Annotated in this window: 56 protein-coding genes, 1 tRNA gene and 1 riboswitch (2 of these 58 only partly in view); of the genes, 22 read left to right on the top strand and 35 right to left on the bottom strand. The window is 59.4% G+C overall.

Annotated elements, in window-relative coordinates; all coding sequences use genetic code 11:
* The 5 genes from BJP06_RS07425 to BJP06_RS07405 form a co-directional block, all read left to right on the top strand.
* On the top strand, positions 1-492 hold the 3' portion of the coding sequence (locus BJP06_RS07425) for a trypsin-like serine protease (RefSeq protein ID WP_071573370.1). The gene continues 393 nt to the left of window position 1, outside the view; only the last 492 of its 885 coding nucleotides appear in the window; its start codon lies beyond the left edge, outside the window; the stop codon is at positions 490-492.
* Positions 493-576: 84 nt separating this feature from the next.
* Positions 577-1959 (top strand): amino acid permease, encoded by a 1383-nt coding sequence (locus BJP06_RS07420; RefSeq protein WP_369822245.1) that lies wholly within the window; start codon positions 577-579, stop codon positions 1957-1959.
* Between the two features lie 89 nt (positions 1960-2048).
* A complete protein-coding gene (locus BJP06_RS07415) occupies positions 2049-3098 on the top strand; it encodes a DNA cytosine methyltransferase (protein ID WP_071573369.1) in 1050 nt (349 codons plus the stop codon).
* A 9-nt stretch (positions 3099-3107) separates the two neighbouring features.
* Positions 3108-4022: a NaeI family type II restriction endonuclease gene (locus BJP06_RS07410; protein WP_071573368.1), complete on the top strand. Its 915-nt coding sequence runs from the start codon at positions 3108-3110 to the stop codon at positions 4020-4022.
* Between the two features lie 141 nt (positions 4023-4163).
* The gene (locus tag BJP06_RS07405) at positions 4164-5162 is read left to right on the top strand and encodes an L-lactate dehydrogenase (RefSeq protein WP_071573367.1); all 999 of its coding nucleotides are present in this window, start codon (positions 4164-4166) and stop codon (positions 5160-5162) included.
* A 64-nt stretch (positions 5163-5226) separates the two neighbouring features.
* Here BJP06_RS07405 and BJP06_RS07400 read toward each other — a convergent pair whose 3' ends face one another.
* Together BJP06_RS07400 and BJP06_RS07395 are read right to left on the bottom strand one after the other, a co-directional pair.
* Positions 5227-6039, bottom strand: coding sequence for a nucleoside hydrolase (locus tag BJP06_RS07400; RefSeq protein WP_071573366.1), 813 nt, complete (start codon positions 6037-6039; stop codon positions 5227-5229).
* A 9-nt stretch (positions 6040-6048) separates the two neighbouring features.
* Entirely contained in the window at positions 6049-7257 is a 1209-nt protein-coding gene (locus BJP06_RS07395) for an MFS transporter (protein ID WP_071573365.1), read from the bottom strand.
* Between the two features lie 129 nt (positions 7258-7386).
* Between BJP06_RS07395 and BJP06_RS07390 the strand changes: the two genes are divergently transcribed.
* Positions 7387-7848, top strand: a complete 462-nt coding sequence (locus BJP06_RS07390; protein ID WP_071573364.1) for a hypothetical protein — start codon at positions 7387-7389, stop codon at positions 7846-7848.
* Positions 7849-7857: 9 nt separating this feature from the next.
* On the opposite strand, the gene BJP06_RS07385 is transcribed toward BJP06_RS07390, so the two are convergent.
* Both BJP06_RS07385 and BJP06_RS07380 read right to left on the bottom strand, forming a co-directional pair.
* Positions 7858-8457 carry a hypothetical protein gene (locus tag BJP06_RS07385; RefSeq protein WP_071573363.1) on the bottom strand — a complete coding sequence of 200 codons (600 nt, stop codon included), beginning with the start codon at positions 8455-8457 and terminating at the stop codon, positions 7858-7860.
* 54 nt (positions 8458-8511) lie between these two features.
* Positions 8512-10077 (bottom strand): carboxylesterase/lipase family protein, encoded by a 1566-nt coding sequence (locus BJP06_RS07380; RefSeq protein ID WP_071573362.1) that lies wholly within the window; start codon positions 10075-10077, stop codon positions 8512-8514.
* Between the two features lie 101 nt (positions 10078-10178).
* Here BJP06_RS07380 and BJP06_RS07375 point away from each other — a divergent pair, with 101 nt between their 5' ends.
* Complete coding sequence (locus BJP06_RS07375; RefSeq protein WP_071573361.1) at positions 10179-11096, top strand: hypothetical protein; 918 nt, start codon at positions 10179-10181, stop codon at positions 11094-11096.
* A gap of 595 nt (positions 11097-11691) precedes the next feature.
* Positions 11692-15405: a multifunctional oxoglutarate decarboxylase/oxoglutarate dehydrogenase thiamine pyrophosphate-binding subunit/dihydrolipoyllysine-residue succinyltransferase subunit gene (locus tag BJP06_RS07370; protein WP_071573360.1), complete on the top strand. Its 3714-nt coding sequence runs from the start codon at positions 11692-11694 to the stop codon at positions 15403-15405.
* Between the two features lie 93 nt (positions 15406-15498).
* Here the strand turns inward: BJP06_RS07370 and BJP06_RS07365 are convergent, their stop codons facing one another.
* On the bottom strand, positions 15499-16242 hold the full coding sequence (locus BJP06_RS07365; RefSeq protein ID WP_071573359.1) for a hypothetical protein: 744 nt from the start codon (positions 16240-16242) through the stop codon (positions 15499-15501).
* A 49-nt stretch (positions 16243-16291) separates the two neighbouring features.
* Positions 16292-16837, bottom strand: a complete 546-nt coding sequence (locus BJP06_RS07360) for a general stress protein (RefSeq protein WP_071573358.1) — start codon at positions 16835-16837, stop codon at positions 16292-16294.
* Positions 16838-16897: 60 nt separating this feature from the next.
* Between BJP06_RS07360 and BJP06_RS07355 the strand changes: the two genes are divergently transcribed.
* The gene (locus tag BJP06_RS07355) at positions 16898-18046 is read left to right on the top strand and encodes an Mrp/NBP35 family ATP-binding protein (RefSeq protein WP_071573357.1); all 1149 of its coding nucleotides are present in this window, start codon (positions 16898-16900) and stop codon (positions 18044-18046) included.
* Positions 18047-18063: 17 nt separating this feature from the next.
* Here BJP06_RS07355 and tatB read toward each other — a convergent pair whose 3' ends face one another.
* The 3 genes from tatB to sigE are packed head-to-tail and all read right to left on the bottom strand — an operon-like array spanning position 18064 to position 19497.
* A complete protein-coding gene (tatB, locus tag BJP06_RS07350; protein WP_071573356.1) occupies positions 18064-18477 on the bottom strand; it encodes a Sec-independent protein translocase protein TatB in 414 nt (137 codons plus the stop codon).
* A gap of 10 nt (positions 18478-18487) precedes the next feature.
* Positions 18488-18829: a zf-HC2 domain-containing protein gene (locus BJP06_RS12440; RefSeq protein ID WP_369822243.1), complete on the bottom strand. Its 342-nt coding sequence runs from the start codon at positions 18827-18829 to the stop codon at positions 18488-18490.
* 44 nt (positions 18830-18873) lie between these two features.
* Positions 18874-19497 carry an RNA polymerase sigma factor SigE gene (gene sigE, locus BJP06_RS07340; protein WP_071573354.1) on the bottom strand — a complete coding sequence of 208 codons (624 nt, stop codon included), beginning with the start codon at positions 19495-19497 and terminating at the stop codon, positions 18874-18876.
* 101 nt (positions 19498-19598) lie between these two features.
* Between sigE and BJP06_RS07335 the strand changes: the two genes are divergently transcribed.
* Complete coding sequence (locus tag BJP06_RS07335) at positions 19599-20291, top strand: O-methyltransferase (protein WP_255365817.1); 693 nt, start codon at positions 19599-19601, stop codon at positions 20289-20291.
* Between the two features lie 70 nt (positions 20292-20361).
* On the opposite strand, the gene glgC is transcribed toward BJP06_RS07335, so the two are convergent.
* Entirely contained in the window at positions 20362-21585 is a 1224-nt protein-coding gene (glgC, locus tag BJP06_RS07330; protein ID WP_071573353.1) for a glucose-1-phosphate adenylyltransferase, read from the bottom strand.
* A gap of 121 nt (positions 21586-21706) precedes the next feature.
* Between glgC and glgA the strand changes: the two genes are divergently transcribed.
* A complete protein-coding gene (gene glgA, locus BJP06_RS07325) occupies positions 21707-22864 on the top strand; it encodes a glycogen synthase (protein WP_071573352.1) in 1158 nt (385 codons plus the stop codon).
* A gap of 24 nt (positions 22865-22888) precedes the next feature.
* Complete coding sequence (locus BJP06_RS07320) at positions 22889-24277, top strand: GH32 C-terminal domain-containing protein (RefSeq protein ID WP_071573351.1); 1389 nt, start codon at positions 22889-22891, stop codon at positions 24275-24277.
* Between the two features lie 7 nt (positions 24278-24284).
* Here the strand turns inward: BJP06_RS07320 and BJP06_RS07315 are convergent, their stop codons facing one another.
* From BJP06_RS07315 to BJP06_RS07290, 6 genes are read right to left on the bottom strand one after another with little or no spacing between them, the layout of a single operon-like run.
* Complete coding sequence (locus BJP06_RS07315; RefSeq protein ID WP_071573350.1) at positions 24285-25154, bottom strand: SAM-dependent methyltransferase; 870 nt, start codon at positions 25152-25154, stop codon at positions 24285-24287.
* Between the two features lie 32 nt (positions 25155-25186).
* Positions 25187-25354, bottom strand: a complete 168-nt coding sequence (locus BJP06_RS07310; protein ID WP_071566913.1) for a DUF3117 domain-containing protein — start codon at positions 25352-25354, stop codon at positions 25187-25189.
* Positions 25326-25682 (bottom strand): hypothetical protein, encoded by a 357-nt coding sequence (locus BJP06_RS07305; RefSeq protein WP_071573349.1) that lies wholly within the window; start codon positions 25680-25682, stop codon positions 25326-25328. The genes BJP06_RS07310 and BJP06_RS07305 overlap by 29 nt, the downstream gene beginning before the upstream one ends.
* A gap of 9 nt (positions 25683-25691) precedes the next feature.
* Positions 25692-26465 carry a glucosyl-3-phosphoglycerate synthase gene (locus BJP06_RS07300; RefSeq protein WP_071573348.1) on the bottom strand — a complete coding sequence of 258 codons (774 nt, stop codon included), beginning with the start codon at positions 26463-26465 and terminating at the stop codon, positions 25692-25694.
* Positions 26465-27301: a dihydropteroate synthase gene (gene folP / locus BJP06_RS07295; RefSeq protein ID WP_071573347.1), complete on the bottom strand. Its 837-nt coding sequence runs from the start codon at positions 27299-27301 to the stop codon at positions 26465-26467. Before folP ends, BJP06_RS07300 begins: the two co-directional genes overlap by 1 nt.
* Positions 27302-27304: 3 nt before the next feature.
* The gene (locus tag BJP06_RS07290) at positions 27305-28108 is read right to left on the bottom strand and encodes a TIGR00730 family Rossman fold protein (RefSeq protein ID WP_071573346.1); all 804 of its coding nucleotides are present in this window, start codon (positions 28106-28108) and stop codon (positions 27305-27307) included.
* 126 nt (positions 28109-28234) lie between these two features.
* Here BJP06_RS07290 and BJP06_RS07285 point away from each other — a divergent pair, with 126 nt between their 5' ends.
* The 3 genes from BJP06_RS07285 to BJP06_RS07275 all read left to right on the top strand — a co-directional run bounded on the left by BJP06_RS07285 (position 28235) and on the right by BJP06_RS07275 (position 32064).
* Positions 28235-29173, top strand: coding sequence for a succinyltransferase (locus tag BJP06_RS07285; RefSeq protein WP_071573345.1), 939 nt, complete (start codon positions 28235-28237; stop codon positions 29171-29173).
* Positions 29174-29266: 93 nt separating this feature from the next.
* The gene (locus BJP06_RS07280) at positions 29267-30697 is read left to right on the top strand and encodes an amino acid permease (RefSeq protein ID WP_071573344.1); all 1431 of its coding nucleotides are present in this window, start codon (positions 29267-29269) and stop codon (positions 30695-30697) included.
* On the top strand, positions 30694-32064 hold the full coding sequence (locus BJP06_RS07275; RefSeq protein WP_071573343.1) for an amino acid permease: 1371 nt from the start codon (positions 30694-30696) through the stop codon (positions 32062-32064). The genes BJP06_RS07280 and BJP06_RS07275 overlap by 4 nt, the downstream gene beginning before the upstream one ends.
* A gap of 13 nt (positions 32065-32077) precedes the next feature.
* Here the strand turns inward: BJP06_RS07275 and BJP06_RS07270 are convergent, their stop codons facing one another.
* The 7 genes from BJP06_RS07270 to typA are packed head-to-tail and all read right to left on the bottom strand — an operon-like array spanning position 32078 to position 38959.
* Entirely contained in the window at positions 32078-32641 is a 564-nt protein-coding gene (locus BJP06_RS07270; RefSeq protein WP_255365812.1) for a GtrA family protein, read from the bottom strand.
* A gap of 5 nt (positions 32642-32646) precedes the next feature.
* Positions 32647-33753: a succinyldiaminopimelate transaminase gene (dapC, locus tag BJP06_RS07265; RefSeq protein WP_071573342.1), complete on the bottom strand. Its 1107-nt coding sequence runs from the start codon at positions 33751-33753 to the stop codon at positions 32647-32649.
* A gap of 6 nt (positions 33754-33759) precedes the next feature.
* Complete coding sequence (gene fdxA / locus BJP06_RS07260; RefSeq protein ID WP_071569037.1) at positions 33760-34086, bottom strand: ferredoxin; 327 nt, start codon at positions 34084-34086, stop codon at positions 33760-33762.
* Between the two features lie 13 nt (positions 34087-34099).
* Positions 34100-34477 (bottom strand): hypothetical protein, encoded by a 378-nt coding sequence (locus BJP06_RS07255; protein ID WP_071573341.1) that lies wholly within the window; start codon positions 34475-34477, stop codon positions 34100-34102.
* Positions 34474-35349: an N-acetyl-1-D-myo-inositol-2-amino-2-deoxy-alpha-D-glucopyranoside deacetylase gene (gene mshB / locus BJP06_RS07250; protein ID WP_071573340.1), complete on the bottom strand. Its 876-nt coding sequence runs from the start codon at positions 35347-35349 to the stop codon at positions 34474-34476. The genes BJP06_RS07255 and mshB overlap by 4 nt, the downstream gene beginning before the upstream one ends.
* Positions 35333-37012 (bottom strand): ABC transporter family substrate-binding protein, encoded by a 1680-nt coding sequence (locus BJP06_RS07245; protein WP_071573339.1) that lies wholly within the window; start codon positions 37010-37012, stop codon positions 35333-35335. The genes mshB and BJP06_RS07245 overlap by 17 nt, the downstream gene beginning before the upstream one ends.
* 30 nt (positions 37013-37042) lie before the next feature.
* On the bottom strand, positions 37043-38959 hold the full coding sequence (gene typA / locus BJP06_RS07240) for a translational GTPase TypA (protein ID WP_071573338.1): 1917 nt from the start codon (positions 38957-38959) through the stop codon (positions 37043-37045).
* Positions 38960-39139: 180 nt separating this feature from the next.
* Between typA and BJP06_RS07235 the strand changes: the two genes are divergently transcribed.
* Both BJP06_RS07235 and BJP06_RS07230 read left to right on the top strand, forming a co-directional pair.
* Positions 39140-39829: a hypothetical protein gene (locus BJP06_RS07235; protein WP_255365811.1), complete on the top strand. Its 690-nt coding sequence runs from the start codon at positions 39140-39142 to the stop codon at positions 39827-39829.
* Between the two features lie 7 nt (positions 39830-39836).
* Complete coding sequence (locus tag BJP06_RS07230; RefSeq protein ID WP_071573336.1) at positions 39837-40373, top strand: DUF402 domain-containing protein; 537 nt, start codon at positions 39837-39839, stop codon at positions 40371-40373.
* On the opposite strand, the gene BJP06_RS07225 is transcribed toward BJP06_RS07230, so the two are convergent.
* The 8 genes from BJP06_RS07225 to BJP06_RS07190 form a co-directional block, all read right to left on the bottom strand.
* The gene (locus tag BJP06_RS07225) at positions 40370-40849 is read right to left on the bottom strand and encodes a (d)CMP kinase (protein WP_071573335.1); all 480 of its coding nucleotides are present in this window, start codon (positions 40847-40849) and stop codon (positions 40370-40372) included. The genes BJP06_RS07230 and BJP06_RS07225 overlap by 4 nt on opposite strands.
* A gap of 3 nt (positions 40850-40852) precedes the next feature.
* Positions 40853-41614 (bottom strand): energy-coupling factor transporter transmembrane protein EcfT, encoded by a 762-nt coding sequence (locus BJP06_RS07220; RefSeq protein WP_070362699.1) that lies wholly within the window; start codon positions 41612-41614, stop codon positions 40853-40855.
* On the bottom strand, positions 41611-42969 hold the full coding sequence (locus BJP06_RS07215; protein WP_071573334.1) for an ABC transporter ATP-binding protein: 1359 nt from the start codon (positions 42967-42969) through the stop codon (positions 41611-41613). Before BJP06_RS07215 ends, BJP06_RS07220 begins: the two co-directional genes overlap by 4 nt.
* Positions 42970-42974: 5 nt before the next feature.
* A complete protein-coding gene (locus BJP06_RS07210; protein ID WP_071573333.1) occupies positions 42975-43574 on the bottom strand; it encodes an ECF transporter S component in 600 nt (199 codons plus the stop codon).
* Positions 43570-43685: riboswitch (TPP riboswitch) on the bottom strand. Its footprint overlaps the gene before it by 5 nt.
* Before the next feature lie 97 nt (positions 43686-43782).
* Entirely contained in the window at positions 43783-45462 is a 1680-nt protein-coding gene (locus BJP06_RS07205) for an ABC transporter ATP-binding protein (protein WP_070479428.1), read from the bottom strand.
* A complete protein-coding gene (locus BJP06_RS07200) occupies positions 45459-46424 on the bottom strand; it encodes an ABC transporter permease (RefSeq protein ID WP_083290976.1) in 966 nt (321 codons plus the stop codon). Before BJP06_RS07200 ends, BJP06_RS07205 begins: the two co-directional genes overlap by 4 nt.
* Positions 46417-47343, bottom strand: a complete 927-nt coding sequence (locus tag BJP06_RS07195) for an ABC transporter permease (RefSeq protein ID WP_070362704.1) — start codon at positions 47341-47343, stop codon at positions 46417-46419. Before BJP06_RS07195 ends, BJP06_RS07200 begins: the two co-directional genes overlap by 8 nt.
* Before the next feature lie 118 nt (positions 47344-47461).
* Positions 47462-49069: an ABC transporter substrate-binding protein gene (locus BJP06_RS07190; RefSeq protein WP_070362705.1), complete on the bottom strand. Its 1608-nt coding sequence runs from the start codon at positions 49067-49069 to the stop codon at positions 47462-47464.
* Between the two features lie 268 nt (positions 49070-49337).
* Between BJP06_RS07190 and BJP06_RS07185 the strand changes: the two genes are divergently transcribed.
* Genes BJP06_RS07185 through BJP06_RS07170 form a run of 4 tightly spaced genes read left to right on the top strand, consistent with a single transcriptional unit; the run spans position 49338 to position 52673 of the window.
* The gene (locus BJP06_RS07185; protein ID WP_070362706.1) at positions 49338-50246 is read left to right on the top strand and encodes a DUF808 domain-containing protein; all 909 of its coding nucleotides are present in this window, start codon (positions 49338-49340) and stop codon (positions 50244-50246) included.
* A 12-nt stretch (positions 50247-50258) separates the two neighbouring features.
* Positions 50259-51146, top strand: a complete 888-nt coding sequence (locus BJP06_RS07180) for a DMT family transporter (protein WP_071573332.1) — start codon at positions 50259-50261, stop codon at positions 51144-51146.
* A gap of 38 nt (positions 51147-51184) precedes the next feature.
* A complete protein-coding gene (locus tag BJP06_RS07175; RefSeq protein WP_071573331.1) occupies positions 51185-52198 on the top strand; it encodes a hypothetical protein in 1014 nt (337 codons plus the stop codon).
* A 49-nt stretch (positions 52199-52247) separates the two neighbouring features.
* Positions 52248-52673, top strand: coding sequence for a cupin domain-containing protein (locus BJP06_RS07170; RefSeq protein WP_071573330.1), 426 nt, complete (start codon positions 52248-52250; stop codon positions 52671-52673).
* A gap of 18 nt (positions 52674-52691) precedes the next feature.
* Here the strand turns inward: BJP06_RS07170 and selB are convergent, their stop codons facing one another.
* From selB to BJP06_RS07155, 3 genes are all read right to left on the bottom strand, one after another.
* Positions 52692-54464, bottom strand: coding sequence for a selenocysteine-specific translation elongation factor (gene selB / locus BJP06_RS07165; RefSeq protein ID WP_071573329.1), 1773 nt, complete (start codon positions 54462-54464; stop codon positions 52692-52694).
* A gap of 7 nt (positions 54465-54471) precedes the next feature.
* On the bottom strand, positions 54472-55761 hold the full coding sequence (gene selA, locus BJP06_RS07160; RefSeq protein ID WP_071573328.1) for an L-seryl-tRNA(Sec) selenium transferase: 1290 nt from the start codon (positions 55759-55761) through the stop codon (positions 54472-54474).
* Positions 55762-55790: 29 nt separating this feature from the next.
* Positions 55791-55885 (bottom strand) — tRNA-Sec (locus BJP06_RS07155).
* 24 nt (positions 55886-55909) lie between these two features.
* Here BJP06_RS07155 and selD point away from each other — a divergent pair.
* Positions 55910-56899 (top strand): selenide, water dikinase SelD, encoded by a 990-nt coding sequence (gene selD, locus BJP06_RS07150; RefSeq protein ID WP_071573327.1) that lies wholly within the window; start codon positions 55910-55912, stop codon positions 56897-56899.
* Between the two features lie 85 nt (positions 56900-56984).
* On the opposite strand, the gene nrfD is transcribed toward selD, so the two are convergent.
* Positions 56985-57671, bottom strand: the 3' portion of a protein-coding gene (nrfD, locus tag BJP06_RS07145; RefSeq protein WP_070362713.1) for an NrfD/PsrC family molybdoenzyme membrane anchor subunit. It continues 408 nt past the right edge of the window; the window shows 687 of its 1095 coding nt (coding positions 409-1095); the start codon falls outside the window, past its right edge — the gene reads right to left on this strand; its stop codon occupies positions 56985-56987.

Below are 57671 nucleotides of genomic sequence, written 5' to 3'. Positions count from 1 at the left end.
CCGGCCGCAGGCAGCGATGCCAAGTTCTACGGCTGGTCCTCAGATGGCTCTGGCGCAGGACGCACGCTTCCCTACGCGGATGCAACCGTCGATGGCCCAACCCCAATGATCCTGTTTGAAGGCACCGACGGCGTCGAAGCCACGATGAAAGATGGGGCGGCGACGCAGCCTGGCGATTCTGGCGGCGCACTCTTCAGCGAGGGCAAAGTGGCGGCCATTGCGTCCGCGTCACTGTTTATGGATCCAGACAACCCAGGGTCCGCCGAGGAGGGCGTGAGCCCCAAGGTTGCCTTCGCTCCTGTTGCCTCCCAGACGGAGTGGATCCGCGAGCAGATCTCTGCAAAGGAGGAATCCGCTGAAGCGCCTAGCGCCGACAGCACCGAAGGTTCACAAACCTGGCTGCTCATCGCAGCAGGCGCCATCGCCGTGATTGCTCTGATTGGCGCCGCGGTCGCCCGCTCACGGAAGCGCGATGCTGACACCGCAAAGTAGCGCTGGCTGCAAAGGCGATAGAACTCACAGAAATACCTGTGAATAATTTACAGAGCAGCGTAATTAAACGTTATGATGTCTGCCATGACTTCCCGCTCGTCGAAGCCCAAGGGGCTTACTCACCGCCATATTCACTTCATCGCCCTCGGCTCGGCCATCGGTACTGGCCTCTTCTATGGCTCGGCCGGCGCAATTCAGGCCGCCGGGCCATCGGTACTGCTCGTGTACCTGTTCGGAGGGGCCGTCGTCTACTTCATGTTGCGCGCCCTGGGCGAGATGAGCGTGCAGCACCCAGTTCGTGGATCCTTTGCGGTGTACACCAGGGAGCACCTTGGAGGCCTCGGCGGGTACATCACCGGGTGGATGTTCGCCTTCGAGATGATGATCGTCTGTCTCGCAGACTTGACCGCCATCGGCATTTACATGAAGTTCTGGTTCCCGGACACCCCAGCGTGGGTGTGGATTACCACAACGCTGCTGATTATCGGCGCGGCGAACCTCGCGTCCGTTCGCTGGTTCGGTGAGCTGGAGTTCGCATTTACCCTTATCAAAGTCGTAGCCGTGGTCGCCATGATCGTTGGCGGCGCTGCAATCCTGGCGTTCGGGTTGGGCACGAATCCAGAGGCGACCGGCATTTCTAACCTTTGGAACGACGGCGGCTTCTTCCCGAACGGCATCGAGGGCATGATCGCAGCATTCATCCTCGTACTTTTCGCGTTCGGCGGTACCGAGATTATCGGCGTTGCCGGCACCGAAGCCGATGACCCAGACCGCTCGATCCCGAAGGCGGTCAACACTGTGCCGCTGCGCATCCTGCTGTTCTATGTCCTGGCCATCCTGGTCATTCTTATGCTCAACCCGTGGCGCGCAATGACCGGCGAAGAAAGCCCATTCGTTCAGATCTTTGACACGCTCGGCGTGAACTGGGCTGCCGCGCTACTCAACCTTGTTGTCATCACCGCCGCACTTTCTGCAATTAATGCAGACCTGTTCGGCACTGGGCGCGTCCTGACAGGCCTGGCCAAGGAAGGCCTCGCTCCGAAGATGATGAAGCGTACCATCCGTGACATTCCAGTGATGACAACAATCACTCTGCTCCTGGTACTCGTTATCGGCGTTATTCTCAACGCGCGCTACCCAAACATTTTCGAGACTATCGCGGCGCTGGCGACTTTTGCCACCGTGTTTGTCTGGCTGATGATCCTGCTTGCACACGTCGCATCCCGCCGAAATATGTCCGCCACAGAGCGTGAAAACCTAAGCTTCCCGGTACCGTTCTGGCCCTACGGCCAATGGTTCGCGATCATTTTCATCTTGTTCACGTTCGGCATCATGGTGTGGCTGCCGCAGTATCACATGGCGCTCGCCGTCGGTGTCGCATTCCTGGTGATCATGACGGTGCTCTACTTCGTCACCGGACGGCCGAAGGCAGTCGCGCAGGCACACGTCACCTACGAGATGAAGTAGCACATAATTTCGAATATAAATATCCAATATCGGCCACGCACGCTATCCTATGGCTACATGTTCCAAGCTCTTAGCCAAAAGGAGACGCAATGCGCCTATCTACGGTAGCTTCCGACCCGACGTTGACCTCGATTGAGATCTGCGCCGGAGCCGGTGGCCAGGCACTTGGATTAGAACAGGCCGGGTTCCACCATTTGGCTGTCGTGGAAATCGATAATTGGGCAGCGGAAACACTGCGAGCCAACCGAGGCAGCAGTCACCCACACCCCTGGCCAGTGCACGAGATGGATGTGCACGATTTTGACGGCACCGTATGGCGCGACCAGGTCGACCTCTTTGCCGGCGGTGTGCCTTGCCCGCCCTTTTCCATTGCTGGAAAGCAGCTTGGCGCAGACGATGAGCGCGATTTGTTCCCCCAAGCCCTTCGTCTGGTGGAAGAAATCAACCCGAAAGCCGTAATGCTGGAAAACGTCCGTGGCCTCGGGCAAAAGCGGTTTGATGCGTATCGCAACGAGATCGTTAGTGAACTCGATCGCATGGGATACACCGCTTACTGGTCACTCTTTCAATCCGCAGACTTCGGGGTCCCTCAGCTGCGTCCGCGCTTCATATTGGTGGCACTCAAGCATGAGTATGCTGAGTTTTTCGAGTGGCCAACTCCTAATATGCGCCACACTTCAGTTGGTAGCGCTCTTCGTCACCTCATGGGTGAAAACGGTTGGCCTGGAGCAGATGCCTGGGCTGAGCAGGCCAATACCGTGGCGCCGACCCTGGTTGGCGGGTCAAAGAAGCACGGGGGTCCAGATGTCGGCCCAACTCGAGCGAAAGCAGCTTGGAAGAAACTCGGTGTCCGAGGCACTTCGATCGCAGATAGTGCACCAGACCCTGATTTCCCCGTTGATGATCCTGATAATCTGCCACGCCTCACTGTCCGAATGGGCGGTGTCATTCAAGGTTTTCCGGAAGACTGGGACTGGCAAGGCGGGAAAACTGCTCAATGGCGCCAGGTCGGCAACGCATTTCCGCCACCGGTCGCAGCTGCGATCGGAACCTCGATTAAGGAGGCACTACTTTCCTGCGCTGCGACGACAAAAACTCCGAAAGTCTCACCGCAGCTGGCACTTCCTACGCACGCATAAGGACCGCAAATGACCGACACCCATGAAGGTGACTTTTCGTACGAACTTGCCGAGCTTTTTCGCAGCAAGTTTCCCGACGGCGAAGCGATGGGAAGAATCTTTCGCCAAACGTTCGACCAGGCCTTTGACGGTCAGCACACAGGCAGGTTCGATCCTTCCCAGCTCAGCAAGACGGAGCTTGCCCACATCGGCTCGCTAGTCGAGATCAACATTCGACGCAGATTTGACGACATCATCACTGATGGCGACAAGATGGATTTCAAGATCCTTGGCCAGGAAGTTGACTGCAAATATTCAAAAAGTCCATATGGCTGGATGATCCCGATGGAGGCCGTCGGGCACCACGCAATGCTCTGCCACGCAGATGAAGCCACCTCGACTTTTCGAGTTGGCTTCATCAAGATTACCGATGACATCCTCACCGCCGGCGGCAACCGGGACCGCAAGCGAACCATCAAGGCAGCGGCGCGCAAAGATATCGAATGGGCATGGTTCGATCACCCATACCCGAGCAACGTACTGCTCCATGCGGATGCAGATACCGTTGCCTCGATAATGAATTTGCCGTCTGGGCAACAACGCCTCGATATGCTGTTCCGATCAATCCAGCAGGTACTCATTCCGCGTGGCATCGTGTACACCGTCGCCCAGCAGAAAGACCCGATGAAACGCATTCGATACAACGGAGGTTCCAGATCACGCCTCCAGGACGAAGGCATTCTCATCCTGGGTGATTACCGTCGCCACCAAGCTATCGCTGAGGCACTCCTGCTACCGATTTGCAGAGATGGTGACAGCCTTGCAGTACGAGTTGTACCGGCTGAACCAGACGTTACGGGTCCAGTCGCAGAGATTGAAGGCAGAACTTGGCGAATCGCCACCGAAACCGATCCCGTGCATCGAGCTCCACGCCTCCCCTCCTAGAGGCCCAACACGCTAACGCCCGGTTATGCCCGGCTATTTCCGTTATCTTGGTTACATATTTCGATTGGTATTCCCATTGTTGAGGAAAATCTGCAATGATAGAGAGCGGAACATAGTTTTACTGGATTCAGGAGAGATCACATGACTATCACCAATCCGTCTACCCCGTCGAATAACATCACACCAGGCAACAAGATTGTCCTGATCGGTGCTGGTGATGTCGGCGTCGCGTTCGCATACGCCATTCTCAACCAGGGCATTTGCGACCACCTCGCCATTATCGACCTGAACGAGAAGAAGACGTGGGGTGAGGTCGAGGACCTCAACCACGCAATGCCGTACTCAGGCCACAACACCAAGATCACGGTCGGCACCTACGAGGACTGCCGCGACGCAGCGCTCATCGTCAACTGTGCAGGTGTTGCACAGCGCGATGGCGAAACCCGCCTTGAGCTCGTGGGCCGCAATGTGAAGATCTTCGAGTCCATCAACAAGGAAGTGATGGCCAACGGCTTCAACGGCATCTACCTGGTTGCAACCAACCCTGTCGATGTCCTGACCTACGCCACCTGGAAGCAGACCGGTCTTTCCTCCGCACAGGTCGTGGGTTCCGGCACCATCCTGGACACCGCACGTTGGCGCTGCAACCTCGGCAAGTACTTCGGTGTTTCCGCAAGCTCTGTCCACTCCTACATCATCGGTGAGCACGGCGACACCGAGCTGCCTGTCGTGGCATCCGGCTCCGTCGCTGGCGTTTCGCTGCGTCGTCGTCTGGAGAAGGAAGCAGAAACCGATCCGAAGATCTACGAGCGCATCGACGAGATGTTCGTCGCAACCCGCGATGCCGCCTACAAGATCATCGAAGCCAAGGGCTCCACGTCCTTCGGTATCGGTGCTGGCCTTGCCCGCATCACCCGCGCAATCCTGATGAACGAGGACGTCGTACTGCCGGTTTCTGCTCTCCTTGAAGGCCAGTACGGCCAGGACGACATCTACATCGGCACCCCTGCTGTCATCAACCGCAACGGTGTCCGCGACGTCGTCGAGCTGCACCTCGAAGACAGCGAGAAGGAAAAGTTCGATCACTCCGCCAAGACCCTTCGTGGCGTGATGGTCGAAGCTGGCCTCACCGAGGCATAAGCTCTCGCCTTCTCCCTTTCGAAAGCGCCGACCAGGCACACCCTGGTGGGCGCTTTGTTTTGCGCTAGTCCTCCGCCCGCAGGTGCCTTGTTGTCTCCAGCGCTCCGTCCCCACGTGCGAGCGCATCGTAGGTGGCGCAGCAGGCGTCGAAAAGCTTGACGACGTCCCCTGCGTCCACACCCGTGGTGTCGAGAAGGAACGCGTTCGGGTCATCGTCTTCTTCTGCTGGCGCGAGTGTCGCCCATTGGCCATCAGCTTGGATATCACCGAGCGCGACTTGTGCGGCGAACAGAGCACCGCCGCCAACCCTGTCAGCCCCGATTTCTCCCAGCGGAGGGCACTTTCGCGTATCCACCAGAGTTAGCGTGTCTGGCGCTGTACAAACTGTGATCGCTACAGGGGTATCCTGCAGCACCACATCGGAGGCATCTTGGTCCAGGCAAAGACCAGATTCAAGGACAACGATGTGCTCGAGCGCATCGAAGTACTCGGGGTAGCGTCGAGAAAACTCAGCAAGGTTTGTGAGAGGCCCCGTACAGACCAGGCACAGGTCCTGCGTACCACGCTCGCATGCGTCTGCCCAGAGAAGGTCCCAGTCGTTTGCGACGTACCGCTCCGGGACGTGAGTAGCGCCCAACCCGGCAGTATCCTGTGGTTGGTGGCCTGGTACATCACAGCCGGTTGCGACGGCAACCGCGGGAAGCCCGCACTTCGACAACACCCAGGCGGCATGTTGGGCGCATTGTTCAGCGGCACCGTCACCGCTTGAAGTTGTCACGCATTCCAGCTCGGCACGCCCGCTGTGGTGCGCGGCCACCACATACGCCAATGCAAGGGCGTCTTCGATCCCCGGGTTGCAGTCAACGATGATTCGCACGGTGCTCCTTTACGCGGCCGACTTGTGCAGAGTTTCCTTACCGTACATTGTCCACAGCAATAGAGCAATCACAGCCACCACGCCACATGCGCCGAACGCAGCAGCGAAACCGAATACCTCCGCCAGGAAACCAATCACTATCGGCGCAGCAATCTGCCCGGAATCCTGCACCATCTGGTAGGTAGAAATCACCTTGCCGCCCGAGCGATCGTTGCCGATGATGTCTGCCAGCGTTGCCTGTAATGAAGGACTCATCAGCCCACCGCCGACACCTGCACAAACGGAGACCAGCAGCAACACCCACACGCTCGTTGCCAAACCCAGCGAACTTGTAAACACTGCTGAGACCGTAAGACCTGCCAAGATACATGGTCGGCGCCCAATCCGGTCGGCCCATCGCCCGGAAAACTGCAGTGTGACGCCCGTGCCCAGCGCGAAGGCGGTCAGCGCAAGGCCGGACGCTGCGCCGCCATTTGCGAAGACAGCCGCCGCGAACAGCGGGAGGACCGAAACACGCGCGCCGAAGTTTACAAAACCATTCGTGAACGCCACAGCGAGCAACGCGCGGTACGTCGGCTGCTTCCAGGCCCTGCGAAGCGGCATGGGCGGGAGCTGTGCCCTCCGGGTTTCCGGTGTGCGCTTCTGCGACGTCGTAATCCACACAATGGTGGCCGCGAGTCCGACGCCAATTCCGTAGACCGCGAACGGGATCCGGTAGCCAAGAAAGCTGAGACCTGCTCCGATAATCGGTCCGAAAATGTTGCCCAGCAGAAATGACGAAGCATAGAGGGCATTGGCGCTGCCGCGTATCCCCGGAGGGACTTCACGAACGATGAGCGCCTGAGCAGAGAGGGTAAACATCGTCGAGCCAAACCCGGCGATGAAGCGCAGCGCCAAAATATGCCAATATTCCTGCGCAAACGCGACTGCGAACGTTGTAGTGGCCACGATGCTCAGTCCGGTAAGGTACACCGGGCGCGATCCAAGCTTGTCGACTAACACACCTGCGCCCGGCGCGCCCAGCAAGCGAGCTGCTGCGAACACCGAGATCACGGCTGCGGCTGCCGCCATCGATACGTTGAAGCTGGCTGCGAACTGTGGCAAGACCGGTGCAATAAACCCGTATCCAAGCGCGATAATAAACGCCGCGGTGCACAGCACCCAGATCACTGATGGCAGCTTCGGCGAAGTATCGCCCTGCAAAATTTGTTTCGTCATACCAGCGACAACCCTAGTCTTTTCTTTCTTGCCGGCGACATCCCCCCACAAAGGCAGCATAGAACGCACGTTCGATTTCGAGAGCGGTTTTCGCGCCCAATGTCCGCCGTTGCTCGTACGCTTCGAAGCATGTTCTACGAATCATCGATTGCCCAAGAAATCACGCACCGCTTCTACGACACTGTCCAAGTACTAAGCGCCACGGTGAAGCACCCGCGCTCACTCGCACGCCCAACTGGCTCATGGCGGCCTCCTGTCATCTCATTGCCTCGGGTGATAGGCAAGGAGCACATCAACCTTGCGCTCACACGGAGGCGAGTTGGTCCCCGCGCCCAAGCAATGGTGCAGGGATACGGCGCATCAGCACGCCCTGCCTACATCACCGAAGCACGGTTCACTGCCCAGTCGGGCGCACCAGTAAACCCTGCAGTCGCTGAAGGTTGGATGCATGCGCTCTACCCGGACGTGACGGAAGACATGCTCCATCTGTTGCCTCACCCGTACGCGGCAACATATGTCTGGCTTGTCGACGGCCACTTCCAGCCCGTCCGTTCACCTTCCTCACTGTTCGCCGGACTTAACGTGGCGTAACCGGCTCCATCACCGGCCTGGTTCGTCGTCCAGTGGAAGCAACTGGCTTTCCCATTCTTCTGCCTGGTCGGCAACAAGGTTGAGCACATCAAACAGCCGGTCAATATCGGTGAAGCTTCCCAAATCAAGCTCTTCGGGGTCCGCGTCTTCTTCGTCTGCCGGAACTACGAACTGCACGTGTGCGGTTGCGGTGGCGTCGATAACTTCGACCTCCACATGCACCTCTGCTTCTTCGCCGACTTCCGCAACAACAAGCTGACTATTTTCAGCATCAGGAAAAAACTCAAGTCCGGCGATGCGTTCATCAACAGCTTCGAGCAAACTACGGAACACGGTCACAACCTCATCAGTAGCAATGTGTTCTGCGACCGCAGCGACTGCATCTTCAGCAGAAAAAATGACTTCGACCAGTGCGGCCTCGAAGTCCTCATCGTCTTCATCTACATCGGCAGCGGCGATATATACGTTTGCGGCCGGTAGTTGCTCGTCAATTACAACGAACTGGATTTCAATCTCGGGCGTGATAGGAACAAACATCGTGTCATCGTGGACACGAGACTCAATACCTTCACGGTCTAAAGCCGCAGCAATGTCTTCAAGAAAGCTCACGAAGTATCCTCTGCTTTTCGTCATCGGGGTTGTCACCGGCGGACAATGCTAAGCCTACTGTTCCGCACCCACGATGCGCATCCACGCTTCGCCGCCTTGCCAGCTGCGCATGTCAAACGCCTCCCATGCCCGGCGCTGGTTTCGCTTCGGGTCAAACACAATCGAAGGATGCTCATTGATGACCGCAGTGGCACGTCCGGGGTGGTTGTCGCCACGAAAGTCGTAGCGGGGCCAGTTTGGCTCGGGCGCTCCGGTATGGAAAAACGATCCCCAGTTGCGTTGCATTACATCGACTACCGCTTCGAATGCCACGGTGGAACCGAAACGATCAATCTTTGCTGAACGCGTGCCCTCCCTGTCCCCGAACACCGCCATCAGATCCGCTGTATGCATTGCACCAAGCCCGAGCCGTCGCATCGTCGCCGACGCATACTCGAAGCGATACATCCACGTCGGAGCTACCTTGCGGTGCTCCCCTGCCGCGATCACAGACGGCCCCCAAAACACAGCGTCAGCGAGAAACTCGGCGAAATCCGTCCGCTGGCTGACGTCGCTGTACGCCTGGATCACCGCCGTTGCGTTCTTCGCGTCGTACGCTTCCAGAAGACGGCGCGCAGCTCGCTGCCGCGCTTTCGTTCGCTGGTACAACGCTTTGGCGAAGCTGGCTTCGTCGGCATTCGTCCCAATAATGAGTGGTACCGGCGCCTGCTTTCCTTCCCGGAACACATCCAGTGGATGCGCAGGCAAGGTCGTGCCGTCAACTGTTGGCATAAAGCTTAAGTTCAGCTCGCGCAGCTCACGGCTCGTCAGCAGCATCGATTGCCCCACTTGGACCAGCTCTTTGGCGGAAACCTCCCGAAGGTGCTCGAGAGTGGAGAGCCGCGACAGCCCCATGCCATCCAACAGTGTCGACGTCCACATCGCAGCCTGTGCTTTTGTATGCACGGAAGAAAGTGGTGTGGACTGGGCGATAGCCCGGTGGAACAACCCACGGGCCGCCGGTGCGCACATCATATGGATCACGGATGCTGCGCCAGCCGACTCCCCCATAATGGTCACGTTGTTCGGATCGCCTCCGAATGCGGCGATGTTTTCGTGGACCCACTGCAACGCCAGAATCTGGTCCAGGATTGCGGGGTTGGCGACGCAGTCCTCACCTATGCTGCGCAGATCCAAGTACCCGAGCACGCCAAGGCGAAAGTTGAGCGATACATAGACAATGTCAGTAGCCTTAGCCAGAAAGTGCCCCTGGAGCACTTTTTCGTGGCTGGAACCGCTCACAAATGAACCGCCATGGAAATAAATCACGACCGGGAGCACGTCGTCCGTATCTGGGCGCACGATGTCCGCGTGCAAACAGTCCTCGGTGCCGATCACCGTATCTTTCCACCCGAAATTTGTCTGCATAGCGGGCGGGCGATAGTTGGTGGTGGCAAGCACTCCCGACCACGGAGGCGCAGGACGCGGAGCACGGAATCGGTTCTCGCCACTTGTGTCGGCCCCATAAGGCACCCCTCGCCAAGTACGGACCCCGGTTTGTGGGTCGATGGTGCCAGCAACGACCCCCGAGGTTGTCTGCACCCGAAGGTGCTCCTGTGGATGACGGCTGGTGGCATGCATGCCTTTAGCCTAGCCCGCAATGCTGACCATTCTCGTTGAACTTCCTAAGACGAGTACGATGAACGGCCGGACCAATAAATATAAGGAGAACACCACACCGCATGTTAGAAAAGTTCCGCAGAGACAAAGACGAAACCAAAGACAACGACGATCTTGTCGAGATTATTGAGGACGCCCGCACTGAGGACTTGGGATCCCTCGAAGAGGAAGCCGGACCAGCCGGTCGCGCATTCATCGCTGCGGTAGACAAGGCCGTGCACCTTCAATCAGGCGCCATTCGGGCGTATGTTCACTGGCTTCGTCGCCAGCATCCCGAGCAAAGCCCCGCGGAGATCCAGCACACGATGGATAAGCACTTTAAAAACGTGGTCTCTGCAACTGGCGCCGGCGTCGGTGCCGCGGCAGCGGTCCCCGGCGTCGGTCTCATCGCCGGAGCTGCAGCTGTTGCTGGCGAATCTGTTGTTTTCTTAGATCTCGCCGCGTTTTACACGCTCGCCTCGATGTACGTGCGTGACGTCGATATTGACGACAAGGTACGGCGACGCACCGGCGTGCTCACTGTGATGATGGGCGCCCAGGGAGTTGCGATCGTCGATGCGCTGCTTGGCGCCGACAAGGCCGAGCCGAAAGACTTGGCGTCGAAAAATGTGTTGACGCGTTTCGCGGGCCCTGGCCTCGCCGAGGCCAATGGCATCCTTTCGCGCGTGGCAATGAAGTCGTTTACGAAGAGGTTCCGCCGCGCCTGGATTGGCAAGATGCTGCCACTCGGGCTTGGCGCGATCGCGGGCACCGCAGCGAATCGGAAGCTTGCGGACCGCCTTATGGACAATATCGCCGTCGCACTCGGCACCCCTCCTGCAAGCTTCCTGAGCCCACTTCCGGAAAAACCGGAAAAGGAAGAAGCCGGCTTGAGCGCGAATCCAAAGAACCTGCTGCGCTGGGTCCTCCAGCTCTTCGGAGACGAGGACAAAGTTGCCGATGCACGCGAGGCCGAGGCCCCGCAGGAAATTACGAAGTAACTTTGCCAATATGGTTCGCCCCGCCTCCCCCGTAACCGAGGCGGGAGCGACGCACTTCCAACCTTTGCCTACCCCCGGTAGCACCTCTGCTTTAGTTGGAGAACTACATCTCCGCCTCCCCACCACCGCGTCGCCCAGACGCGGGATTCGCTCGACATCAGCGCCTGCAGATCCCTCGCGGTGGCAAGGCGTTCGGACCACCCCGATCGGACACTTCCCGATAACTGCCACCACGAATGCTTCTCGACGCCCTCTCCGCACCGCACGCCAGACCATGATCAGACCTTGCCCTATTCGTCGCTTCGCAACAGCCTCACGCGCGCAGACAACGCGATGAGCGATCAATCTGGGTGCACTCCGAATACCGTTCAGGTACTTGTTGACGATTGAGGACGTATCATTGATGACGGTTCTCATGAGACCCTTCTCACTCAGAACGGAAGATATGCCCATTTGTGGGTTATCTACCGCTAAAGGGGGTAGATCTCACACGTACGAGGGCTTTTCGGGAATGTAAGGTAGCACTACCTAATCCCAGACAATTAAAGTCGTTGAAAAGTTACATACAACCCAAGAAGAGAGGCGAGCACCTGCCGTGAGCAGCGAAGATACCTTCGGCCAGAACGACTGGCTGGTTGAGGAGATGTTCCAGCAGTACAAACAGGATCCCAACTCCGTCGACGCGGAGTGGCGTGATCTTTTCGAGAAGAAGGGCACCCCATCGGCAGCGGCAAGCACCCCCGCGCCTAACCGTTCGTCGAAGACTGCATCAAGCGCTGGCAGCTCCACGAGCGCCCCTAGCCAGGACGGCCGCGAAACCCAGGTCGACCGTGCAGCAAACGAGGCAGCACCGAAGCGCGCGAAGAAGCCAGCTCCTTCCCCATTAGACAAGCTCGACAGTGTGAAGGTCACCCCTGGAGAAGAACAGCTCAAGGGGGCATTCCGTGCTATCGCGAAGAACATGAACGAATCGCTTGAGGTTCCGACTGCCACCACAGTGCGTGACATGCCGGTCAAGCTCATGTTTGAAAACCGCACGCTGATTAACGAGCATCTCAAACGCACCCGCGGCGGCAAGGTTTCGTTCACCCACATCCTTGGCTACGCCATTATTCAGTCCACCAAGCTGCACCCGGACATGAACAAGAGCTACAAGGAGGATGGCAAGAAGTCTTTCGCGGTACAACCGGAGCACATCAACCTTGGCCTCGCGATTGACCTGCCGCAGAAGGACGGGTCTCGCTCGCTGGTTGTGGCAGCGATTAAGGAGTGCGAGAACAAGTCCTTCTCGGAGTTCGTCGCAAGCTACGAGGATATTGTTCGCCGTGCTCGTGACGGCAAACTCACGATGGACGACTTCTCCGGTGTGACAATCCAGCTAACCAACCCAGGCGGTATCGGTACCCGCCACTCGATTCCGCGCCTAACGAAGGGCCAGGGCACCATCGTTGGTGTTGGCGCAATGGATTACCCGGCAGAGTTCGCGGGTGCCAGTGAGGATCGCCTGGCGGAGCTGGGCGTCGGCAAGCTTGTGACGCTTACCTCCACGTACGACCACCGTGTTATCCAGGGGGCAGAGTCCGGCGAATTCCTCCGCGACATTTCGCAGCTGCTGGTTGATGACAAGTTCTGGGACTCCATCTTTGAGTCCTTAGAGATCCCGTTCCACCCGATGCGCTGGGCGAAGGATCTGCCGAACTCCGGTGTGAACAAGGACACCCGTGTCATGCAGCTCATCGAGGCCTACCGCTCCCGCGGACACCTCATCGCTGACACGAACCCGCTGCGCTGGCGCCAGCCGGGCCTGCAGCAGCCTGACTCTCGTGACCTGCTGATGGAAACCCACGGCCTGACGCTGTGGGACCTCGACCGCACTTTCCACGTTGGTGGTTTCGGTGGCAAGGAAACCATGACGCTGCGTGAGGTGCTCTCCCGCCTGCGCGCCGCGTACACACTGCACGTGGGTGCCGAATACACGCATATTCTTGACCGTGACGAGCGCGAGTGGCTCCTCGAGCGCATCGAGGCCGGCATGCCGAAGCCAACAAACCCTGAGCAGAAGTACATTCTGCAGAAGCTCAACGCTGCCGAGGCGTTCGAGAACTTCTTGCAGACGAAGTATCTCGGCCAGAAGCGCTTCTCCCTTGAGGGCGCAGAAACCCTTATCCCGCTGATGGATGCGGTGATCGATACTGCCGCGGGTCAGGGCCTCGACGAAGCCGTTATCGGCATGCCTCACCGCGGCCGCCTGAACGTGCTGTTTAATATCGTCGGTAAACCTGTTGCCACTATCTTCAACGAGTTCGAAGGCAACATGCAATCGGCGCAGCAGGGTGGCTCCGGTGACGTGAAGTACCACCTTGGCTTCGAAGGCAAGCACATCCAGATGTTCGGCGACGGCGAGATCAAGGTATCGCTGGCAGCTAACCCATCGCACCTTGAGGCTGTTGATCCGGTGCTCGTCGGTATCGCCCGCGCGAAGGCTGACACTCTGCGCGAAAACGGCGTCCGCGACGACAACCCTGTGGTTCCAATCATGCTTCACGGCGACGCAGCGTTTGCTGGCCTCGGCATTGTGCAGGAAACGCTGAACCTGTCCCGGCTGCCCGGCTACTCCGTCGGTGGCACGATCCACATCGTGGTCAACAACCAGATTGGCTTCACCACAACGCCAGATTCCGGTCGTTCTTCCTACTACGCAACCGACCTGGCGAAGGGCTTCAACTGCCCGGTGTTCCACGTCAACGGTGACGACCCTGAAGCAGCCGCATGGGTGGCGCACCTGGCAACTGAGTACCGTCGTGCCTTCGGCAAGGACGTCTTCATCGACCTCATCTGCTACCGTCTGCGTGGCCACAATGAGGCTGACGACCCAACCGTGACGCAACCAGTCATGTACGACCGCATCCACTCCCACGACTCGGTGCGTACCCGCTACACCAAGGACCTCATCGGTCGTGGCGACATCACACACGAAGAAGCCAAGATCGCGGCGCAGGACTTCCACGACCAGCTCGATGCAGTCTTCTCCGACGTGAAATCTGCGGAGGGTAAGCCAAGCGACCAGACCGGTATCACGCACTCGCAGGAACTGACACGTGGCCTGGACACCTCGATCAGTGAAGAGACGTTCAAGCGTCTCGCAGATGCGTACGGCAAGCTGCCTGAGTCGTTTGAGCCGAATAAGCGTCTCAACAACGTGATTAAGAAGCGCGGTGGTTCATTCGAAAACGGCGATATCGACTGGGGATGGGGTGAGCTGCTCGCCTTCGGTTCCCTTGCAGAGCAGGGCAAGTTTGTCCGCCTCGCAGGTGAGGATTCGCAGCGCGGTACCTTCACGCAGCGCCACGCAGTGCTCTACGACCCGAACGACGGCACCCCATACAACCCACTCGACGCGAATGCGGAAGCACAGGACAACGGTGGCCGCTTCGAGGTGTTCAACTCAGCACTGACTGAGTACGCTGGCATGGGATTCGAGTACGGCTACACCCTCGGTAACAAGGACGCGGTCGTCGCATGGGAGGCGCAGTTCGGCGATTTCGCCAATGGTGCGCAGACCATCATCGACGAGTACCTGTCCTCCAGTGAGACCAAGTGGGGCGAGCTTTCCAGCATGATCGCACTGCTGCCTCACGGCTACGAGGGCCAGGGCCCTGACCACTCCTCTGCCCGCATCGAGCGTTTCCTCCAGCTTGTCGCTGAAGGCTCGATGACGATTGCCCAGCCGACCACGCCTGCGAACCACTTCCACCTGCTGCGCCGTCAGGCACTCGGTGATATGAAGCGCCCGCTCGTTGTCTTCACCCCGAAGTCGATGCTGCGCAACAAGGCCGCTGTCTCACAACCTGCGGACTTCATCGAGGTGGAAAAGTTCCAGTCGGTGATCGACGATCCCGCGTTCGTTCAGCGCGGCAACGTCAAGATCGACGGTGCGGGCCACGACAAGGTCACGACGATCTTGCTGTGCTCGGGCAAGATCTACTATGAGCTGGAGAAGCGTCGTACAAAGGATAAGCGCGACGACGTCGCCATCATCCGTATCGAGATGCTGCACCCAATCCCGTTCAACCGCATCCGGGACGCGTTCGAGAATTACCCGAACGCGAAGGAGATCCGCTGGGTGCAGGACGAGCCAGCAAACCAGGGCGCATGGCCGTTCTACAACGAACACCTGCACACGCTGATCCCTGAGATGCCTGAGATGGTCCGTGTCTCTCGCCGCGCGCAGTCGACCACTGCGACCGGTGTGGCAAAGGTCCACCAGGAAGAGGAGAAGACTCTGCTGGATGAGGCGTTTGCGAAGTAGGTAGCGCTACGAGTAACAGTCCCCCAACCGCTCACCGCAGTTGGGGGCACTTCATTTTTCTTAACGGGCCGGGATAGTCCCTTTTGAGGTTGGCTAGGGAGCGGTCGTCGGCTCGGCTTCCCCGCCGTTGGCGTCGGGGTTCTCAATGTTGATGCTTGCGTATTCGCGTAGCCAGTCCGCAGTCACGAAACGTGGCTGCTTCCCCTGTGCAACCTCTTCACTCATCTCCTCTAACTGGGTAGTACTGATCACACGCGTCATCGCGTTGATACGCCTGACTTCTTTGCGGGCGAACTTGGACTTGTAGAAGAGCGGAATGATGCTATTCGGAAGGTGCTCGAGTTCCACCTTCGATGCGCATCCCTGTGCTGGCGAAGGGTCTACCGTTTGGATGTTGCCAGGTAGCGCACCTGCAAGCCGATCAAACGTCGCTTCTGATGGGTCTTCACCTTCGAGACGATCGTACACAATGTCGCTCTCGAGCGCCTTCGCCCCGTGCGGGTCCAGCGACCCCAAGAGGTCGCCTGAGCATGCCACCACCAGGTCAACGTCCTCTTCTTGCAGCAGCTCAGCCGCGTTTCGGTCGTAGACGTCATTCAATGGGACTACCCCGGCCGAGTGCCCCATCGCTTTGATGATTTCGTAGTAGATCTCCCCCAGCACCACCTGCTCAGGTTCCGAAGAATCAATCCCAATCTTGACGATGCTGCCACGCGATTCACCATTGACGAACTTGACCGGTGAATCTGAATCATCGGCACAACCAGCTAACCCGCCCACAAGGCTCGTTGCCAGCACTGTTGCAATCAGCGTGCGGCTAGGACGCAGGGATACCATAAACACCTTCTTCGTAGTGCGCTCGAGTGAGCCGAGAAACAGAGCTAGTTTAGCGCGTAGCGTCGTCATTGGTCGCGTCGTCGTTCGCTATCTCGGTTGGCCGCACTGTACCGTTTTGCGGGCGCATCGCGGCGATCATGTCACGCGCCCGCCGCGCCGAATCAGGCGCGCACAACACATCGTATCGGCGTGCAACGATACTGGTCGCAGAGGCAAAGTCGCGCTTGCCTCCCGTAAAGGCGTAGGCGATCGCAGCGAAGATCGCGCCGAACACACCGCCCATCGCTACGCACGAGACGAAGATGCCCCAGCCGCCTTCTTCTGCGAACAAGGAAAAAATAATGCCGATGAACATGCCCATCCACAGGCCCGACAACGCACCTCCCCCGAGTACTTTGCCCCAGGTGAGTCGGCCAGTGATGCTTTCAACCTGCATTAAGTCCACGCCGACGATTGTGAGCTTTTCTACCGGAAACTCTTTGTCCGACAGAGTGTCAACTGCCTCCTGTGCTTCTTGGTAGGTAGTGAAGCTTCCCACTGGCCACCCCGTTGGTACCTCTCGTGCTACCAGGCGATTGTTGTTGAGTTGGGCCATGCCTCGTCACTCCTCTGCTCGTACGATCATCCAGCTTCTCTGACTATACTGAAGCCCGTTATGGCTAACGTAGAACTCATTTCAGAATCACAAGTCCGAGAAGCACTCGCCCGCGTCGACGACCCCGAGATTGGCAAGCCCATCACCGAGCTCGGCATGGTCGAGTCCGTACGTATCGACGGCCCCAACGTCACTGTCGGCATTTACCTCACCATCGCAGGCTGCCCAATGCGCGACACCATCGAAAACAACGTCCAAGCTGTCGTTGAGGAAATCGACGGCGTAGAAAACGTGACGGTCACGCTGCACACAATGAGTGCGGAGCAGCGTCGCGAAATGGCGTCGAAATTGCGGGCCCAACAGCCCAGCCCAGACATTCCGTTCGCCGACCCGTCCTCGCGTACCCGTGTGTTCGCGGTGGCTTCGGGCAAAGGGGGCGTCGGCAAGTCCTCGATGACCGTGAACCTCGCTACCGCAATGGCGGCGCAAGGCCTCAGCGTCGGAGTTGTCGACGCCGACATTTACGGGCACTCCGTACCGGGTCTCCTCGGCTCCTCTGGTTTGGGGCCGACGGTAGTCGAAGACATGATCATGCCGCCGATCGCTCACGGCGTGCGCCACATCTCGGTTGGTCAGTTTGTGGAGGGCAATGCTCCTGTGGTGTGGCGTGGCCCGATGCTCACCCGCGCTATTCAGCAGTTCTTGTCCGACGTCTACTGGGGCGATCTGGACGTGCTCTTCCTCGACCTGCCACCGGGGACGGGTGACGTCGCGATCACGGTGGCGCAACTCATCCCGAATGCTGAGCTGCTCATCGTCACCACGCCACAGGTTGCCGCAGCCGAGGTTGCTGAGCGCGCCGGCACAATCTCGCAGCAGACGGAGCAACGCATCGCAGGCGTGATTGAAAACATGGCAGGGATGGTCATGCCGGATGGGTCCGTCATGAACATCTTCGGTGAAGGTGGCGGCCAACAGGTTGCCGAGCGCCTCACTGCACTCACTGACAGCGATGTACCGCTGCTCGGTTCTATTCCGCTGGACCCGAAGTTGCGCGAAAACGGCGACGTAGGAACACCAGTCGTCACCGCTGACCCAGATTCTCCTGCTGCAACTGCTATCCAGGAGATCGTTGCCAAGCTGAAGATTCGCCGTGATTCACTTGCAGGCAAGTCCCTCAACCTTGGCGTCAAGCACACCGAGGACTAATCAGGCTTAGCGCCAAGCTAAGTGACGTCAGCCCAGGAAAAGCCCCCACCACTGGGCTGGCCACCATCCTCCGGTCTTTGCTTCGACGAAGGCCGCGGTGGCTGTTGCGTTGGCAGCTTGTCGTCTTCCATCATCTTGCGAGGGTCAAAGCTTTCCAGGAACTCCTCGTCATCCTCGAAGAACAGCTTCGCCATAGCACGCTTCGGCCCCATTGATGCGTACTGCGACACCGTATCCAGCGGTTTCCGAAGTTCCTCAAACTCTTCGAGTTCGCCATTCAGTTCACGCTTCGCGTTATTAATTGCCTTGCGGGCAGCGTAAATCGCGGCCCGAACATCTTCGATAACGCTAGGAAGCCGCTCGGGTCCGATGACAATGAGGCCAATGATCAGGATGAAAAAAATTTCACCCCAGCCAATACTGGAAAACACGGATCACATCCTACTCTCGGTGTCGCAGCGCCCGGAGCGTGGCATCAACAGCAGCGACAAGAGGTGACCGCTCCTTGTGGTGTGGTTCTTCATCGCATGCTTCGTCTGGCTGCACCTCGTGGCACAGCCCGCTCAGCTTGGCCACCAACGAATCGGGTGCTCGCAAGTTGTCGTCGTTGCAGGCTTTCACACGTGCTGAGGCCCTTCGTTGTGCAAGGACGTCTTGGAAGCACTCCGGGCATTCCACCATGTGTTTTATGGCGCGACGAGCTGCGGAACGTGAGAGTTCTCCGTCTGCGAAAGCAGCGATCGCTTCGGGGTTCAAATGCTCAGTGGAACAAAACGCTCGCACGGTAACGCTCCTTTCGCATCGATGGTCGGCGACTGCCTCGCGCCCTAGCGTAGCCGAATTAATTCTTCCGTGGCGACGTCGTGTCGTGCCTGCTCCTCGAGCGATTCCCGTAGTTGGGTACGACCACGGTGAATACGTGAACGAACGGTGCCCATCTTGACGCCGAGCGTCTCAGCAATTTCCTCATACGTCATGCCGACAACATCACAGAGCACGACTGCGACGCGAAAGTCTGGACTGAGCTCGTCGAGCGCGTGCTGCAACGCGGGATCAAGGTGCGCGACGCTGTACGCTTGCTCGGGCGTCATGTCCGTCCCCGGAACACGCTCATAGTCTTCCGGAAGTGCCTCCATCCGAATCTTCGTGCGGTGGCGCACCATATCGAGGAAGAGATTCGTGGTGATTCTGTGCAGCCATCCACCAAACGCACCGGGTTTGTAGCTCTTCAGATTCCGAAATACCCGGATGAATGTCTCTTGGGTGAGATCTTCCGCGTCGTGCTGGTTACCGGAAAGGCGGTATGCGAGGCGGTACACACTGTCAGCGTGTTCCGCGACAAGGTCCTCCCACGACGGCATCGCCCCTACCCCGGCATCGAATGCAGCCGTCCCGCGCAGTTCTTCGAGCGCGACAGAATCATGGTGAGCGGCGACATTATCGGGTTGCATGCCTCATATTGTGGCAGATTGATATCGCATTCTCCAACGAAAAATCGTAAAGGTTACTGCATGCGCGTAGCGCACACGCTGCGAGCGCAGTTCCGGTTATGATGTTGACTGTGAGTGCGACCGCTTTTGATCAGTTGACGAATTACATCCATCAGTCTTTCACTGATGACGAGCAGCAACAGTTTCCTGCTGCGTTCCGCGAGGCATTGAAATACGCCAGTGTCGAAGCGCAGGAAAACGGTGTGCGTGCGCCGTCTCTCATCGTCGGCACGCTGCTCTCTACACTCGCAGCCACCTGCCCGAGTGGTCAGTCCCAGGGAGCGGTCGCGATCACCCCTGCAGCCGGGGTTGTCGGCCTGCACCTGCTGCGCGGCCTGCCCGAGCGCGCTTCTCTTACCTGTATCGAGCCCGAAGTCACGCTGCAAACCGGGGCCAAAGAAGCCTTCCGCGCCGCCGAGTACCCGGCGTCCCGCACGCGTTTCCTGACAGCACGACCACTCGATGTGATGGGCAGGCTAGCAAACGAGGCGTACCACCTTGTGTACGCCGATGTTGCACCGATCGAGTTCACGGCGGTCATTGATGCCGCGTGGCCTCTCCTGAGCAACGGCGGCACGCTCATTCTTGCTGACTCCTTGTTGGACGGCACCGTCAGCGATTCCACCCGCAGGGACCGTGAGACCGAAGCCGCCCGTGAAGCCGACCGGTACGTGAGCAGTCTCGCCGCTGACTATGGCGCACTCGTGGCGCGCCTGCCCCTCGATGGTGGCCTGACCATCGTCACCAAGCGCTAACGCAACGTACGCACACGCAAGGCCCGCCCGGACTTTTCTTTGTTTCGGGCGGGCCTCCTCTGTGGCGCAGCTATTCCTGCACCACCTGGTTCTTACCGACGACCACTACGCCATTTTCCGAAACGGTGTAACGCTTGCGGTCCTTCTCAAGGTCCACGCCGATGATTTCGCCGTCGGCGACGTAGACATTCTTATCGAGGATGCAGTGGCGAACCACCGCCCCCTTACCGATGCGAACGCCCGGCATCAGTACGGAGCCTTCAACTGTCGCACCTTCCTCAACTCGCACGTCGGTGGAGAGCACGGAGTTTCGTACCGTCGCGCCAGAGATAATCGATCCAGACGCCACCATCGACTCCTGTGCAATGCCGCCCACGACGAATTTCGCCGGGGGAAGGTTACCGTCTTCGGTGGAGTGGATCGGCCACGTCGAGTTATACAGGTTGAACACCGGGTACGAAGAAATAAGGTCCATGTGCGCCTCGTAGAAAGAGTCAATGGTACCGACATCGCGCCAGTAGCCCTTGTCACGTTCCGTAGCACCGGGTACTTCGTTCTGGGAGAAGTCGTATACGTTTGCTTCACCCTTGCTCACGAAGTACGGGATGATGTCGCCACCCATATCGTGATCGGAGTCCTCGTTCTGTTCGTCCTCGAGTAGCGCTTGGATAAGCGGCTCAGTGGAGAACACGTAGTTGCCCATCGACGCAAACGTCATATCTGGATCGTCTGGGGTCCCTGGTGGGTCCGCAGGCTTTTCAAGGAACTCGGTAATCGTGCCGTCCTCTTCCGCCTGGATACAACCGAATGCTGTGGCCTCTGAGCGCGGAACGCGAATGCCCGCCACCGTTGCGGCCTTGCCGGACTTGATGTGGTTTTCCACCATCTGCGACGGATCCATCCGGTAGACGTGGTCAGCGCCGAAGACGAGCACATAATCCGGCTTGTCGTCGTAAATGAGGTTGAGGGACTGCACAATTGCGTCTGCAGAGCCGTTGTACCAGCGCTTCCCACGACGCTGCTGGGCCGGCACCGATGCGATGTACTGCGGCGTTGGACCGGACACATTCCAGGCTGTCGCCACGTGTCGGTCCAACGAATGCGACTTGTACTGCGTCAACACAGCGATTCGCATGTACCCAGCGTTCACTAAGTTCGACAGAACAAAATCAATTAGTCGATAGTTGCCTCCAAACGGGACAGCAGGTTTGGCACGGTCAGCGGTCAACGGGAACAAGCGCTTCCCTTCGCCTCCGGCAAGGACAATTGCAAGTACTCTAGGCTGGCTTCTCACGTCTTCGAGCCTATTGAAAAATTCGTGACCTTGCAGCGTTTTCCCTCCTAAAGTGGGCAGCGCTACATTTCGGTTTTCGCTTCCCTGCACCGATGCCAATTCGTCACTATGCTCGTGCGGTATGAGAGTCGGAATGATGACCAAAGAGTATCCGCCTGAGATTTACGGTGGAGCCGGCGTGCACGTCACGGAACTCACGCGCTTTATGCGAGAGATCGTTGACGTCGACGTTCACTGCATGGGCACTCCCCGCGACATGAAAGATGTTTACGTCCACGGAGTCGACCCGGCACTTGCAGATGCCAATGGCGCCATCAAGACCTTGTCGACGGGCCTTCGGATCGCCCACGCTGCCAACAATGTGGACGTGGCCCACTCTCATACCTGGTACGCGGGTCTCGGTGGCCATCTCACGGGTCTCCTCTACGACGTCCCACACGTTGTTACTGCTCACTCTTTAGAGCCTGACCGGCCGTGGAAACGCGAGCAGCTCGGAGGAGGCTACAACGTTTCGTCGTGGAGCGAGAAGAACGCGTTCGAGAACGCTGACGCGGTGATCGCGGTTTCGGCTGGAATGAAGGAAGCAATCCTCCGTGCCTACCCGAGCATCTCTGCGGACAAGATTCACGTCGTGCTCAACGGCATCGACCCCGCAAAGTGGTACCCGACCGAGGGAACCGTCCTGACAGACCTCGGCGTCGACCCTTCCAAGCCAATCGTCGCATTCGTTGGACGCATCACTCGGCAGAAAGGCGTCCCGCACCTGCTGAAGGCCGCGTCACACTTCGACGAAGATGTTCAGCTCGTGCTGTGCGCGGGTGCACCAGATACTCCGGAGATTGCCGCGGAGACGAAGGGGCTCGTCGAACAGCTGCAGTCCGAGCGCGACGGGGTGTTTTGGGTGCAAGATATGCTGCCAGCAGAGAAAATCCGCGAGGTATACTCCGCAGCCGATGTCTTTGTGTGCCCTTCCATCTACGAGCCATTAGGCATTGTGAACCTAGAAGCGATGGCGTGTGAGACCGCGGTCGTGGCATCCCGCGTCGGCGGCATCCCCGAGGTCATCGTGGACGGCGAGACGGGCGTGCTGGTGGACTATGACAAGACGCAGCCCGAAGCGTTCGAACGCAACCTCGCCGAGGCAGTCAACCGCGTCGCCGGTGACAAGGATCTGTCACGCAGGCTAGGTCACGCTGGCTTGGCACGCGCCCGCAATGACTTCTCCTGGCAGACAATCGCACAAGACACTGTCAAGATCTACGAACAGCTCACGAAATAATGCAGGGGTGAACACCACTTAACGATGAGTACTTTCCGACCAGAACTTCACGTCACCGCAGAAAGTGGCATCCTCGAGGGGCCAGCCGGTGTCATTTTCGATGGACGCGAAGGCGAAAACAACTGGCACATTTTCTACCAGTACCGCCCAACGCCGGACTCTCCAAGCCGTTGGGGCCACAACATCAGTGAGGGCGACCCGTTTAGCTGGGTTGAATGCAACGATGCGATTGTCCCGGCCGGTGGTGAATCAGCTGTCCGTGCAGGTGCTGTAGTTGGCGCGCCGGAAGGCATCTACCTGTACTTCACCTCAGCAACCGCTGCTGGCAACACCATCCAACTGGCCCATGCACCTAAACTCGAGGGATTGGGCGACGAGCTCCTCGAAGATCGAAATGCTACACCTGGTGTGCAGCGGCTTGGCGATATCGTTGAGGACACGCCGGAATACAACAACTTCCGCTCGCCGTGTGTCGTTCCTGATTGGAAAAACGACGAACGCGAAGAGCATGACGGTTGGCTCATGCTCGCTGTGACTGGCAGCATCGATTCCCCGAAGCCGGTAGTGCTTCGATCAGAAGACGGCATCGAGTGGCGCTTCGAAGGACCGCTCACATTTGACGGTGATCCCGGCATCGATCTCGATGAAACACTGGTCGCGCCACGCATTTGTCGGCTGCGCGACGAAGTGGACTCCAGGATCTATGATGTCTTCTTCTTTACTCTGGAGAGGGACGGTAAGGATCGCTCTGCCTATATCATTGGCAAGCTGGAGGACAACACGTTCCGAGTCACCACGCCTGCGCAGGCGCTCGATTTCGGCCATGATTTCACCCGCCCTCGCAACACCAACTACCTGCCGGTAGCGATGGACCCGTCGCAGCGATACCAAGGCACCTATCTCTTTGGTTTCATGACTCCGTCTGGCCGCCAAGGCTCCCCGACAAAGGAAGCAAACTGGGAGGCTGAAGGCTGGGCAAATACGCTCACCCTTCCCCGCTATGTCACGCTCCAGGACGGTCACCTCTACCAGGTGCCGGCGCCTGGGCTTCCCGAGGCGGTGAGCACCACTCGCGGCGCGCATCTCTGGACCGCCCTGTGCGAGATCCCCACCGGAGGCAGTGTCGTCGCGGAGATCATTGACGGTAATGGTGAGGTCGCCGCACGGGTCACTCACCGTGGTAACAAAATCACCGTCGATCGATTCGACGGCCAGGTAGCCAAAGCAGAGATCAGCGAAGACGAAGAAGACACCATCACGGTCATCGTGGACGGCTCAACCCTCGAGGTCTACGCCGACGGCGGTGCAGTCGTCATGTCCTCACGCATCTGGCCGGAGAACGGGTCCATCGGCATCCGCTCGCGCGCGAAAGAAGGCGCCACCATTTTGAACGAGTGGCGCCGCAGCCGATAACCACTGTTTAGTTGGACGCCTTGCGCAGACGCACCAGCTGCGCATGCGCAGTCACGGTCATGTGATCTGGCAAGGCATCCAGACGACGCGCCAACTCGCCACGCTCGATATGGCGCGCGGACGGGCTCATGCCCACCTGTGCCGCGATGGATTCGCGGCACAGGCACATCGGAAAGACAAGCTCTTGTGGATCTTCAGCCAGCTCTAAATGCCCTTCAGCCTGCTCGACTAGACGGTCCAGCTTGCCTGGTTCCACGCCTAATATACCGAGTGGCTCGCGTAGTTCGTCGAGGTGGCCCTGGTCCGCAATGAGCGCGATAACCTGTCCATCATCGGCCAGCACTCGAGCGAACTCCGCAGGGTTGCGTGGGGCGAACACCACCGTGATTGCGTGGACGCCCCCAGTGGCGATGGGCAGCTGCTGCCACACATCAGCAACGATCGAGCCAATGCGCGGGTGTGCTTTCGCTAAATACTTCGCTGCTGGAACCGAGATATCGAGCCCGACGCCACGGGCGCCCAGCACGGAGTCAAGCGTATGCGAAAGGTAGTAGCCGGTCCCCGCACCGACCTCAAGAATCACGGGGTGATCTTCCTCTGGCGCGCTGAGGTCAAGCACATTTTCTACGTGCTCAGTCATCGCTTCAACAAATGGGGCGAAGTGCCCTTGCGACAAAAATGACTCGCGGGAGAGGATCATCTCCAACGAGTCACCAACATGTTGCAGGCCTTTCCCACTCGCCAACGTGACGTAGCCTTGCTTCGCCACATCGTAAGAGTGGCCGCTTTCGGAAACGAGGCGTGAAAACTCTTCTTCGCCACGAAGAGGAGTAAGGTCTATGGGATCTGCCAGCACATCAATTATGTCTTTGAGCATGCTGGGTATATTACCTTAAGTTTAGAAAATTCTTATCCTACGGCTTCGATCAGAAGATTACCGAGTTCAGCGGCCTCTTCCTTGCTCATCTCAATCACCAGACGGCCACCTCCGTCGGACGGAATTCTCATGACGATCTTCCGGCTTTCCTCAGCGGCTTCCATTGGTCCATTACCGGTGCGCGGCTTCATTGCTGCCATCTGTCGCTTCTCCTTCAGTCAAAACGTTTGTATCCAATACTACGCTGTTTTCGGTCAGCTGACTGATAGCAGGCGCAAACCCGTATTTCTGTCCGAGCGCTGTGAGCAGGTCATCAACCTGGTCCATCCGGTAGCCTCGGTGCACTACTTCAAGGTGTACATCGCCAATGTTGCCCTCTTCAACGGCGAGACGGTTCGCGGACTTCACGTCCTCGGTCTCCATCATCGGGGGCAGCTGTTCACCACGCCCAAACAGTTGTGCAAAGAGCAAAAAGCCGAGCACGCAAAAAGTGGCGATGGCGATAATCAGGATGATCCAAGAAAGCATGTCATCATACTAGCGGTCAGCGCGCGAAATTTCGCACCAGGGCGGTCGTTGAACTGTCTTCAACCCTGAGTCAGCCTGACCTAGCGCCAACGCTCGATCAATAATTGTCGAGGCCACCACCTCTGCCATTGGTCCCAACTCCGCCAAAGGGCGGTTGCGGTGTACCCGGCTCCCGAGGTCCACCTCCGCAATTGCACTGCGGCCGTACCTGGAATAAGTATCAATAAGCAGACCAGACTCAACACCGTAACCAGCAACGAACGGCAGCTGCAACGCTGTGTCTCGCCGAATCGCGTATTCGCCGGACAGTGGCTGACTGATATCGCCCAGATCTGGGAAAAACCTACGCAGGAGCGGTTTTGCGGTGAGCTCGGTGACTCGCCCGCCACCCGTTGGATTCCCGTGTAGCGCACGCACGTAGCGGGCTTTCACCAGTTGTATTTCCGGGTCCTGGAGAGGTGCTGCAAGGACATCAATCCACCACGGCTGTAGGGATGTGACGTCGGCATCGATGAATACAACGTGCTCGCCACGTGCTGCCTTCACGCCTCGCCACAAGGCTTCACCCTTGCCTTCCTGTGGCTCAAGGGGGCTCACGTCACGCCAGTTGACCACCCTAGCCCCCGCGCGTGCCGCGATCGTTGCTGTGTGATCAGTTGAATCTGAGTCGATGACGAGGACCTCGCCACCGGCAAGGACCATGTTGGATGCACGGCAGCGTTGCACGACCTGCCCGACGGTTGCGGCCTCGTTGAGGGCCGGGATGACAACACTGACGCGCACTAGGCAAGCCCCCGCACGGTATTCAGTGGCGCCATTCTGCCTTGGATGGCGGCGGTCATCCGGATGACGTCGAGGGTCTCGGCGACTTCATGGACGCGAAACGCCGCGACGCCTCGCGCCGCGGACCACGCCGTGGCGGCGAGTGTTCCTGCGACGCGCTCCCCAACTGCGCGGTCGAGCGTTTCGCCGACGAAGTCCTTGTTGCTGAGAGCCATGAGGACGGGCCACCCTGTGGCAACGAGCTCATCGACGCGGCGTAGCAGCTCGAGGCCGTGGAACGTGTTTTTGCCGAAGTCGTGGGTCGGGTCGATCATCACGAGTTCCTCAGGCACGCCGCAAGCGACTGCGCGTTCGGCTAGCGCGGTGGTTTCACGGATGACATCGGCCACGACGTCGTCGTAATGCACGCGGTGCGGGCGGGTACGTGGCACTGCACCACCTGTATGGGAGCAAACGTACCCGACACGGTGTGCTCCAGCGACCTCGACGAGCTCTGGGTCGTAACCTGCCCAGGTGTCGTTAATGAGGTCAGCGCCGGCACCGATTGCGGTCTCAGCGACATCGGCGCGCCAGGTATCCACGCTAATGCGGACTGACGGGTGACGCTGCCGAATACCCTGGATGACCGGCACTACCCGCTCGATCTCTTCTGCGGGGTCGACCTCATCCCCGGGGCCCGCTTTCACCCCGCCGACATCAACGATCGACGCACCTTGCGCAATCACGGTATCCGCACGGTCGAGCGCTTGCTCGATCGCAAACGTCGCGCCTTTGTCATAGAACGAATCGGGCGTCCGGTTGATGATGGCCATCACCTCTGCAATGCGGCAGTGCATGTTTTAGGCGTCCTCGGTGTCGGTATCTCGTAGTCGAGCGTCCGTCATCACCTTGTGCGCGTGCACGATGTGCGCGATGGCGTCGTCGACGGAGTCGGTGACGTAAAACAGGGATTCGTCGCCTGGCGAGATCAGACCGCGGCCCAGCAGCTGCTGTTCAATCCAGGCAACCAACCCAGACCAGAATTCGGTGCCCATCAGGACGATCGGGAAGTTCGTCACCTTTTGCGTCTGCACCATCACGAGTGTTTCAAACAGCTCGTCCATCGTTCCGTACCCACCTGGCAGTGCGATGAACGCCTGCGAGTACTTCAAGAACATCGTCTTGCGGGCAAAGAAGTATCGGAAGTTCAGACCGAGGTCGACCCAATCGTTGAGGTTTTGCTCAAATGGCAGTTCAATTCCGAGTCCAACCGAGATCCCGTCAGCATCGTGGGCACCGCGGTTCGGGCCTTCCATCAAGCCTGGTCCCCCGCCGGTAATCACCGCGTAACCCGCGTCGACCAGCGCTTTGCCCACCTCACAGGACAGTGCATACTCCTCAGTCCCCTCGTTGAGACGGGCGGAGCCAAACACGGTCACGGCCTTCGGCAGAGCGCTTAGCGCATCAAAGCCCGCTACAAACTCAGACTGGATCCGCATCACGCGCCACGGGTCCGCATGCTTCCAGTCGTGGTCACTGTAGCCCAAGGATTCCAAGAGGCGCCGGTCGTGCGTCGTCGGTTGTTCGGCGTCTGCGCTGCGCAGCATGATCGGCCCACGGAGCTTTCGGCCTTTATCCGGACGTGGGGACTTGTGAGGTGCCATGGTTCCTTCCTTCCTCGGTGCATGCTGGGTTCGGCGTTGGATTCGACTCTGCCAAAAACTCCTGCGGGAGGCCAACGGTCCCCGGCTTTTCGGCCAAGTCCAACACATTGCGTCTGTACGTTTAAGATGACAAGCATGTTACAAGGAGCGCAGGCCACAGGTATTGCCAATATTTCTCTGGACGGGACGGTACTCGACACCTGGTACCCCTCACCTTCAATTATCGACGACCCCTCCGGCCTCACCTCCGGGTCCCGACGAGTGAGCGCACACGAGCTCGGCGATGCGTTTTTGAGCCTGGTCGGTATGGACTCTGACCGCCTGGTCGAACATGTGCCGGTGCGCACCACAATCGCGGACCTTTCCCAACCTCCGGTGGATGCCCACGACGTATACCTCCGGCTCCACCTGCTCTCCCACCGTCTGGTACGTCCTTTCGAAGTTAACATGAAAGACTGCCTCGAACATCTCGAACCGGTGGTGTGGACGAATAAGGGCCCGTGCTTGGCCGATAACTTCGAGTTCGTGCGAACTCGCCTGCGTAGCAGGGGCAACATCCACGTCTACGGCATCGAGCGACTCCCCCGTATGGTCGACTACGTCGTGCCAACAGGTGTCTCAATCTCTGAGGCGGAGCGCGTGCGCCTCGGAGCCTACTTGGCTCCGGGAACGACCGTGGTCCGCGAAGGCTACGTCTCGCACAACTCCGGCGCACTTGGACCGGCGAAAATTGAAGGACGGCTTTCTTCTGCTGTCACGGTTGGTGAGGGCACCGAGGTTGCGTTGTCGGCAGTGTTGATGGCCATGCGCGGCAGTGGGCATAACCGGGTTCCGTTGCGAGTGGGCCGCAATTGCGTACTTCACCCCGCATCGGGTGTACTCGGGGTAGATCTCGGGGACAACTGTGAGATCGGTGTCAATGTGATGCTGGAGCCGTCGACAATTATCTACGACACAAGAAATGAGACACATATTCCAGCAAATGAGATCGCTGGTCAGAGTGATATCACCATCAGCCAGGAGCCCGCGAGCACAACGCCGGTACTCCGCGCACGAAACAGCTAACGCTCAACTTTTGCGGGCCGAGTTGGCCCGCCACGCAACGACACGTCGATAAATGATAGGCATGAAGCCACATGAGTGTTTAAGGTAATTGCCATGTCTTTGAAAGCTTCTTCGGTTGTTGCCCCCACTCGGGCGTCGACATCCCTACAGCGCGGACTCAAGACCCGGCACCTCACCATGATGGGCCTCGGCTCAGCAATTGGTGCCGGGCTCTTTCTCGGCACTGGTGTGGGTATCGCCGCAGCAGGCCCCGCCGTTATTATTGCCTACATGATCGCGGGCGCAATCACCGTCTGCATCATGCAGATGCTCGCGGAGATGGTTGCCGCTCGCCCGTCCTCCGGAACGTTTTCCACCTACGCGGAGCAAGCCTTCGGCCCGTGGGCCGGCTTTGCTATCGGCTGGCTGTACTGGTTCATGATGATCATGATCATGGCGGTCGAGATCACCGGTGCTTCCGCCATCATTGCTTCCTGGCTGTCTGTTTCTCCGTGGATCCCAGCCTTGACAGCAATTGTTATTTTCACGGCGATCAACTTTGCCGCGGTGCGAAACCTCGGCGAATTCGAGTTCTGGTTCGCGTTGATTAAGGTCACCGTAATTTGTCTCTTCCTCGCCCTCGGCGTAGCGCTGTGGCTGGGGCTATTGCCAGGAACGTCGTTCGTCGGCACAACCAACATTGCCGAGTTCGGGTTCATGCCGAACGGCTGGGGTGGCGTCGCTACGGCGCTGCTCGCGGTTGCGTTTGCATTCGGCGGCATCGAACTCGTCACGATCGCCGCCGCCGAATCAGAAGATCCAGAGGTCGCAGTGCATTCCGCGATCCGCTCCATTATTTGGCGCATCGGCATCTTCTACATTGGTTCCGTCTTGCTTATCGTCCTGCTGCTGCCGTATGAGGACATCGGTGGGGCGAACGACGCCTCCGAGTCCCCATTCACCGCAGTACTGCACCTGGCGAACATCCCGGGCGCGGTAGGGATCATGGAGGCCGTCATCGTCATCGCGTTGCTCTCCGCGTGCAACACGCAGATCTACGGCTCCTCAAGGTTCCTGCACAACCTCGCCCTGCGTGGCGACGCCCCCGAAGCCTTCGCACGCACCGACCACCGTGGCGTACCGATGCGTGCCGTGATCCTCTCCGTGTTCTTCGGCTTCGTGGCTGTCGCACTGCAGTACTGGAACCCGCCGGGTCTGCTCGCATTCCTGCTCAACGCCGTCGGCGGCTGCCTGATCGTGCTGTGGTTTGCCATCACTTTCTCCTTCCTGCGCATCCACCCGCAGCTGGTGAAGGGAGACGAGATCACGCACGTCCGCATGTGGGCGCCAGGCGTGCTGCCGTGGGCGACCGTTGTCCTGGCGGGCGCCATCGTGGTACTCATGCTGACCACCCCTGACGGTCGCTTCCAAATGTTCGCGGTAGCAGTCGTCGTGGGCATCATTTCAATCGCTGGCGTCCTCTGGACCCGCACCGACACTTTCCAACAACGCGCTAAGGACGCCGTCGAGAGGAACATTCGATGACTACACAACACAACGCTGAAACAGACGACGCCACGCTGGGGACCGGCCTCAAATCGCGTCACCTAACCCTGATGGGTTTGGGCATGGCGGTAGGCGCTGGTCTCTTCCTCGGAGTGGGCGTCGGCATCCGAGCCGCAGGCCCCGCCATCTTGGTCGCGTACGCGATCGCAGGCCTGATTGTTGTCTCGGTTATGCGTATGCTCGGCGAGATGGCTGCAGCCCGCCCATCCTCCGGCTCGTTCGCAACGTACGGGCGCCAGGCGTTCGGCCACTGGGCAGGCTTCCTGCTGGGCTGGCTCTACTGGTTCCTCCTCATCATGGTTGGTGGCGCCGAGATCACCGGCGCAGCCGCAATCATGTCCGGCTGGTTTGACGTCCCACAATGGGTTCCGGCGCTGGTCACGGTGGTATTTTTCGCCGTCATCAACCTCGCGCAGGTGAAGGGCTTCGGTGAGTTTGAGTACTGGTTCGCCATGATCAAAGTGGCCGTCATTCTCCTCTTCTTGGTCATCGGCGCTGCGCTTTTCCTTGGCATTCTCCCGGGCCACGACTTCGTTGGCTTGGACAATGTTCGGGAGTCAGGCTTCATGCCGAACGGCTTCGCCGGCGTCGCCGCTGGGCTGCTCGCCGTGGCGTTCGCTTTCGGCGGCATCGAGGTTGTCACCATCGCGGCGGCGGAGTCGGAGAACCCCGCACAGGCCGTCAAGCGCGCGGTCAACTCCATTATCTGGCGCATCGCGCTGTTCTACATCGGAAGCATCATCGTCATCATCTTGCTGATCCCATACGCACAGATCGACGGCGCCGACTCCGCGGCGGACTCACCATTCACGCAGGTGCTCAGCATGGCAAACATCCCAGGCGTGGTCGGGTTCATGGAGGCCGTCATCGTCCTGGCGTTGCTCTCCGCGTTCAATGCCCAGATTTACGGCACGTCTCGCCTCGCCTACCAACAGGCGCTCGAAGGCGACGCGCCGCGCTGGCTTCGCGCCACGAACAAGAACGCCGTCCCAATGAACTCCGTATTGGTGTCGATGTTCTTCGCCTTCGCCGCAGTCGGCCTGCAGTGGTGGAACCCACCAGGGCTGCTCGACTTCCTCATGAACGCCGTCGGCGGCTGCCTCATGGTCACCTGGGTGATGATTACGCTGAGCTATATCCGCCTCCACCCGCAGATCAAGCACTCCGCGGTGCAGGTACACGGTGCAAACTGGGTGCCATGGGCAACGCTGATTGCGCTTGTGGGACTCACAGTCCTCATGCTTTTCGACGCCTCCACCAGAGGCCAAATTATCGCGGTCCTCATCGTCTCCGCGGTATTGATCGGCGCATCTTTCCTGGTGCGCCCATCCAAGGAAAGCGTCTAACGGGCAAGCAAAACTAGGAAGACGCGGACGTTTTCGGAGCTGTTTTCGGCTTCGAAAACGTCCAAATTTTATTAATGATGTAGTTCACCGGTGTCGCGATCAGCGTCGCCAGGCCCTGCGACCAGTAGGACTTCGTGCGAAGACCGGTGGAGTCGTCGAAAATACTGTCCGGCAAGCCAATTGGGGAGTTCGGGTTCATAAACAACGTCAAGAACACCAGCGAAACAACGAATGCCATCACGCCGGTGGTGAGGAACGGGAAAAACCCGCGGATCCACGAACGACGCTGGGGCCCGCGGAACGTCCACGACCGATTGAGCTGGTAGTTCCATGTATTTGCCACGAGGAACGCCACGGTAGCGAGTACGTGGTACCACCGGACATTAAAGCGAGTGCCGAAAAGGTTGAAAAAGATATCGCCTTCGTGAAGGTCAAACCCGGCGTCGATTGCCTTCTTGGCGATGTAGAACACCACCAGATTGACCACGACGCCAGATCCACCCACGATGCCGAAGCGGAGAAATTCGCGCAGGCTACGTACGACACGCGTCCCAAGACGCTCTGTTGAGGTATCCACAGGGGCTACTCCGAGAGTCGCTGCGCGGCCTCAGCGATGGCCTCGTCGGAGGCCGTGAGGGCGACTCGGACATGCTGCGAGCCGCCTGGACCGTAGAAGTCCCCCGGCGCGACCAAGATGCCACGCTGCGCGAACCAGTCGAGCGTCTGGCGGGCGTCTGCCCCGTCCCTACGGGTCCAGAGGTACAGCCCTGCCTCGGAATGGTCGACGCTACATCCGGCATCGAGCAGTGCGCGCAACAGCGTCACGCGGCGGTTGGCGTAGCGCAGCCGCTGGAGCGTTTCGTGCTGATCGTCCTGGAGCGCAGCCAGCGTTGCGGCCTGGATCGGCCCGGGCATCATCATCCCGGTGTGCTTGCGCATCAGGAGAAGCTCCTGCACGAGTGACTCGTCTCCGGCGATGAATCCGCTTCTGTATGAAGCCATGTTCGAGGTTTTCGACAGCGAGTGCATGACCAAAAGGTTGGTGTTGTCGCCGCTACTGACCGCCGGGTCGAGCAACGACACCGGGGCACGATCTTCGTCCCACGCCAGGCCCATGTAGCACTCATCGGAGACGATGATCGCCCCGGTCTCCCGCGCGAAATCGACCCACACACGCATCTCTTGTGCTGAGAGCACGCGTCCGGTTGGGTTGCTTGGGGAGTTCAAAAAGACCAGCGACGCGCCATCGACAGGAGCGTCGGAGCGCACGACCTTGCAGCCTGCAAGTACCGCGGCAACCTCGTACGTTGGGTACGCGATCTCTGGGATCACCACGGTGCCCCCACGCAGGTTGAGCATGGTCGGAAGCCACGCGATGGCTTCCTTGGTGCCGATAACTGGAAGCACCGCGTCAGCGTGCAGCCCGTGGATGTTGTATCGCCGCTGCAGGGAATCCACGATCGCTTCACGCAGGGCTGTTGACCCCTGCGTCGGCGGATACCCAGGAATTGCTGCATGCTCGGCCAGCGCAAGCTGGATAGACGGGTCGACGGGGTCTACCGGTGTTCCGATTGAAAGGTCAATAAGTCCACCGGGGTGGCTAGCAGCCTTCTGCTTGACGTCAAGGATGGTATCCCAAGGGAACTCCGGCAGTTGCTCCCCCAAGCTGGCGCGATCGTGCGTGCTCATGCAGTATTAACCGTCCTGGTTCTGCGGTGGAAGCGCCTCCACAAATGGGTGGTCGAAATCTTGAGGCCCAAGCTTGGTTGCTCCGCCTGGCGAGCCAAGCTCGTCGAAAAAGCCGGCGTTTGCGTCGTAGTACTCTGCCCATTCTTCTGGAGTGTCATCCTCGTAGAAGATAGCTTCTACTGGGCAAGCTGGCTCACATGCACCGCAGTCGACGCACTCGTCTGGGTGAATGTAGAGCATGCGCTTGCCCTCGTAGATGCAGTCGACTGGGCATTCTTCGACGCAGCTGCGGTCCATTACGTCCACGCATGGTTGAGCAATCACATAAGTCATGCGTTACAGTATGTCACTTTCGACCGAAAAGGGGCCAAACGCCCCCACTCAAGCCTGCAAAAAGCAGCACAAGCGTCAGTGGGCTCGCAGGAAGCACCATCGCCCCGCTGGCTGGGAGGACACTCAGCAGGACGAAGAAGCCCGCCACCCAAACGGTAAGCGGCACAAGCTTGACCAGCACAAGGTCAGACCACAGCGCCGCAGCCTTCGTCAACACGCTGTTAAAGAGCGCCGCGATGACTGCAGTAAACGGCACCGCGATTCCAGCGATTCGTGTGTCCAAGTTGACAGCTTCCAGCAAAAGTGAAATAAGCGCGCCGACGGAAAGCCAGATGACTCCCGCTACCTTCTCTCCACGGGGGATATCGGTTTTGTCGCGGGTGTCAGTCATCGCTCAAGGCCACTGAGTGCGTCAGCCTTATCGACGACCTCTTCGCCCCCACCGAGCTGAAAGTGCTCAAACGGCTGAATTGGCTGCACGATCAAGTTCGACAGTGCGTAGTACATAACTGGACCGTTGCCCAGCACCGAATGTGGGTTCGTCGCGCTGGTCCGGCCATCCGCAACCCAGATCTGCGTCGCATGTGCAGCCATCGCGGCAATCTTTGCACTGTACGCCTCATCGTCCAGGCACACCGATACGTCGACGCTGTCGACGCCGTCGAGCTCACCTGGCTCGGGCAGCCGCCACCCTTCAGGTGCTACCTGCGGCAGCAACGCATCCGTTTCATCCCTCCTACGCACTGCCCACAGGATGCGCGGGATATCGAACTCCTCAGCGGCCTCATGCACGATCTCGTGCGCACGAATGTGATCCGGGTGCCCATACCCGCCGTCAGGGCCGTAGGTCAGCACGAGGTGCGGACGCTCCCGGCGCAGCACCTCAAGCAAGGCATCAACCGCGCGACGCCCACTATTGACGAATGCGCGTGGGTTCTTGCTGGACTCCGACCCCGCCATACCACTATCGCGGAAACAACCAGCACCGCCAAGGAACTCACCACGAGCACCGATCGCCTCCAGCGCACCGTGCAGCTCCGCGATGCGGAACCCGCCAAGCTGGTCTCCAAAGTCGTTCGTCAGCAGCTGGTAGGGCTCGCCGATCACCTCACCTTCCTCACCGAGTGTGCACGTCACTACGAGCACGTCTGCGCCGCGGCGCGCTAGGTCGAAGAGTGTCCCCGCCATGGTGATGGACTCGTCGTCGGGGTGAGCGTGCACAGCAAGGACGCGGTAGCCCTGTAGGTCACGGGAGTTGTGCATGGTTGTTCCGGTCTCCTTCGTCTCGTTTCGGCTGCAGGCGCCACGAAGCGGCCGTCGATAAGCCTGCTTGCCAGTTATTCAAATCTGTATCCGGCCCGATGATGCCCTCCCCGAGGGCGATGATACGACGCTCGCGCGCAATCGGCATCCATAACGCCTCCTTCTCGAGTACATCGTTGACCGCCCGCGTGGCCTGCGTCAGCCCGTACGAACCTGCCAGGATTTCCTTCGCAAGCGCGACAGAATGCAGCTCGCAAAAACCGGCAAGGTTGCCCGCCCGCGGGGCGCCCGCAACGCAGTCCAAGCGGCTCGCAGCGTCGGATAAATTCTCGGGGTCGTGCTGCCACGCCACCAGGACGTCGATGGTGTTCTCTGCCAAGCCCGAGCGGATCAGCGAGCCAAAATCTGTCGCCACCACTCGCGCTGTCACCCCGCGTGCCTGCAACATGTCCGCCATCGACCTGGCCGCCGCGATCGCAGCTGGGTCCGCAAGGTCCGCGCCAATCCGAATAGCGCCATGCAACGCGACATGGGTGTACACAGCCTGAGGATCCTGTGCGCTCACACGCCCGTGCTCCGCAACCGCGACGTCAGCGGTACGGTCCAACGCGATGCTTGCCAGCAGCGGGATATCAATCAGGGAACGCAGCTCCGCGCGTACCTCCGGAGACATTCCGGAAGTAGCAGACAGCACAGCGCCAAGCACCCGTGGCGTGTCTAGTGCCCTCGACTGCACGCCCGGCACCAGGTCCAGAACGCGACGTGTGGTCTCCCCTGGCGCACGATCGACAAACGCGAGCTGACCGGTTCGCAGTTGGTCCGCGATCTGCGTCGTGCCGCGCACCGCGTGCAGCGTCAAAATATCGATCTTGGCCGGGTTCGCTGCCCAAAAGCGATCGTTACGGTTCAACGTGATCGTCCCACGTCCGCGATCCACTCCGCGCACCATGTAGCGGCCAGCCGAGACAGGAATCGTTTCGCGCAGCGCCACGCCGAAGTCCGAACCATCTGCCGCGAATACGTGCGCAGGCAGCAAATTATCAAAAAGCCCGCGCCAGTCAGCGACCGGCTCCGAAAAGTCGACGTCAACAACCTTGCCAGTCGCGCCACTGACGCGCACCGCCTCAATTGCACGGTACCCGGCCGGGTTTCGCACCCCTGGTGTGGACCGCATCCCGCGCCACAGGTACGCAAAGTCGGCTCCAGTCACTGGCGTGCCATCGGACCACTGCGCCGTGTCACGAATGATGTAACGCACCGTCATCGCCTGCGGCGAGCCAGCGACGACCGTCGCCCCATTCAGCAGCGCGGAGTTTCTGACCCCGTTATGAAACGCGCTAGGAAGCACAAGGTTCGCCACGCTTCGGACAACCGCAGATTCGTCAGCGATCAGATGCGGGTTGAGCCCGTTGCGAAGCGAATCGACGCCAACATCCACCTGCGAGCGCACTCGCGTCTTCCCCTCCGGCTCCGCAGAGGCGGTAGTAGTTGTGTCCTGCTCGTACATCTCACGCGCGGCGACATCACTTGGGTCCACCAGCGGTGGCGGCCCCGGTGATGCCGCACATGCAGAAAGCGCGGCCACGCTACAGCACGCAAGCAGCGCCACGCCGACTCGCAGTGGTCGCGAGCGGCGTGGCGCTGAAAAGTGGTGCGGATTCATCGCAGTAGATACTACCGCACCAGTACCGGACTACTTATTGCGCTGCTTTGCGCGGGAACGGGCACGGCCTCGCTCCGTGGAATCGAGGATGATCTTGCGTACACGCATTGCCTCCGGGGCGACCTCGACGCACTCGTCGTCGTCGCAGAACTCAATTGCCTCGTCGAGGGACAGCGTGCGGGCCTTCGCCAGCGTAACGGTTGCGTCAGCGGTAGCGGAGCGCATGTTCGTCAGCTTCTTCTCCTTCGTGATGTTGATATCCATATCCTCATCACGATTGTTCGCGCCAACGACCATGCCTTCGTAAGTCTCTGCGCCAGGCTCAACGAAGAAGTCACCACGGTCGGCAAGCTGTGTCAGCGCGTACGCAGTAACCTGCCCAGAGCGGTCGGCAACCAGCGAGCCGGTTGGGCGCCCCTTGATCTCGCCGGCCCAGGGGCGGTGCTCGATCGAGTAGGAGTTCGCAATGCCTGCACCACGGGTCTCGGTCAAGAACGTCGTGCGGAAACCAATCAGGCCACGAGCAGGGACGTCGAACTCCATACGAACCCAATCACCCGAGCCTGTGTTGCCCATCGCCGTCATCTGGCCCTTACGGGCCGCCATCAGCTGGGTAACAGCGCCCTGGTGCTCGGAGGGGACGTCGATAAGCATGTGGTCGTACGGCTCGTACACCTTACCGTCGATCTCCTTGGTCACTACCTGCGGCTTACCAACGGTCAGCTCAAAACCTTCACGACGCATCGTTTCAATCAGCACGGTCAGGGCCATCTCGCCGCGACCTTGCACTTCCCAGGTGTCCGGGCGCTCGGTCGGCAACACCTTGATGGAGACGTTACCGATGAGCTCCTGGTCCAGGCGCGCCTTCACCATGCGGGCGGTCAGCTTGTCACCACCGTTACGGCCTGCCATCGGCGAGGTGTTCACACCGATCGTCATCGAAATTGCGGGATCGTCAATCTTGATGCGCTCGAGCGGGTCAATGTGGTCGACGTCGCACAGCGTGTCACCAATCATGATTTCGTCGATACCCGACACTGCAGCAATGTCACCCGCGACGACGCCGTCCTTCGTCGGAACGCGGTCGAGTCCCTCGGTGACCAGTAGTTCGGCGATCTTCACGTTCTTGACGTGCTGCTCGCCCTCGGAGTCGTAGTGCACCCACGCGACCGTGTCGCCCTTCTTGACAGTGCCCTTGTACACGCGAATCAACGCGATACGACCCAGGAACGACGAGGAGTCAAGGTTCGTGACCTGCGCCTGCAGCGGTGCGTCGATCTCGGCGGAAGGCTCCGGCAGCACGTCGTAGATGACGTTGAACAGCGGAAGCAGATCATCGTTGTCCGGCAGGTTGCCATTGCCCGGGTTCTCGAGCGATGCCCGGCCCGCACGACCCGACGTGTACAGCACTGGAAGCTCAAGCAGATTTTCCGCAGCTTCAGCTGCCTCCGGGTCTTCGAGGCCGGCGCCGAGCTCCAGCAGCAGGTCCTGTGCTTCCTCGACAACCTCGTCGATGCGGGCGTCCGGGCGGTCAGTCTTGTTCACGCAGATGATGACCGGCTTCTTCGCTTCCAGCGCCTTGCCCAGCACAAAGCGCGTTTGCGGCAGTGGCCCCTCGGAGGCGTCGATAAGCAGCACAACGCCATCGACCATGGAAAGGCCACGCTCGACCTCACCACCGAAGTCAGCGTGCCCCGGCGTATCGATCACGTTAATGACAAGGTCGGTACCATCCTTGCCCTTCCCCTTGCGGCGGATAGCGGTGTTCTTGGCCAGGATGGTGATGCCACGCTCGGACTCGAGCTCGCCGGAATCCATCACGCGGTCACCGTGTTCACCGTGGTCAGAGAATACGCCGGACTGCTCCAGCATTGCGTTGACCAATGTAGTCTTGCCGTGGTCAACGTGAGCGACAATCGCTACGTTTCGAAATTCAGGATGCGACACTGAAACCGGTGCTCCTTCGCATAGGTGGAAATAACGGTTAAATGGTACTCGCAAAGCAGCAAACATGCACCTTGAAGCACGTCCCCCACTTGACCCTGTGGCAAAAGTGACTATTGTGACTAGAGTTATGGCTTTTCGACGGCCACCTCCATGTCATGCGAAGGAAAGTTAGGTCACTCCGTGCACCCCTCCCACCTCACGCGTCGCGCCGCTCGACACCTTTCTGCACTCTGCGCTGCGTGCACACTCGTCGTCGCGCCGCTGGCGAATGCGCAGCAGCCCAGCATCCCGTCGTCGCTCTCTTCTGCTGTTGATAGCCTCGGACGCCCAACCAATGACACCGCTGCCCGCATCAACCAGTTCGCCGATCAGCCTTTCGTTCCGCCACAGGTCGCCAACGCACTGCGCACGGCCGTGAACTTCTTTGCAGGTAAAGGAGAACTTGGCGGCCCACCACTGCCGAACGATGCTCCCGCCTTTACGCAGTTCTATTGGCCGACAGTGTCCAGCAACTGCATCGGACCAGGACTGCACTCCACCGCCTCCGCGCTCGTCGTACCGGGCCCCGCACCAGCACCCGCCCCCGGCGCTAAAGCTGGGGAAGCCACATTCGTCTTTACTGCTCTTGGCACCCCACCCGCCGCAGAACGCCAAGGCCTCATGAACGCGTACTGGATCAACCTCAACACCGGCAAAACCGGTGTAACGCCACTCGCAAACAATCAGATAAACCCAACAGGACCAACCACCCTGTCCGCGACCGCTAAAACAGGAGCTGGAAAAGTCCTTGCAGTGATAGACGGTGCCGCACGCACCAAGAACAATGTCTGTCACTTCGCTCCGACAGCAGCACAGTTCAACGTAAGGTAAGCGCCCTATGACCGTCGACCTTCATCCAGTGAAGCAGGAAACCTTCGACACTTCGTCGAAAATCAACACCGACCCCAAGGGGTTCCTGCGCCAGGTGGATGTCTTCACGACGACCAACTTCGGCCTCTACATGGCCCGAGGCGCAAACCACCCACGGTTTGGATACTTGGAAAGCTGGCTGCTTCCATCGCTTGGTCTCCGCGCAAACATCTTCCACTTCCGCCAAGGCATCGATGTACAACAAGATTTCTACTTCGACGTCGCAGATATCACCGAAACAGATGGCGTCTGGCAGACGCGCGACCTCTACGTCGACCTAGTGTCCCTGACCGGACGTCCGATCGAAGTCCTTGACATCGACGAGCTTGCCGCGGCGACGTCCGCAGGGCTTATCACTGCAGAAGAAGCTGAACGCGCCATGGAAGTGACCCTCAACGCCGTCGAGGGAATTACCCGCCACGGCGACGACGCGATGCGGTGGCTCTCCAGCCTCGGCATCGACCTCACTTGGGCAGAGCGCGTCACGCTCACCCCGGCTGACTAACGCCGCTCAATAGTCACGTCGAAGTAAACGGCACCTCGCCTAGCTCTGTGCTCCTGCTCCTGGGCCGCCCACATATCCCAAAACGGCGCATACCCTGGGTCACGCTGCAACGCCCGCGAACGACGCAGCGACTCTGCCGCCTCTACCCACAGCGTGTTCACACAGCCACGCGCCCGCGCCGCCGCGATCGACGCCTCGGTCACTGCACCAACGCCCTCAATAATAAGGTCGCCTTCTGGGTCAAGGCTGACCCACTCCCCGCGGCGTTGACGCTCCCAGTCCCAACGCCAGTATCCCGGCTCATTGAGCGAAAGTACATCCCGCTCCACAATTCTGGATCCTTCTTCAAGCCCGCTCCAGCCAGGATAAAACTCATCGCAATGCACCACTCGAACGCTGAGCGCAGCACCAATTTGTTCAGCCAATGTGGTTTTGCCGGCGCCGGAGGGGCCGTCGATAAGCAGTGTGTAAGCCATGAGCTACGAGACGCTCCACACTGGCCGGAAGTACCCAGTGGCAACTGAAAGCCCCAGCGCGACGCACGCGACAGCGATGCATACAACCATGACAACCCAATCGCGCCTGGTAAGCCGCGACTCTCGAGCCCACGTACGCTTTTGCGGGCCGCCGAATGCGCGAGCCTCCATCGCGGTAGCAAGCTTGCCTGCCCTGCGCAGAGACATCACCAGCAAGCCGAAAGCCAACGAAAACCAATACTTCACGCGTCCCGTATCCGCGATACCTCGGGCACGACGCGCCATCCGCATCGCCTCAACATCCTCACGAAGTAGCGTCAACATACGAAACGCAGCGACTGATCCCAGGACAAAGCGCTCTGGCAGCTTCAACACCTGGGACAGCCCATCGCCAAGATCCGTTGGATCCACGTGCGCAGACAACACAATGACGGGCAGCGCAATGGCAAACACGCGAAGCACCATTGATAATGCGAGCGAAATGGACAGCTCCGTCACATGGATGAGACCCCACTCAAGGTAGGTTTCCCCACCTGACTGGCCGTATAGCGCCATCGGGATACCCGCGAGCGGGGCAACAACAAGAATTGGTAACGCGCGTTTGAAAAACGTCCTAAATGACAGCCCGCACAGCGGCACGACTGCCAGCGTAAACGCAATGGCGACAACTGCAGAAACCCAATCGATCGTCACCATAAGCGGTGTAGTCAGCAACGCCAATCCCAGAATCCGTGTTACCGGATTCACCCCATTGAGCACGTTCATTCCCGCACCCCGCCTTCCGCATTCGTCTCGTTGCGCAGCTCCTCCATATGGTCGCCCAACGAACTGACGAAGGCCTCATCGTGAGTAATTGAGATGATGGTTTTCCCCTCGTCGGCCAACTCGCGGATCAATGAAACTATCTCTACAAAGGTTTTGTCATCCTGCCCAAAGGTCGGCTCATCAAGAATGAGGAGCTCAGGGGCATTCACTAGCGCAGTCGCTACCGAAAGCCTGCGCTTCTCTCCTCCTGAAAGTGTAAAGGGATTTGCTGCTACTACGTGTTCAAGCTTCAGTCGTTGCAACAGCTCATCGACGCGGTGTGCCGACGCACCCGACAACGCAACTTCATCGCGCACATTCGCGGTCACGAACTGATGCTCCGGTTCCTGGAACACATAACCAATCCGTTGGGCCAAGTCCTTCGACTTCCAGCGGTGCGACGGTGTAGTCAGCCCGCTTCGAATCCGCGGCGAGTACTCCAAAGTGCCACTGAGTGGCGCGACGAGCCCAGCGAGCGCTTGCACTAGCGTCGTCTTTCCAACACCGTTCTTGCCTGTAATCACGGTAGAAAAGCCCTCTGGTACCGCGATGTTGCGGGGTGAACCGAATGCAACCCGGAGATTCTCAGTACGCAGCGCGCTTACCGCGCTGGCAGGGACCTTCAACGCTGGCGGCAACTGCGGTGGCATTGGGAGCTGATCCGGGCCGCTGCGCTGTAGCCCATCCGCGGTGAGGTGATAGAACGTGTCCACGAAGCCTACCCAGTGTGCAGGTCGGTGCTCCACCACAATCAAGGTCGCCCCTGTGCGGCGACACACGGCATCGACTGCCCGCACAACATCGTCGCGCCCTTCCGGGTCAAGGTTTGCCGTCGGCTCATCCAGCAGAATGATGTCAGCGCCCATGGCCAATACTCCCGCCAATGTGAGTCGCTGCTTCTGCCCACCAGAAAGGTGCGCGGTGTTGTGGTCCAACGGCACATCCAGGCCCACTGCATCCAGCGCAGCGCGCACACGGGGCCAGATTTCCTCTGGCGGAATCCCCATATTCTCGGCACCAAACGCAACGTCGTCGCCAACGCGAGTCAAAATCGTTTGTGCCTCTGGGTCCTGCATCACCATGCCAACCGTGCCGTTGACACTCACGGAGCCAAGAACTTGGCCTTCCTCACCATCTGCCGCCAACCCAGCTAAAACGGCAAGCAGCGTTGACTTGCCAGCGCCAGAGTCTCCCGTGAGCAGCACGCGCTCCCCACGAGAGACGGTCAAGTCCACCCCGGTAAACGCAGGCTTCGGGCGAGTCGCGTGTTTATAGCCCAGGCCCTGTGCCTGGATGACCTGGTCCCCCGTAGCCACCGAGGCTACACCTCCTGTTGGAACCGCTCGCGTCCTGCACCGAAGCGGTCAAGCGCACCAGTCTTAGCCAGAGCATCAACCAAGAGTTTTGCAACAATACCAGCAAGCAACGCGCCCGATACCAGCATGCAGCTGAGGTAAATCACGTTGAACGCCAGGCCCATCGCGAAGTTGGCGGACAGGAACAGCTCAAGCACGAACGCGCCCACTGCGCTGCCCATACCGGCAAGCACCGCCACAGTCGTCGAAAACTTCTTGTAGGCGAAGATCAGGAACACGATCTCTGCACCGAGACCCTGTGCCAATCCTGAATACAGCGTCTCGATCCCCCACTGGCTTCCGATGACCGCGGACACAGACGCCGCCAGCACTTCCACGAACACCGCAGCGCCAGGCTTGCGAATTACCAACCCACCAAGCGTGCCACCGAGGAACCAGATACCGGTGAACAGGCCACTAAGCCCCGGGGTGAGCGCATCAAAGGCCTTAAATCCTGCGTACCCGACGCTGTTCCACATCCAAAAAATGAGCCCGCATGCCACCCCCAAAACGGCTGCAGTAACAATATCAATGACACGCCACGAATGGCTTCCACGCGTATTCATACGCTTACATTCCTTCCTAAACGCCGGCATTACCCGGATCAGGTTCAACGGTTCGCTTGTGCATCTCAGCCTTCGCTTTTCTCTCCAACGAAGACACCCGTGTATGAAGTTGTGACAATACTGTACATTCCCTAAACGCTACGCCACAATCGCAGTATTCATCGCTGCGATTGTGGCGTAGCACACGTAACAAATCAGCAGGTGGGACCTACTCTCCTACTCCCAATTCAATGTTGAGACCAGGCACCGAATTAATCAGGTTCTGTGTATACGGATCCTGAGGGTTATCGAAGATGTCATCGGCCCGGCCCTGCTCCACTGCCTTACCCTGCCGCATCACCACGATGTCATCAGCAGTCTGGCGAACCACCGCTAGGTCGTGAGTGATGAACAGATATGAAAGGCGCATCTCCTCCTGCAGCTGAGTCAGCAACTGGAGAATCTGGTTTTGAACGAGCACGTCCAACGCCGAAACAGCCTCGTCGAGGACAATCACTTCCGGACCCAATGCCATCGCGCGTGCAATTGCGATGCGCTGGCGCTGGCCACCGGATAGCTCATTCGGGTATCGGCGCATCGCCGATCGCGGCATCTGCACCAAATCAAGCAACTCGGCGACTCGCGCCTCGCGCTCCTTTCGGTTACCGACCTTGTGCAGCGTCAACGGTTCCTCAATGCAGCGGTAAATGGAATACATCGGGTCCAGCGAACCATATGGATTCTGGAACACCACCTGCATTTTGCGGCGCATTTCAAACAACTCGCGCCCTTTAAGCTTCGCGATATCTTGTCCTTCAAACAAGACACGGCCACTCGTTGGCTCCAAGAGGCGAAGCGCCATGTTCGCCACCGTGGACTTACCGGAGCCGGACTCACCGACGAGCGCAAGCGTTGTGCCACGGCGAACATCGAACGTGACGTCGTCTACAGCACGAAGCACCTTCTGCTTGCCCTTCTGCCCGCGGACGTCGAACTCTTTCACCAAGTTCTGCACGCTCAGCACCACTTCTTCGGAGTCGTGGTGTCCCGAGGCGAGCTCCTCGCTGGACTCAATGCCCTGAGCTTTCGCGCTCTGGATACGAGCGGATGCCAAGGAAGGTGCGGCAGTAACGAGGCGCTTCGTGTACGGGTGCTGCGGGTTGCGCAGAATCTGCAGGCTCGGGCCTTTTTCAACGATGCGTCCGCGGTGCATGACTAGCAGGTGATCTGCGCGCTCGGCGGCCAGTCCCAAGTCGTGCGTGATGAACAGCAGCGCTGTGCCGAGTTCCTCCGTCAGCGTCTCCAGGTGGTCGAGAATCTTCTTCTGCACCGTCACATCCAACGCGGATGTTGGCTCGTCGGCAATCAACAACTCTGGGCGTGCCGCGAGACCGATAGCGATGAGCGCACGCTGTCGCATACCACCCGAAAACTCGTGCGGGTACTGTTTGGCGCGGCGTTCGGCCTCTGGAAGTCCCGCTTCCTCGAGCAGTTGGACGACGCGTGCGTGACGTTCAGAGCCCTCCACAACATGGTTTGCGCGGAGGGACTCCTCTACCTGTGTGCCAATCCTCCACACTGGATTGAGGTTGCTCATCGGGTCCTGTGGCACCAGACCAATCTTGTTACCCCGAACCTTCTGCCACCCCTTCTCATCAAGCTCGGTGAGCTCTTCACCGTTGAGCTTGATGGAACCATTGGTGACCTTGCCTGTTCCGGGCAACAATCCCAGGATGGACATCGCTGCAGTGGACTTTCCCGACCCGGACTCGCCCACGATAGCGATCGACTGGCCTGGATACACCGTCAGGTCGAAGTCACGCACCGCTTCGACAACACCGGTAGTTGACTCGAATGTAACTTTCAGGTCCGCTATCTCGAGTAGCGGTTGATCTTGTAACTCGCTCATCGTTTCCTCGATTTAGGGTCAAGGGCGTCGCGTACGGCGTCACCCATCATGATGAAGCTCAGCACTGTCAGTGCCAAAGCAATTGCAGGGTAGAACAGCACCATGGGCTGGGTCCTCAGGGATGCCTGTGCGGCAGAAATATCGCCGCCCCACGACACGACTGTCGTCGGCAAACCGATGCCGAGGAACGACAGCGTTGCCTCTGCGACGATGAACGTACCCAGCGCGACGGTAGCGTACACAATGATCGGTGCTGCCGCGTTGGGCAAGATATGCGAGAAGATAATCCGCACGTCACTCGCACCCAATGCGCGGGCGGCAGTCACAAACTCGTCGTTTTTCACACCCATCACCGCGCCGCGCGCGATTCTCGCGATCTGCGTCCAACCGAACATAGAGAGCGCGAACACCACCATCCAGATGGAGCGCTGGTTCTGGAACATGGACATCACCACGATCGCTGCCAGCACGAGTGGTACAGCGAAGAAGATATCCGTCAGGCGAGACAGCAAGGTGTCCCAGATACCGCCGTAGAAACCGGCGATCGCGCCGATCAGTGAACCTAGGACCGTCACGACGATCGTAGTAAGCACACCGACTGTGACCGATGCCCGCGCACCATAAATTGTGCGAGCGTAAATGTCACAGCCTTGACGGTCAAAGCCAAACGGGTGACCGGACTCCGGCGCGCCAAGTGAGCGCGACAACATGCACTCACGCGGGTCCACGCTAGTAAACAGGCCCGGCACCAAGGCAAGCAGAATGGCGAACAAAATCAGGAGTGCGGATACCCAAAACAGAGGACGGCGTCGCAACGCGCGCCAGGCCTCGCCCCACTGGCTTGTAGGAGCGGACTCGTCCTGGACTGCGTCAACAGCACCGAGTCCGGTTTCGTCCGTTTCCGCGATGAAATACTCCTGCCCAGCGCGGGCAGCTGCTGTGAGATCTTGAGAGTTATGCATAGCGGATCCTTGGGTCAAGTACTGCGTAGAGCAGGTCAACTATCAGGTTGGCAACGATGTAGATGATCACCAGCACGGTGGTAAAGGACACGACTGTCGCGGGCTCACCTTTAATGATGGCCTGGTAAATCGTGCCACCGACACCGTTGATGCCGAAGATGCCTTCTGTCACAATCGCACCGCCCATGAGCGCACCGAGGTCAGCACCCAAGAACGTCACCACTGGAATGAGGGAGTTTCGCAGCACGTGGCGGGACATCACTGTGCCCTTAGACAGACCCTTAGCACGTGCGGTGCGCACATAGTCCGCGCGGAGGTTATCGCTGATGGATTGTCTGGTCAACCGAATCACGTACGCGCACGATAAGGCGCCCAGCACGACGGCCGGCATCAACAAGGCAATGAAAGACTCATTCCTGCCCACTGTCACGGGGAGCAAGCCCCACCGCACGCCCACGAGGTACTGCAGCACGAAGCCGATGACAAAGGACGGCACTGCGATTACAAACAGGGACACAACCAGCACGGTCGAATCAAAAATTCCACCGCGGCGGATTCCTGCGAAGAATCCGAAGAGAATGCCGAAGAACGCCTCAAACGCGAGCGCCATCAGGCCGAGCTTGATGGTCACCGGAAACGCATTTGCCATCACAGAGGCGACGGGCTGGCCAGAGAATGTCTTTCCGAAGTCGCCAACCATAATGCCCTTCAGATAGAGCAGGTACTGGACGATGAAAGGTTTATCGAGGTTGTATTCGGCTTCAATGCGCGCTCTCGCGGCCTCGGTCAAGCCACGATCGCCGCCGAGGGCCTGGACAGGATCACCGGGCATGAGGAACACCAGCGCATAGAGCAGCAGCGTGGCCCCAAAGAACACGGGAATCATCTGAAGGAGCCGTCGCCCGATATATCGCAACATGGTTGCAGGCTCTCCTTAATTCTTCGTTTTGAACATGAGCTTATGGACGCACCCAAACCCAACACCCCGCATGCTTGTACGCAGGCGGGGTGGGATGGGTCAGAGCGTAGGGGTTTTGTTACTTCTTGGTGATTTGCGTGTACACCGGAACGGACTTCCAGTTGAACGCGACGTTCTCAACGTTCTCCGAGGAGCCACCGTTGACGTTCGCGTACCACAGCGGAACTGCCGGCAAGTCCTTCAGGAGCTGCTCCTGCACCTTGTTGTAGATAGGTGTAGCGGCTTCGACGTCGCCCGCAGCAGCGGCTTCCTTCAGCAGGTTGTCCACCTCAGGGTTAGCGTAGTCACCGTCGTTGGAACCACCATTGGAGGCGTACAGCGGGCTCAGGAAGTTACCCAGCGATGGGTAGTCTGCCTGCCAGCCGGTACGGAATGCGCCCTTGATGGTCCTATTCGTGACGTCATCACGCAGGGACTTGAAGTCTGGGTATGCGTTGCCAACTGCATCGATGCCAAGGGTGTTGCGGATGGAGTTTGCAACTGCATCGACCCATGCCTGGTGGCCGCCATCAGCGTTGTAGGACAAGGAGAACTCGCCGGTGAATGGTTTGATCTTGTCTGCTTCAGCCCACAGGCGCTTTGCTTCCTCTGGGTTGTACTCGAGTACCTCTGCCCCGTTGAGCGAATCAGAGTGGCCAGGGATGACTGGCGAGGTGAAGTCGGTCGCCGGGGTGCGGGTGCCCTGGAAGATCGTCTTCGTGATTTCATCACGGTCGATCGCCATCGAGATAGCTTGACGACGCAGCTGTCCTTCCTCACCGTTGAAGTGCTCCAGGTTCTCCGGAATGGTGAAGGACTGGAAGATTGCCGAAGGCTGGTTTACTGCGCGGTCACCCAATTCCGTTTCGTAGCTTGCGAATGCGGAATCTGGAATAGCGTCGAGAACGTCCAGGTTGCCCGCGAGCAGGTCAGCATATGCAGCATCCTGCTGTGCGTAGAAGACGAAAGTCACGCCATCGTTCTGCGGCTTCTTGTCGCCAGCGTACTCCTCATTCGGAACGATGGTTGCGTCCTGGTTGTGGTTCCACTCCGCCAGCTTGTATGGGCCGTTGGAGATCGGGTTCTCACCGTAGGCGTCGATGTCTTCGAACGCCGAAGGGTGCATTGGGAAGAACGCGGAGTAGCCAAGGCGGGTTGGGAAATCCGCCTCAGGCTGGCTCAGCTCGATGGTAAAGGTCTTATCGTCGATGACGTTGAGGCCCTCAAGGGTTGGCACGCCTTCTGGGTCGTAGCCCTTGATGGATTCAAAGAAGCTCTCGCCGAGCAGCGAATTCGCAACGATGTAGTTCCATGCGTCAACAAAGTCGTTCGCCGTAACTGGAGTTCCGTCCTGCCACTTCACGCCGTCTTTCAGCGTGACTTTGTAGAGGGTGTCGCCCTCAAGGTCGATGGACTCTGCAAGGTCGTTGTGGATCTTGCCCTCGGTGTCGTAGTAGACGAGGCCCGAGAAGATCTCATCAATAATGCGTCCGCCACCAGTCTCGTTCGTGTTGCCCGGAATCAGTGGGTTCTGTGGCTCGGTGCCGTATGCCAGTACATAGTTGTCGCCGCCGGTCGACTCAGTCTGACCGCTCGCAGCCTCATCGTTGCCGGATCCACCACACGCAGCCAATCCGAGTGTGAGGGTTCCTACCGCCAAGATCGCTGCAGCTTTTACTGTCCGCACAGCGCCTCCTTCAGATTGTTGTTAGCTAGCTTCAATTACCTTCATTCAAGTGGACTACATCACACCCGATGAGATGCATTCTATTCCACCACATAAGATTGCGACAATGGTAAATAATTCAGGTTTCTGACATGGTTCTACACTTTTGGGGGTGCTTACTGACAGCCTTTTCACAGTTCCTTCGCCCTTGAGCGCACAAAGGTATCTAGAGAGCGCCGTGTAGACTTTCGGTCGCCCACCGCAACGATTCCTAGGAAGGGAAATACACATGGCCGGAGGTCTCCTCGCCCTCTTTGACGACGTCGCCCTCATCGCCAGAACCGCAGCTTCTTCTGCAGACGATGTGGCTTCCCTCACGGCGAAAACGTCTGCCAAAGCCGCAGGTGTCGTCATCGACGACGCCGCCGTCACGCCCCAATACGTTTCCGGCGTCACCCCGGCGCGCGAACTTCCAATGATCTGGAAGATCACGAAAGGTTCGCTACGGAACAAGTTGCTCATCATTTTGCCGATCGCGTTGGCGCTCAACGCGTTTGCGCCGTGGGCAATGGTGCCAATTTTGATGATTGGTGGCACATATTTATGTTTCGAGGGCGCCGAGAAGATCGTGCACAAATTGACCAGTGATGTTGAGGCTGACGAAGATGCGGCCGTACACCGTACTGCTCAGGACGAAGATGCACTCGTGAAAAGCGCAATTCGAACAGACCTCATCTTGAGCGCGGAGATCATGATCATCTCCCTTGACGAGGTGGCGGATCAATCCATTTGGATGGAAGCTGCCGTGCTCATTGCGGTGGGCATTTTCATCACCCTTGCGGTCTACGGCGCTGTGGCGCTGTTAGTCAAGATCGATGACATCGGCCGAGCGATGATCCAACGCGATCGCGCAGCGGGGCTGGGGCGCGCGATGGTGAAGTCAATGCCCGTTGTGCTTTCGGCGATCGGTGTGATCGGCACCGTTGCGATGCTGTGGGTTGGCGGGCACCTCATCCTTCGTGGCCTCGACGAGGTCTTTGGACTGCATGTGATTCATGAGGTGATCGAACGCGCTGTGAACACCGTGCATAACGGTGTCCTTGGTTGGTTCGTGGAGACTGGGATTTCTCTGACCGCGGGCCTGGTAGTTGGCCTGATCGTGGTCGGTGTGGTGTCCGCGATTCGGCGCGTCCGGTAAGGGGGAGGTTCCATGGCAGCGCGCTCGACCCGTACGTTGGTTCGCCCCATTGGCCTTATCTTCGTTGGGTCCCTGGGCAATCAGGTCTCCGCGTTGCTAGCTGCTTCCCTGTTCGTCGTCGCTAGTACCGTCAGCATTTCAACACTGCGCTTCTTGCTGGGCGCCGTTATTCTTCTCGTACTTTTTCGGCCGAACCCTGGTGAGATGTCGAAAGAGCAGTGGAAGCAGGCATTCATCTTCGGCGCGTCGATCGCGCTGATGAATCAGTTTTTGTACGCAGCTATCGCACGTATCCCCCTGGGTGCTGCAATCACTATCGATTTCTTGGGCCCGTGCTGCGTGACATTTTTTGGTATTCGGCAATGGTGGATTCGGCTGTGGGCGCTGGTTGCTCTCGCCGGGGTTGCATTGATTGCTGGGCCTTCGTCGGGGCTCAATCCCCTGGGAGTGGTGTTCGCGTTGTGCGGCGCCGCGTTCTGCGCGCTCTACACAATCTTCGCGGAAAAGGTGGGCAAGTCCTCGGGTGGAATGGGAGAGCTTGCAATCGCAATCACGATCGCAGCTCTGCTTACGTTGCCTTTTTCAATTCATGATGCAGTCAGGCTCGATGCGCATAGCTGGATGCTCCTGACGTTGGCGGGCTTCGTTGGCGTCGTCATCCCCTATATGGCGGACACGCTGGCTGCACGGTTTACATCGGCGCAGATTGTCGGCACGTTGTTCGCGATGGAGCCGGTGCTGGGCACGGTTCTCGGCGTGGTGTTTCGTGGTGACGTGCTCACTCCCCATCTGGTGTTAGGTATCTTGTGTGTCACGGTCGCGGGTGTTGTAATCGCATGGTTTGGCGCTGCTCCCCCACCGCCTGTTGAACAGGCCCCGCGGCGCTGGCCGCAGCAATGAGGTTGTGACTTTTTGGATGCAGATAGGAGTATGACGCTGTGGAACTCTCTCTCCCCGTGTACCCGCTTGCGCCATCGACGTGGGGCGCCGGCGAGGAGGTGACTGTCGTTGACGTCGTGCAGTCGCCTTTGTTTGCTGAATTCGGCGGCACGCGCCACACGTCATACGTGCCGGTAGTGCTCGAGCCAAACGCGGTCGAGGAGAGCTGGCGGGTGCGCAGGCTCGGCCATGGCATTGTCGGAGAAATTTCTCAGTTCGATAGGGCCCGCTATGTCGACCTGGAGCGGATCCACAAGTCTCAGCTCCTGCCGGTGACTTTAGCTGCGGTCAAGTTCGACGCCGAGCAAGGCAAATTCGCTGTTGATGTAATTCTGCCGCCGCCCCAGCTGGCGGTACCGCGCAACAACGCAGGTCTGCATAGCCTGGTACTGCCAAGTGGTGACATGGCTATCATCGATACGGAACGGGGCGAGTTCAGCGCAGAGCAGCTCGCAAGTCTCGCGCCGGGCCAGTGGTTTGTTGGACTACAAACCGCGGGTGACGCCGACGTCGTAGTGACGTTGGGTGAGCGCGTGCTCGGCTGCGTCTCGGCAGCTGACCTTGACGATGTTCGTGCCATGCTTCTCGACGCCCCTTCGCCCGACAACGGATGTGTAGTCGCCCGCGCATTTTTCTTGGATGGCATGGCGGCCCTCGACATTGCTGATTATTCAGACGCAGCAGACCCGATGTGGCTGCACGTGCCTGACCTCACGCACTCTAGCCCGGACGGTGGGAAACAATTTGAAACGGTTCAGTTCCCCGACGGCTCGTGGGCTGTCACCGTTGATCGTTCCCGTGCCGCAGTTCCTACCCGGCCGCGAACGAACACTCAGGGTGCTGAGCCTGCACCGCTGGTGGACATCGACGTCGTGGAGGACGAAGAGGCGTCGATACTTGCTGAGACAGCTACTGCTGAGCCCCCTAGCAGCGACGACGGCGATTACCTGACCGAGGTTCAAAAAGCACGGCGGCGCCGCAGCCAAGACGCAGGCCGGCACCGCAAGCCCTAAAGCGCGCTATGCTGTGGAGTGAAACCGAACCTATTTGCGAGGAGGAATCATGTCCAAGATTTTGCGCACTGACCACGGGCCGAACCCAGTTACGTTCGACATTGAGCAGGCAACGCTTGATAACGATGCATTTCGTGACACTCTGTGGACCGGAAAGCACCTTCAGCTGACGGTCATGAGCATCCCAGCAGGTGGCGAGATTGGCGCAGAGATTCACGACGATCACGACCAGTTCATTCGCGTCGAATCCGGCAAGCTGCGCGCGATGATCGGCCCATCCGAAGACAATCTGACTGTTGACAAGGTCATCGGCGACGATGACGCAGCGTTCGTTCCTGCTGGCCAGTGGCACAACTTCGTGAACGAGTCCGACGCCCCGGCGAAGGTGTACTCAATCTACGCCGCTCCAGAGCATAAGCCTGGCACTGTCCACGAGACGAAGGCCGACGCGGACGCAGACGAGCACGAACACTAGAACAGCCGAACGAGGCTGCTACGTCAGTACTCGAACACCCGCCTCTATCTGGCGGGTGATTCCGCGTGCGTCTAGAAGCTCGAGCAGCGGGATGGCAACGCGGCGGGTCGTTTCGAGCGCCTGGCGCGCGTCCGTCGTGCGGAAAGGCTGAGGCAAGTCCCGCAGCCTCGCGGTTGCAAGCGTGATCGCATCTGCGGCAACGACTACGCCGCCACCGAGTCGTAGAATCCTTCCGGCCCGCTCCGCTGCCGCAAGCTCTTTCGCCCCCAGGCCGAGCCGTTCGAGATCGCGCGCCTCGGGCGCCTTAAATGGATGGGCAAGAAGCTGCGCCTCGAGTTTCTGGACCCCTGGCTCTGCCTCCCCGAGATCGACCTCGGAGGTGTTGCAGACGTACCCGTCGCGAGTGTTGAGTTTCGCAGCGGCGACAGCAAGCGGCAACAGCTTCGCGTCTGGCAGATGCAGAGCTTCCACGGCCGCGCCAGTAGCTAACCCAGCCGACAGTGGATGCGCCGCAAGGTGTGCTTGCAATGCCTGCAGCAACGTGTCTTTCCACTCCATTACCTGCTGCGCGCGAATCCAGTACCCGGCAAACGCCACGGTACCTTGCGGGGGCTTATCGCCGACCTCAAATCCAAGGCTTGCCAACAGTTCTGGCCGCACGGCCACCCGTCTGGCGATCTCCACGTTGATATCCGGCAGCTCCTCAAGCTGCGCCGAGCGCCTCCGCCCGTCGCCGCGCCGGGGAAGGGCGGGCGGGTCGACGTCGATAGCCTCTACCCCGCCGAGAATTTGCTGCGCACCGGAGCCTCGCAGCACCAACCGGTCCCCGATGCTCAGCACCAGGTCGTGCTCGAGGATGAGCCTGGCGTGCTTTGCACCGAACGGTCGCACTTTCGCGCTGACTCCTGCAGTACCGACGTGCACCACAACCTCCTGCGGCACGTCGTTCAGTGCAGCCCCGTGGGTATGGCGCACATCCACCACAGAGGTCGTGTGCCACTTCTCTGGCGTGCACAGCGCCGCGCTACGCGAAACTTCGTCGACGCTCACTCCGCGAAGGTTGAGCGCGACGCGCATCGTCGGCTTGGCTTCTTCAACTGCGGTGTCCTCCGACTGGATACCACGCACGGTGACTTCGCGTTGACCTGCAGCGGTCTGTAGCGTCAGCGTCTGCCCAGGTTGAATTGTTCCGTTGGTGAGCGTCCCCGTAACAACGGTGCCGGCGCCTTTGATGTGAAACGCCCTGTCGACCCACATCCGGATTCGCCCGGCGGGGTCCGCCGTCGGCTGTTGCCGCAGCATCGTCACAAGCGCGCTCCTGAGTTCTTCAACCCCCTCGCCCGTCTTGGCAGAAACTTCGACAACAGGCCAACGCTCCATACTGGTACCAGCGACATTCCGGCGAGTTTCTTCAGCCACAGCTTGTCGACGCCCAGCATCCGCCTTATCCACCCGTGTCATCGCGATAACACCGTGCTGGACGCCGAACGCGTCGATAGCGTCCCGGTGATCCAATGTTTGCTGCATCCAGCCCTCGTCCGCAGCGACGACAAACAAGACATCCGTGACTGGCCCAACACCCGCGAGCATGTTCGCGATGAAGCGCTCGTGCCCAGGGACGTCCACGAACGCGATGTCTTCGCCATCGACGTTGGTCCACACGAACCCGAGGTCGATCGTGAGCCCCCGGTCTTTCTCTTCATCCCAGCGGTCCGGCTCCATTCCGGTAAGCGCTTTGACCAGGGTGGACTTTCCATGGTCGACGTGGCCAGCTGTCGCAACTACAAACACGTAACACTCAGTCCTTTCCTTGGGCCGCTCGAATCGCGGCTGCGATCTCGTGGTCGCGCTCGGGTGGCACGCAGCGCAAGTCAATCAACAACTCATTCTCGTGGACACGTCCGAGCACAACCGGGGTACCTGCCCGTAGCGGGGCTGCCAACGACTGATCAAGCGCAACAGCCCAACCGGGCAGTGGGAAGCCCGGCGCGCCGCCTCCTCCAACGCGGCCGTCGTGCGGAACCACACTGCCTCCAACCTCCGCTGCAATCGCTACTGCGCGGGCTTTGAGCTGGTCGGAGTTTGCGTGTAGGTAGTCGTGGACTGGTGTGCTGGCGATGTTCAGGCTTGCCTCCAGCGCCGCGAGGCGCAGCTTGTCGATGCGCACTGCGCGCGCCAGCGGGTGCCGCTTCAGCTTCGCAATGGCGTTCTTCGTTCCGACCATAACGCCTGCCTGCGGCCCACCAAGTAGTTTGTCGCCGGAAAACAGCACCACGTCCGCGCCATCGCCCAAAGCTGTGGTGGCATCTGGCTCGTCCGGCAGCAGCGGATCAGGGTGAAGCAGGCCCGAGCCGATGTCAGCGATCAGGGCGCAGCCGCGGGGCCGGACAAGCTCGCGAAGCTGCGCGATAGTGGTCTCCGCGGTAAACCCGTGCACCCTGTAGTTCGAGGGATGCACCTTCAGCACCGCTCCCGCGTTGTCGAGCGCCCGCTCATAGTCGAAAGGATGCGTACGGTTTGTCGCGCCGACTTCAACCAAAGACACTCGCGCGCTCTCAATGAGCTCAGGCAGGCGGAACCCCGCCCCAATCTCGATAAGTTCGCCGCGAGAGATAACGACGTCACGCCCCTCGGCGAACGTAGCCACGGCAAGGAGTAACGCTGCTGCGCCATTATTTACTACCAGCGCGTCCTCCGCCGCTGGACATGCAGCCAGGATTGCATCCGTGGCCGCCCTGCCTCTATCGCGGGATCGAACGCCTGCTGCGAGGTCCATCTCTACATCCACATATTGCGCAGCATCCACCATCGCGTCTATTGCCTGCGGGGCAAGCGGTGCTCTGCCGATGTTGGTGTGCACAACCACGCCTGTTGCGTTGAGGACTGGCGTCAGGGACCCGGGGTGGCGTCGACAAGCGTGGAGAAACTCCGGGGTGACCTCTTCAGGGGTGATCTCGCCGTCGCGGGCGCGCTGCTGCAACTTCCCTGCGAGCGCCTTAAGCGCGTGTGGCGCCAACGCGGTGTGCTCCTGCGCTGCAAGCGCAAGCAGTGCGTCTGTGCGAGGGATTCGACGGCGAGGATCATTCATGTGCTTCCCCTTACAACAACACAACGTTTTGGCGGAGACGGACAGGAATCGAACCTGCCAGGCCGAGATGCTCGACCTCACCAGTTTTGAAGACTGGGGTGGCCACCAGGACACGTACGCCTCCGAAAAGCAACGCTACCATGTGGGTATGACTGCTGATAATTCTAAGATTCGTTTGACCCAGTACGCATCCGGTGGCGGGTGTGCGTGCAAGATTCCACCCGGTGAGCTCGAAGAAGCCGTCCAGGGACTGGTTGGATTCGCTGACCCGAACGTGATCGTTGGCCTCGACGACGGCGACGACGCCTCCGCGATTCACGTCCGCGACGACCTCGCCGTCATCTCCACAGCCGACTTCTTCACCCCGGTCTGCGATGACGCCTACACCTGGGGCAAGATCGCGGCCGTCAACGCGCTCTCAGACGTCTACGCGATGGGCGGCACCCCAATCACCGCCATCAACCTGCTCGCCTGGCCACGGGATGTCCTCCCCTCAGAGCTCATCCGCGACGTACTGCACGGTGGCATGGACGCCGCCACCGCAGCCGGCATCAGCGTGACCGGCGGGCACTCGATCACCGCACCCGAGCCGATCTACGGCATGGCTGCCACCGGCATCGTGGACCCGGCCAAGCTCATGCGCAACGACGCCGCAGAGGCCGGCCTGCCCATCACCTTGACCAAGCCGATCGGCTCTGGCCTACTGAACAACCGCCACAAGGCAACCGGCGATGTCTTCCCGCAGGCCATCGAAGTAATGACCACGCTGAACAAGGAAGCCTCCGAAAAGGCAGTCGCCGCCGGTGTGAAAGCCGCTACCGACGTCACTGGTTTCGGCCTCCTCGGCCACTTGTTCAAGATGGCACGCGCTTCCGGGATCGACGCCGTCATCGACCACACGAAGGTCCCATTTATCGACGGCGCCCGTGAAACGCTCGAGGCCGGCTACATCCCTGGCGGCTCGAAGCGCAACCTTGACTGGGTACGCCCCAACGTCGACTCCGATCTGGACGGCGACGAGTTGCTGCTCCTTGCGGACGCCCAGACTTCCGGCGGGCTGCTCGTCATCGGCGAGATCCCCGGCTACCCCGTCATCGGCGAAACTGTCGCAGGCACCGGCCGCGTTCAGGTGAAGTAGCCGAAATACCAAACTAGAAATACAACACTGCCCCTCCAACACGGTGTGTGAGAGGGGCAGTGTTGTGTGTTAGCTCCAGTCGCAGCTAGGCGGTAGTGATGCCGTCATCAACCTTGCCCGCTTCACGGCGCTTGCGCAGGCGCTCCCGCTGCGGTTCAACGACGTACTTCGGGTCCTCGGTGGACTGCTTACCGGCCTCGAGCACCGCGAAACGAGTCAGGCAGGAACCCGCCATCAACGCGACACCCGAAATACCTGCGAGTACTCGACTCTTTTTACTGAACAGCGCGCCAACGCCACCAACCGCGAGGCAAACCTCGGAAGCCTTGAAAAGCTTGCCTGCCTTGCCCGTGGAAAACGCTTCCTTAGAGACGTCGTCCAGTTGGCTCGTCATGTAGGACGTCGCTGCTACATCGGCGGCTGCGCCCACGACACCGAGTGCTCGCGGCACAGCAGCATTCTCCGTCGAAGTGGTGAGCAAGCCCATGCCACCCGTCGCTGCGGTCGCAGATGATACGAACACGAACGGTAGGTTCTTGCCCGCCTCCTGCCATGCAGGCACCGACGTGTTGCCGATCAGCACCGCGGTGTACGCCGCGAGCGGCGAGGCAAGCACACCGCCAGCAATACCAGCCGGGGTCGCTGCGAACTCAATAAACGAGCGCAGCGGGCTTGGCAGCGGCAGCTTCTTGCCAGTCAGCTCGTCGAGCTCCGGAAGCATAGCAAGCCCCTGCAGCGCGGAGAACGAACCCAGCAACCAAGAGCCAACGCT

The organism is Corynebacterium sp. NML120713, assembly GCF_001875735.1.
Lineage (GTDB): Bacteria > Actinomycetota > Actinomycetes > Mycobacteriales > Mycobacteriaceae > Corynebacterium > Corynebacterium pseudogenitalium.
The sequence above is the reverse complement of the archived record's forward strand: the minus strand, read 5'-3'. Positions and strand labels throughout refer to the sequence as shown.

Excerpts from the sequence above, each read along its gene's own strand:
- BJP06_RS07415 (WP_071573369.1), top strand. The coding sequence starts at position 2,049 with ATGCGCCTATCTACGGTAGCTTCCGACCCGACGTTGACCTCGATTGAG.
- BJP06_RS07310 (WP_071566913.1), bottom strand. The coding sequence starts at position 25,354 with ATGGCAGCAATGAAGCCGCGCACCGGTAATGGACCAATGGAAGCCGCT.
- BJP06_RS07395 (WP_071573365.1), bottom strand. The coding sequence starts at position 7,257 with ATGACGAAACAAATTTTGCAGGGCGATACTTCGCCGAAGCTGCCATCA.
- BJP06_RS07200 (WP_083290976.1), bottom strand. The coding sequence starts at position 46,424 with ATGCATAACTCTCAAGATCTCACAGCAGCTGCCCGCGCTGGGCAGGAG.
- BJP06_RS07375 (WP_071573361.1), top strand. The coding sequence starts at position 10,179 with ATGTTAGAAAAGTTCCGCAGAGACAAAGACGAAACCAAAGACAACGAC.
- BJP06_RS07255 (WP_071573341.1), bottom strand. The coding sequence starts at position 34,477 with ATGACTGACACCCGCGACAAAACCGATATCCCCCGTGGAGAGAAGGTA.
- BJP06_RS07390 (WP_071573364.1), top strand. The coding sequence starts at position 7,387 with ATGTTCTACGAATCATCGATTGCCCAAGAAATCACGCACCGCTTCTAC.
- BJP06_RS07225 (WP_071573335.1), bottom strand. The coding sequence starts at position 40,849 with ATGGCTTACACACTGCTTATCGACGGCCCCTCCGGCGCCGGCAAAACC.
- sigE (WP_071573354.1), bottom strand. The coding sequence starts at position 19,497 with ATGCAACCCGATAATGTCGCCGCTCACCATGATTCTGTCGCGCTCGAA.
- BJP06_RS07230 (WP_071573336.1), top strand. The coding sequence starts at position 39,837 with ATGACCGTCGACCTTCATCCAGTGAAGCAGGAAACCTTCGACACTTCG.
- BJP06_RS07320 (WP_071573351.1), top strand. The coding sequence starts at position 22,889 with ATGAGTACTTTCCGACCAGAACTTCACGTCACCGCAGAAAGTGGCATC.
- BJP06_RS07405 (WP_071573367.1), top strand. The coding sequence starts at position 4,164 with ATGACTATCACCAATCCGTCTACCCCGTCGAATAACATCACACCAGGC.
- glgA (WP_071573352.1), top strand. The coding sequence starts at position 21,707 with ATGAGAGTCGGAATGATGACCAAAGAGTATCCGCCTGAGATTTACGGT.
- BJP06_RS07285 (WP_071573345.1), top strand. The coding sequence starts at position 28,235 with ATGACAAGCATGTTACAAGGAGCGCAGGCCACAGGTATTGCCAATATT.
- BJP06_RS07195 (WP_070362704.1), bottom strand. The coding sequence starts at position 47,343 with ATGTTGCGATATATCGGGCGACGGCTCCTTCAGATGATTCCCGTGTTC.
- folP (WP_071573347.1), bottom strand. The coding sequence starts at position 27,301 with ATGCACTGCCGCATTGCAGAGGTGATGGCCATCATCAACCGGACGCCC.
- BJP06_RS07335 (WP_255365817.1), top strand. The coding sequence starts at position 19,599 with ATGTTGACTGTGAGTGCGACCGCTTTTGATCAGTTGACGAATTACATC.
- BJP06_RS07365 (WP_071573359.1), bottom strand. The coding sequence starts at position 16,242 with ATGGTATCCCTGCGTCCTAGCCGCACGCTGATTGCAACAGTGCTGGCA.
- BJP06_RS07355 (WP_071573357.1), top strand. The coding sequence starts at position 16,898 with ATGGCTAACGTAGAACTCATTTCAGAATCACAAGTCCGAGAAGCACTC.
- BJP06_RS07420 (WP_369822245.1), top strand. The coding sequence starts at position 577 with ATGACTTCCCGCTCGTCGAAGCCCAAGGGGCTTACTCACCGCCATATT.
- selD (WP_071573327.1), top strand. The coding sequence starts at position 55,910 with ATGACTGCTGATAATTCTAAGATTCGTTTGACCCAGTACGCATCCGGT.
- BJP06_RS07170 (WP_071573330.1), top strand. The coding sequence starts at position 52,248 with ATGTCCAAGATTTTGCGCACTGACCACGGGCCGAACCCAGTTACGTTC.
- BJP06_RS07315 (WP_071573350.1), bottom strand. The coding sequence starts at position 25,154 with ATGCTCAAAGACATAATTGATGTGCTGGCAGATCCCATAGACCTTACT.
- BJP06_RS07275 (WP_071573343.1), top strand. The coding sequence starts at position 30,694 with ATGACTACACAACACAACGCTGAAACAGACGACGCCACGCTGGGGACC.
- BJP06_RS07180 (WP_071573332.1), top strand. The coding sequence starts at position 50,259 with ATGGCAGCGCGCTCGACCCGTACGTTGGTTCGCCCCATTGGCCTTATC.
- BJP06_RS07290 (WP_071573346.1), bottom strand. The coding sequence starts at position 28,108 with ATGGCACCTCACAAGTCCCCACGTCCGGATAAAGGCCGAAAGCTCCGT.
- dapC (WP_071573342.1), bottom strand. The coding sequence starts at position 33,753 with ATGAGCACGCACGATCGCGCCAGCTTGGGGGAGCAACTGCCGGAGTTC.
- BJP06_RS07210 (WP_071573333.1), bottom strand. The coding sequence starts at position 43,574 with ATGAATACGCGTGGAAGCCATTCGTGGCGTGTCATTGATATTGTTACT.
- BJP06_RS07205 (WP_070479428.1), bottom strand. The coding sequence starts at position 45,462 with ATGAGCGAGTTACAAGATCAACCGCTACTCGAGATAGCGGACCTGAAA.
- BJP06_RS07305 (WP_071573349.1), bottom strand. The coding sequence starts at position 25,682 with ATGCTTTCTTGGATCATCCTGATTATCGCCATCGCCACTTTTTGCGTG.
- selA (WP_071573328.1), bottom strand. The coding sequence starts at position 55,761 with ATGAATGATCCTCGCCGTCGAATCCCTCGCACAGACGCACTGCTTGCG.
- BJP06_RS07220 (WP_070362699.1), bottom strand. The coding sequence starts at position 41,614 with ATGAACGTGCTCAATGGGGTGAATCCGGTAACACGGATTCTGGGATTG.
- BJP06_RS07360 (WP_071573358.1), bottom strand. The coding sequence starts at position 16,837 with ATGGCCCAACTCAACAACAATCGCCTGGTAGCACGAGAGGTACCAACG.
- fdxA (WP_071569037.1), bottom strand. The coding sequence starts at position 34,086 with ATGACTTATGTGATTGCTCAACCATGCGTGGACGTAATGGACCGCAGC.
- BJP06_RS07245 (WP_071573339.1), bottom strand. The coding sequence starts at position 37,012 with ATGAATCCGCACCACTTTTCAGCGCCACGCCGCTCGCGACCACTGCGA.
- BJP06_RS07380 (WP_071573362.1), bottom strand. The coding sequence starts at position 10,077 with ATGCATGCCACCAGCCGTCATCCACAGGAGCACCTTCGGGTGCAGACA.
- BJP06_RS07280 (WP_071573344.1), top strand. The coding sequence starts at position 29,267 with ATGTCTTTGAAAGCTTCTTCGGTTGTTGCCCCCACTCGGGCGTCGACA.
- BJP06_RS07185 (WP_070362706.1), top strand. The coding sequence starts at position 49,338 with ATGGCCGGAGGTCTCCTCGCCCTCTTTGACGACGTCGCCCTCATCGCC.
- mshB (WP_071573340.1), bottom strand. The coding sequence starts at position 35,349 with ATGCACAACTCCCGTGACCTACAGGGCTACCGCGTCCTTGCTGTGCAC.
- BJP06_RS07410 (WP_071573368.1), top strand. The coding sequence starts at position 3,108 with ATGACCGACACCCATGAAGGTGACTTTTCGTACGAACTTGCCGAGCTT.